Below are 47544 nucleotides of genomic sequence, written 5' to 3'. Positions count from 1 at the left end.
GTGACCTTGCCCCTACGTCGAGACGTTTGATGCGCAATACGTACCTGGTCTTAAGCGGGATACCATCCCCTTTATCCCTTTCCCGACTGCATCGGGACTTAGTACAGCCTGCTGGAAGGGGAAGAGATAAATAAGATCACCTCATCACCCCCTATCCCCCTTCCCGACTTCGTCGGGATTTCGTCCTTCGTCCTCAATTTCTACAAGGTAGGAGAAGAGGGGCACCAGAGGGGAACCCCGACCCCACTGTCAAAAAGGCGTGTGGTTTTTCATGAGCTAGGCTTTTAATACCCATCACGCGTCAGCAGGAAGAGGCCAGGGGATGGTATCCCGAATGAGAACAACGCCAGCTTTCCCACAAAATGGCCGCGTCGCAGAAAGGGGCGGAAAGGGTCGGTGGGCCTCCCTACCGTCCCCCACCCTTCATCATCTGCATTAACTGCCTTGGCCCCTTCCCCTGCGACAGCTGCTTCATCATCCTCTGCGCCTGGCCGAACTGGTTGATAAGATGGTTCACGTCCGCCGGCTGCGTCCCGCTCCCCACGGCTATCCGGCGCCGCCTGCTGCCGTTGATAATATCCGGATTGCGGCGCTCCTGCCCTGTCATAGACCGGACAATCGCCTCCACCTTCTTTATCTGCTTCTCGTCGAAAGCGTTCGCCGGCAGCTTCTTGCTCAGACGATTGAACCCCGGCACCATCTCCATGAAAGATGTTATCGACCCCATCCGCTTCATCGCCTGCAGCTGGTCCAAGAAGTCGTTCAGGTCAAATGTCGCCTTGCGAATCTTCTTCTCCAGCTCCTTGGCCTTCTTCTCGTCCACCATCTCCTGGGTCTTCTCGATGAGCGTCAGCACGTCGCCCATGCCCAGGATTCGAGACGCCAGCCTGTCCGGATAGAACGGCTCCAGCCCGTCGGGCCGCTCTCCAACGCCGATGAACTTGATGGGCACGCCGGTGACTCGAGTTATCGACAGGGCCGCCCCGCCTCGCGCGTCCCCGTCCAGCTTGGTCATAATCAGGCCCGTCAGCGGCACCCGCGCGTGAAACTCCGACGCCGCGTTCACCGCGTCCTGCCCCGTCATGCTGTCCACCACCAACAGCGTCTCCGTCGGCGATACCCGGCCCCGTATCTCCGCCAGCTCGCCCATCAGCTCGTCATCGATATGCAGCCGTCCCCCCGTATCGACGATAACCCAGTGGAGCCCCAGCTCCTTGGCCCGCTTCACCCCCACCTCCGCCACCTTCACCGGCGTTGACGACGTCTCCTCGTGATATACCGGAACGTCCAACTGCTTCCCCAGCGCCATAAGCTGCTGTATGGCCGCCGGCCTCCTCAGGTCCGCCGCCACCAGCATGGCCGACTGCCCCCCTCGACGCAGGTGCAGCGCCAGCTTGGCCGCCGTGGTCGTCTTCCCGCTCCCCTGCAACCCCACCAGCATCAGCACCGTCGGCGGCTGTGACGCCTTCCCCATCCTGTGGTCCCCTCCCGACAGGATGGCCGTCATCTCCTCATTCACAATCTTGATAACCGTCTGCCCCGGCGTCAGCGACTCCAGCACCGCCTGACCTACTACCCTCTCCCTCACCTTCGCGACGAAGTCCCTGGCCACCTTGAAGTTGACGTCCGCCTCCAGCAGGGCCAAACGCACATGCCGCAGCGCCTCGTCCACATCCTTCTCCGTCAGCCGACCCTTGGAGGTCAGCGACCTGAACACCGAATTCAGTTTATCTGTCAATACATCAAACATAGCCAGCTAATTGTAGGCATCCCCCAAGAATAGGGTCAAGGCAGATAGGCACTCCCGCCGCCCAATGCTAAAATTACCCCAATGCACCCTTACCAAAACAGCCTGCCTAGCCTCGCTAGCCAGAACCCGGCGACGACCATATCTCTGTCACCCCTCTCCTCAGGTTCTCCCTCTTCTCCTATTGCAAAGGAGAAGAGGGAGTTAGACGCCGTCCTGAGTATGCCGAAGGAGGGTGATGAGGTGATCCTTATTTTCTCTTCCCCTTCCAGCAGGCTGTACTCAGTCCCGATGCAGTCGGGAAAGGGGCCAGGGGATGGTATCCCGCTTATAGACTGGCGTGTGGCACATAACACGGCCATGCTTAGGCCATCCCCATGATCCCCACCAAGCTCACCCTGGAGAACTTCTTATCTTATAAAGGCCCCCAGCCCCCGCTGGACTTCACCGGCATCCACGTCGCCTGCCTCAGCGGCGCCAACGGCCACGGCAAAAGCGCCCTCCTGGACGCCGTCACCTGGGCGTTGTGGGGCGAAGCCCGCAGCAAGTTTGACGACTACCTTATCCACTTCGGCCAGGACCACATGTCGGTGGAGCTGGAGTTCCAGGCCCGCGGCGGCGGCTACAAGGTTATCCGCCGCCGAAGCCGCACCGCCCGCCGAGGCTCCGGCAAAAGCGACCTTCAGCTTCAGATCAGCGCCGGCGACGCCTTCACCCCTATCACCGGCGACTCCATCGCGCAGACCCAGGCCAAGATAGAGCAGCTCATCGGCATGGACTATAAGACCTTCATCAACAGCTCCTTCCTGATCCAGGGCCGCGCCGACGAGTTCACCAACAAGCCTCCCGGCGAGCGCAAGGAAGTCCTCGCCAAAGTCCTGGGCCTTGACCGATTCGATGAGATGCAGGAGCGCAGCCGCCAGCGCGCCCAGGAACACGACCGCCAGGCCGCCGAAATCGAGGCCGCCCTCGCCTACCTCACCCAGGAAGCCGCCCACAAGGACGAATACCAGCAGTCCCTCGCCGTGGTCAACGCCGACCTCCAAACCCTCGCCTCCGCCATCGACGCCGCCACCCTTGAAGCCGACGCCCTGCGCCGCGAAGTCATGGACCTGGAGCAAAAGGCCCGTCAAGCACAAGACCTGGAAGCCCGTTTGCCCGGCCTTCAGTCCGAGCTTCAGCACTTCCTGGCCGAGATACGCCAGCAAGAAGCGCGAATCTCCGGCTACCGTGCCCTGGTGACAAACCAGGACACCATCCAGGCCGGCTTCGCTGAATATCAGTCCTTGCTTAAACAATATGAGGCCATGGACTCTGCCCGCCGCCACTACGACACCCTGAACAATAAGGCCGTCTCCCTTAAACAAGCCATCGCCCAGGCCAAGGCCCGGCTGGAAGAGCGGGAGAAGTTCCTGAAACAGCGTCTAACCCGAGAGCTGGAGCCTAAAGCTCAGGCGCGCCCGGCCATTGAAGCTCGCATCATCCAGGCCAAAGCTACTATGGATAGCCTGGGCACCGAAGAAGCGGCCATCGCCCAGGAGCGGACCCGCTTGCAAGCCGTCGCAGTCCACTTGGGCCAGGCCGCCGCGGAACTCGAATCCCTCGCCGTCGAAGGAAAAGAGCTTCGGTCCAAGCTAAACGTGCTGCAGGCGTCTCCGCTAACCGCCCAGTGCCCCCTCTGCAACACCCCCCTCGGTCAAGACCGCTGCCGCGACCTCATTGGCTCCTACAAGACAGAGATTGACCGCAAGCTCGCGGACTACCGCACAAAGGACTCCCAGCTAAAAGAACTCAAAGCCGAAAAGGCAAAGATGGATAGGGAGATCCCCCAGCGGGACGCCACTCTAAAACAGCGCCAGCAGCAGACCCAACGTCAAATCGCCACCCTGGAAAAGGAGCTGCAAGAGTCCAGCCACGCCGCCGCCGAAGCCGAAACCCTGCGCGCCGAGTCCAAGACCGTCAAGGCGGAGCTAGCCTCCGAATCCCACGCCCCACAGCAACGACAGGAGCTAGCCGCCGTTGAGGCCCAAGTGGCTGGGTTAACTTACTCCCCGGAAGGCCATAGCAAGCTATTCCGGCAAGTCCAAGACTACCAACCTTATATCCAAAAGCACGCCAAACTCAGTGAGGCCCTAGAAGCGCTCCCCCGCGAAGAAGCCTCCCTATGGAGGTCAAAGTCGCTGGTGGAGCAGCGACGGAAAGAACAGTCCCAGATTGGAGAAACGGTTGCTCATCTGAGAACTCAGGCCGCAGGACTGGCGGGTCGGAAGCAGAAGCTGCTAGCGGTGGACTCGCAGCTTCAAGAGTCCCGCAGCAAGCAGCAGTCCCTCCTCGCCAGCAAAGGTGGTCTGGAGGATAGGCTGCGCAAGGTTGAAGAGGCCGAAAGGCAGGCCGCTCACAAGCGGCCTCAGGCAGCAGGGCTACGAGACGAACAGTCCGTCTATAGTGAACTGTCCCAGGCTTTTGGTAAGAAGGGCGTCCAGGCTCTTCTAATCGAGACGGTGCTGCCCTATATCGAGGAGTACGCTAACGAACTTCTGCGTCGTATGTCTGACGGTCGAATGAACGTTAAACTGGAAACCCAGCAAGAGCTTAAGTCCCGCCGCGGCGAGTTCACCGAGACCCTGGAGATAAAGATAAGCGATGAGCTGGGCCCCCGAAGCTATGAGATGTTCAGCGGCGGCGAGGCCTTCCGCATAAACCTGGCCCTGCGCATCGCCCTGTCCAAAGCCCTGGCCCATCGCAGCGGCGCGCCCCTTCCCACCCTATTCATCGACGAAGGCTTTGGCACCCAGGACGCCACGGGGCGAGAACGCATCCTGGACGTCATCCACGCCATCGAGCCAGACTTTCAGCGCATCATAGTGATAACTCACCTGGACGACTTGAAAGAAGCCTTCCCGGTGAGAATAGAGGTGGAGAAGCGCAACGGCGCGTCCACGGCCTGGATAAGCTGACCTTCAGAAAAGGACAGGGGCGGCCCAAGTGGACCGCCCCTGTGGTTCTCCTACTCTTAAACGGTTGGGCCTAGTACTCCATGGGAGGAGCAGCAGGGGCCTTTTCCTTCTCGGGTATCTCAGTAACCATGGATTCTGTGGTCAGCACCATGGCGGCGATGCTGGCGGCGTTCTGAAGGGCAGAACGCGTGACCTTGACCGGGTCCACAATGCCCTTCTCGAACATGTGGCCAAACTCGCCGGTCTCGGCGTCAAACCCGTAGTCGTCCTTGTGGCCTCGCACCGACTCCAGGATGACGGAGCCTTCCCTGTCGGCGTTGAAGGCGATGAGCCGCACGGGCGACTCCAGAGACTTCCTGACGATGCCTGCGCCTACCGACTCGTCATCGTCAAGCTTCTTGATGAGCGGGTCCAATGCTCGCTGGGCGCGTACTAAGGCCACGCCGCCGCCGGGCACTATGCCCTCTTCCACGGCAGCGCGGGTGGCGGACAGGGCGTCTTCCACTCTGGCCTTACGCTCCTTAAGCTCCACTTCGGTGGCGGCCCCGACCTTGATGACGGCCACGCCGCCGGCCAACTTGGCCATCCGCTCCTGGAGTTTCTCCTTATCGAACTCGGAAGTGGTCTCCTCAATCTGGGCACGGATCTGGTTGATGCGGGCCTTAATGGCCTGCTCGGAACCCTTGCCCTCTACAATGGTGGTCTCTTCCTTTGAAGAAGAGACACGCCGGGCCTGGCCCATGTCGTTAATAGTGGCGGAGTCCAGCTTGCGGCCCGTCTCTTCGCTAATGACGGTGCCGCCGGTAAGGATGGCGATGTCTTCCAGCATGGCCTTGCGGCGGTCGCCGAAGCCAGGGGCCTTAACGGCCAGGCAGTTGAGGGTGCCGCGCAGCTTGTTGACCACCAGTGTAGCCAGGGCCTCACCGTCGATATCCTCGGCGATGATGACCACATCCTTCTTGCCAATCTGTATCAGTTTTTCAAGGACGGGCACCAGGTCAGAGACAGCGGAGACCTTCTTGTCCGTGATGATGATGTGGGGGTTCTCAATGACGGCTTCCATCTTGTCCGGGTTGGTGACGAAGTAGGGAGAGATGTAGCCGCGGTCTATCTGCATGCCTTCCACGTACTCAATTTCATCCTGAATACCCTTGGACTCCTCAACGGTGATGACTCCGTCCTTGCCTACCTTCTCCATGGCGTCGGCAATGGTGTTGCCGATGCTGTCCTCATGGGCGGAGAGGGCGGCAACCTGAGCAATCTGCTCACGGCTTTCCACGGAGCGGGCCATCTTCTTCAGCTCCTCCACGACAGCCTCGACAGCCTTCTCGATACCGCGCTTGATGGCCATGGGGTTGGCGCCGGCGGCGGTGTTCTTGAAGCCTTCTGTGATGATGGCCTGGGCCAAGACTACGGAGGTAGTGGTGCCATCGCCGGCAGCGTCGTTGGTCTTGCTGGCGGCTTCCTTAATGAGCTGCGCGCCCATGTTTTCAAAGGGGTTGGGCAGCTCAATCTCCTTGGCGATGGTGACGCCGTCGGAGCAGACCTGGGGAGGGCCAAACTTCTTGTCCAGGATGACATTGCGCCCTCGGGGACCTAGCGTAACTTTAACGGTATCGGCCAGGGTGTCGATACCTATCTTAAGGGACTTGCGAGCTTCTTCAGCGAAAACTAGCTGCTTTCCGGGCATTTGCGGTCTTCCTCCTTATTTAGATACCTTCGCTAAAACGTCACTCTCGCGCAATATCAGGTACTCCTGGCCGGCCTCTTTATACTCGGTGCCGGCAAACTTGGAGTAGATAATCCTGTCACCTGACTTGACCTCCATGGGGACGCGTTTCCCGTCCTCATTTGTGCGGCCGGGACCCACGGCCACCACTTCACCCTCCTGGGGCTTCTCTTTAGCGGTGTCAGGCAGAATGATGCCGGAAGAGGTCTTCTCTTCCTGCTCAATGGGTCTTACTATCAACCTCTCACCTAACGGCGTAAACCTAACCAAGGCTCCCTCCTTCTGAATTGAAATTTAGATGGCCTTACGCTACTCACAATTTAGCACTCGAGTGTTTCGAGTGCTAATTCTTGGCATATGATAAACTACCCCTGAAAATACTGTCAAGAGTCTTGGGCTAACCCACGCTATCGAGCTTGACGCTGGTGGAATTCAGATTCATTAAAGTGTCCTACAAGGGACACGTTGCATTGCTAACATTAAGTTGTCCTTCCCGGCACAATTGTGTCACCGCGGATTCGGCGCGTGAGCTAAAGGAGGCCTGCCAGCAGATAGAACACGACAAACGTATTCGGGCGGTAGTAATTACTGGCGCCGGCAAGGTGTTCTCCAGCGGACGGGAGGCCTATAACCCGCCTTCCGAAAGCGCCACGTCCGAGGATGTGGAAGGGTGGTTAGATAGTTTACGATGCGCCTCGGCCCTGGCTAGCCTTCCACAACCTTCCATTGCCGCCATTAACGGAGACGCCGTGGACCACGGGCTGGAACTGGCCCTGGCCTGCGATCTCAGGGTAGCCGCCCGCACCGCCAGGCTTGGATTCACCGATCTGGCCCGTGGGGCTATTCCCTGGGACGGCGGCTCTCAACGTCTAGTCCGGCTGGTAGGGAAAGCCAGGACCCTGGAACTTCTGCTAACTCAACGGTTAATCGATGCGGATGAAGCGCTAGCCGTGGGCCTGGTCAACAAAGTGGAGGATGACGGCAAGGGCGCTTTAAAATCAGCTACCAGCCTAGCCTCACAAATCGCCGAAGCCGCACCAATTGCTGCTCGTTATACTAAAGAGGCTGTGTATATGGGCAAAGACATGACACTGCAACAAGGACTGAGGCTGGAAGCAGACCTGAGCTTTCTGTTGCAGACCACAGAAGACCGCAAGCAGGGTGTAGAGTCGTTCCTGTCCAAGAGAAAACCCAGGTTCGTGGGACGCTAAGTTGGAAGCTTTCGACACTATTCTCTATTTGAAGGACGGGCATGTCGCCACTATCACCCTAAATCGCCCCCAGATTCGGAACGCTTTTGATACCAGGATGCGTGACGACCTGTGGCAGGCGCTGGAGGCTGTACGTGACGACACCGACGTAAAATGTGTTGTCTTGAACGGAGCAGGCTTCGATTTCTGCGCCGGCGCGGACCTTACCGAGTTTGGCGCGGCCCCATCATTATCAGTCGCGCGTGAGGTCCGATGGGAAAGGGATATCTGGGGATTATTCCTAGATATGGCTAAACCATTGATAGCCTCTATTCACGGTCACTGCATTGGCAGCGGGCTGGAGATGGCGATGTTATGCGATATTCGGATTGTATCTTATGATGCTAAGTTCTCAATGCCTGAAACCCATCTTGGCCTCATTCCCGCGGCCGGCGGCACTCAGACTATTTCACGGGCCATCGGCCTTGCGCCGGCGCTAGAGCTTCTGCTGACGGGTCACGTGGTTGGAGCTGAAGAGGCTTCAAAACTTGGGCTAGCCACAAAAGTGGTGTCCGTCAAATCGCTGCAAGCCGAAACTTTAAACCTGGCTGACAGGTTAGCCTCCCTAGACTCTAAAGCGGCAGCTGGTCTGAAAGAGGCAATTCATCGAGGCGCAGATTTGCCATTGGACAGGTCGCTAGAGTTAGAAAGGCGTCTGGCTTTGAAGCTGCTCACCACCCAGCCGTCATAGACCTATATAATCTCTGTGAAGCTTCCTAGAAGAGTTATCCGTGAATAGCAACGAATTCCTTTCCATTGCGGCGGCTATTGTGCCTGAGCGCGAGGCTATTGTCTTCGAGGGCAACCGCACAACTTTTGCCCATCTTCAGGAGCGAAGCAATCGACTGGCCAACGCCCTGGCCGACATGGGGATTGGCCGCGGTGACCGTGTGGCGATGATGGACGTAAACACGCCTGCAATGCTGGAAGCCTATTTCGCCTGCGCCAGGTTGGACGCGATCTTTGTGCCGTTCAATTATCGGGCAAAGTCTGACGAAATGGCCCACATGCTCAACATCTGCGAGCCGACTGTGCTTTTTGTCGGCAAGCGCTACTTCACCACCGCCAAGGATGCTCTCAAGGATTCATGCCCAGCAGATTACGTGATTACGGTGGAAGAGCGAAACGGCGGCCAGTGGGTGTTCTACGATGATGTTATCGGAGCCTCCTCGGCAGAGGAGCGTCACTTTCCAACGGCTCAAGACTCGGACACAACTTTGCTGCTATTTACGGCAGGCACCACCGGCACACCAAAGGCGGTAATGCTGAGTCACGAGAGCTTCAGCTCATACATGCTCTCCAGCGTTGAACCGCCGGACCCAGAGTCGGCTGAAGAGCGCAATCTGTTGTGCGTGCCTATGTATCACATTGCAGGCATGCAAGGCGCATTGGCTTCGGTGTACGGCGGACGCACTACGGTGTTAATGCGGCAGTTCGACGCGGAAACATGGATGGAACTGGCGCAGTCGGAGCGCGCAACCCGGGCAGGTGTCGTCCCGACTATGCTCAAGCAGGTCGTCGAACACGCCAAGTTCAATGACTATGACCTGTCGAGTCTTAAGATTATCACCTACGGCGCTGCGCCCATGCCGGTGGAAGTGATTAAGAAGGCGATTAAAGCCATGCCCGGAGTGCGGTTCATCAATGCCTTCGGCCAGACTGAGACCGCTTCGACCATCACTATGCTTCCGCCGGAAGACCATGAGCTTTCGGGCTCGCCGGAAGCCATCGAAAAGAAACTGAAACGACTTACTTCCGTCGGTAAGGCCCTACCGGACGTCGAGGTGGCGGTGATGGACGAGGAGGGACTGCCGCTGCCTTCAGGACAGGTAGGCGAGGTAGCGGCGAGGGGGTCTCGTATTATGCAAGGGTATTGGAGAAACGAGCAGGCGACCAAGGGGGCTTTCCATGGGGGCTGGCTATTCACTGGGGACCTAGGGTATATGGACGAGGACGGTTATCTGTACCTGTCAGGCAGATCAAAAGACTTTATTAAACGGGGTGGCGAGATGATATCGCCGGAGGAAGTAGAGCAAGCCCTGATGTCCCATCCCGCCGTAGATGACGCAGCCATCATCGGGGTGCCGGACATTGATTGGAGTGAAAGGGTCAGGGCCCTGGTGGTAAAGAAAGGTGGGGCTGCCTGCTCAGAAATCGAACTCATCGAGTATTGCCATCAAAGGCTGGCCAGCTTCAAACGGCCCGAGTCGGTGGTGTTTGTCGAAGAGCTACCCCGGAACGCTTTGGGCAAAGTGCTTAAAAGGGTGCTGAGGGAGAAATACTGCTACCCCATAGAGGATGCTGCTTAACTTACTTGGCTTAGATATTATCTGCCGATAGTATAGCGGTGATTTTGCCTGGATTAAGGAATACTTATTCAGTGAAAGATGAAGGCAAGTTGTACAAGGTGGAGAGTCAGCAGTCATCTCTGATTATCATTCTAGAGGGGGTACCCGGCGTCGGAAAGACTACGCTCGCCTCAGCGCTTACTGAAGAGTTAGGCCTTACACATCATCTGAGCACAGGCTTCATGAGGGCAGCGATGGAGCCTTTTTTGACCGAACCGCAAGCGCGGCTTATCCGGAGCCACTCCTTCACTGCGTATGCGGAACTTGATGAGAAAAGAGGCCCAATTACGCCCGAGAGAATACTGAGAGGGTGCGTAGCCCAGGCGGAATTGATGAAGCCGGTGATGCGGTCTTGCACCCAGAGGGCGAAGCGAGAGGGAATAGGAATGGTGCTGGAAGGGAGTCATTTTGTGCCCGGCGTAGTCGACTATAAGGAGTGGGGAGCGGACCTGATGGTTGTATTGGATGTGCCAGACCGGGAGGAGTTGAAGAAGCGAGCGCTGAGCCCAAACCACAGGCTGCGCCACTTATCAGATTACGACTTGAAGCGGATGTTTATACTTCAGGAGGAGCTTCTGGCCCAGGCCCAGAAATACGGAGTACCGGTAGTGGTGAATGTGGATTTGAAGGCAGCGGTGAGGGAGGTGGTAGGGCTAGTTACAAAGCTATGAAGTTGCCCAATTTAAACAATGCAGAAGTTCCTGATTCCAAGCTAGCTGACTATCTTCTCTCTCGTTCTCACTCCTATGGCCGCCACAAGGCGGTCTTCTTTGAGCAGTTTGGCTTTTCATCTAATTCAATAGAAACCCTCGCAAGCGCTCTCTTGCAGCATGCAAAGGAACATGATGTAGCTCTCACAGAAGAATCCGTCTTTGGAATGAGGTCCACTATTGAGAGTAGAATTAAAACTCCCGATAGCAGAAATCCTGTAGTACGCGTGGTGTGGTTTATAGATTCGGGTAGCATCGTACCCAGGTTAGTAACCGCATATCCTCTGCGGAGGAGCAAAAGATGATTAGAGACTTAGATATAGTAGTCTTAAATATTGACTTGCCTGAACACAGGCTGAAGAGGGGAGACGTCGGGACAGTAGTACTAAGTCACGGCGCCAAAGGTTATGAAGTTGAATTTACAGCTTTAGACGGTGAAACAGTAGTAGTGGTTTCAGTAAAGTCACTTGACGTTCGATCCATAGGACGCCGTGAAATAGCTCATGCCAGGTCTATAGAATAGCGAGTCGATAATTCGAAGCTTACTAATTAAACCGCGGGTTAGCCCTAACCCTCCACACTGTCTGCCAGGAGCTCCAGAACGTCACGGACCTTCCTCTCGCCCGACTTGCCTTTTGACTCAACGCCCTCTTCAAGCATCTGAAGGCAGTAAGGGCATGAGACTCCCACTGTCTTAGCCCCCGTAGCGAGAAAGTGTTCAGTGCGGGCGTGGTTGATGCGCGTGCCCCGGCTCTGTTCAATCCATAGATGCCCGCCGCCGGCGCCGCAGCAGAAGCCCCGCTCACGGCATCGTTCCCCCATCTCCACCAGTTTTAAGCCTGGAATGGCTTTCGCGATGTCGCGCGGCTGGTCATAAATCCCGTTATGCCGGCCTAAATAGCAGGAGTCGTGGTAAGCAACGGTCTCGTTGATGGCTTTGACGGGCTTGAGTTTGCCGTCCTTTATCAGACTGTCAACAAACTGGGTGTAATGAAGCACCTGAACATTAGATGAGAGTCCAAGTTGAGGGTACTCATTGCGGAGGGTATTGAAGCAGTGAGGACAAGTAGTCACCACCGTTTTGACGCTATATTTCTGGAACGCAGCAACGTTCTGGGCGGCCAGAGTCTGAAAAAGATACTCGTTGCCCATTCGACGGGCCGGGTCGCCGGTACAACGCTCCTCGTCGCCGAGGATGGCGAAGTCAATGCCGGCGCGAAGGAGTACCCTCGCCATCGCGCGGGCGATGCGCTGGCTTTTCTGCTCTAGAGCGGCGGTGCAGCCCACCCAGAAAAGGACTTCAGCACTCGGCTTTTCCGCGATGGTCTTAACATCAAGGCCCTTGGCCCAGTCAATACGAGAGAACTGGCTGCCGCGCCACGGATGGCCTCGCTGCTCCATGCTCATAAGGGCGTCCATAGCCGTGGGGGGCAGCTTGGACTGCTCGAGCACCAGATTGCGGCGCATGTCCATAATCGTGGGCACGTGCTCCACCTGTACCGGGCACTCCTCCATGCATGCGCCGCAGGTAACACAGTCCCAGATGGCTTCTTCCGACACAGCATGCCCAATGAGAGGTTTGTCGGCTGGCGGCTCCTGTCCCCTGGCTACTACAGGTCCGAACTCCAATAAGTAATCTTTAGTGTTCTCAACGATATGCATGGGCGAAAGGACCTTGCCTGTCAGGTGGGCCGGGCATGACGCGGTGCATCGGCCGCAGACGGCGCAGGCGTAGCCGTCCAGGAGCTGCTTCCAGGTGAGGTCTTGGACTCTGCCTGCGCCGAAATGCTCGGCTTTTTCCAGGTCGATAGGATCCATCACACTCGAAGGCTTGAGAGACTTAAAGAACGAGTTTACCGGGGCTGCCATCATATGCATATGCTTCGAGAATTGGATATATATGCCGAAGCCCAGAATAGTCAGCAGATGGAGCCACCAGAAGAGACCGTGGAAAGTATTGGCGGTATGGAAGCCTATACCCAAATCAACGAACCAATCGCCTATGGCGCCGCCTATGATAACCTTGGACTCCGGGCCAACTCCACCCTTGGCGACGTAAAAGGCCTCAGTCAGAAGGGTAGATACCATTAGGGTGGCGATGAGGGCGACTATTATAACGGCGTCCTTGGCCCTGGTGAGGTCAAAGCTGAGCCGGTGGGGCTTGGCCACCCATCGACGTAGGAAAGCCCAGGCCAAGGCGAATAATATAGCGCCAGCCATTATGTCAAGGTACATGGCGTAGACCTGGGCGCCGGTCTCAGTCAGCAGGGTTTTGGAGAAGTCCCGCCAAACGGAATCGCCAAAGATGAAGATGACGTAGCTGAGAAGGAAGGAAAGGAAGCCATAGAAGATGATAACGTGACCCAGGCCCGACTTATCTTTAAGCGAGAACCGCTGAAGGACTTTTTTCTGGCCGGGAGTGATGAGCAGGAAGTTAAAAAGACGTTTGAGGGGCTGGTCGAATCGCAGGTCCCTTCGGCCAAGGAGGATAAGTTTGATTACGCGGTGGTACAGGAAATGGCCTGAGGCTGCCAGAGCGGCGGCAAGGGCTAGATAAACGCCCACCCAGGTATTTATAGAACCAAAGATACTATCAGGAGGAACCATGTGCGCTAATCTTACCTCAAATTGGGGGTTAGGCTGTACAGTGTAGCATCCAACAAGTTCTGTGCACCGACTCGAGATTTTAATCTAGTCTTTTACGGCTGAGGCTCTTCAAAGCAGGCTTCCAAGAATGTCACCTCGCGGCGGTCCTGGATGTAAAGCTCTGCGGCAGTAATGAGACTATTATCACATTTGATTTGTATTGACACTGCGAGTAGGCTTTGTTAGGATTTCGGGCATCGTATTACGATGTATCTCTAGCATTAAGACCTTCAACCCGGAGATATGCGGTCGCTCACAGAGAATCTCAGGTAAACTTCAACCTTATGACGCCTTCATCTACTGCCCGTCGGCCCCTGCCAGGCCTGTTCACTCGTTACGGAGCGCAGGTGCAGCAGGAACTTTACTTTATGCTTCCCAAAACAGGCTTTGAAATGGACAGGGTCCTGCAATACCACATGGGATGGAGGAATGAGCAGGGTGAAGCGCTGGATACGCCAGAAGGGCAAGGCAAGGCGCTGCGACCTGCCCTTTGCCTTTTCGGATGCCACGCTTTGGGCGGCGACTGGAATAAGGCTCTGCCCGCCGCGGCGGCCCTGGAATTTATTCACAACTTCTCGCTTATACATGACGACATTCAGGACGGTGATATTGAACGGAGGCATCGTCCAACCGTTTGGTACTTGTGGGGACCTGGAAAGGCCCTGGTGTCCGGTGACGCAATGCACTGCCTTGCCTATCAAACCGCCATGGGGCTAAAGGAGAAGGGGATTACCCAGGAAAGGGCCCTCCGAGTCTCGCAAAGCCTGGTGGAAAGCAGCCTGGCAATGATAGAAGGCCAGTGCATGGACCTGGACTTTGAAAATAACTTGACCATAAGCCAGAACCAGTATTTGGATATGATCCGGCGAAAGACGGGGGCTTTGATTACTTGCAGCGTTCAGATCGGCGCCCTGCTGGGCAGCGAGGACCCATCTCACGAAGAGGCGTTTATCGAATACGGAGTCCGCTTAGGCAGAATTTTCCAAGTCAAAGACGACATGTTGGGTATATGGGGATACGAGCACCAGACAGGAAAGTCAGCCGGAAACGACATCAGACGACGCAAGAAGTCTTACCCGATTGTTTACGCTTTGGAAAACGCCAGGCCTAAGGCCCGCAATGAGATGGCTGCTATATATCAGAAAAAATCCTTAAGCGAGGGAGATGTAGAGAATGTGCTGGCGGTTCTTGAGGAATGCGGGGCCCGCCGGCAAGCGCAATCACTAATAGAAGCTGAGGCTTCCTCAGGACTTCGGTCATTAGAAGGCTTGCCTCTCCATGCGTGGGCAAAGCAGGAAGCCGAAGAATTAATCGATTTCTTGGTAAACCGAGAATACTAGGGGGTTACCGTGGCTGTTGTAACTGAGGAGAAAAGGGCCCTTGGAACAGGGACTATTAGGCCTTCAAAGAGGCCCATGGAGCTTTCCCTCCGTCTTGCTTCCTATATGCTGAGTCAGAAACTTAAGGGGCGAAGGCGCTTTCCCCTGGTAACTATGTTGGAGCCTCTGGAGATGTGCAACCTCTCCTGTGTAGGATGCGGCCGCATCCGAGAATATAAGGCCGTGATGAGCAAGATGATGCCGGTGGAGGAGGCTATAAGGGCGGCGGAACAGTCGGGAGCCCCGATTATATCCATCGCCGGCGGGGAGCCCACCATACATCCTCAGATCCACGAGATCATAAACGAGCTGGTAAATCGAAAGTATTTCGTCTACTGCTGTTCCAACGGCCTGCTGATGGAACGGGTGATAAAAAAGATAAGGCCGTCCAAGTACTTCTGCTGGGTCATCCACATGGACGGAATGGAGGAGAAGCACGACGAGTCAGTTGCTAGGAAGGGCGTGTTCAAGAAAGCCGTGGATGGTATTAAGCTGGCGCTGGAGGAGGGTTATCGAGTTTGCACCAACACGACAATCTTTCGCGGCAGCGACGTTGATGACCTGCACGAGATGTTCCGAATGCTCACCGCCATGGGTGTTGAGGGCTGCATGGTGTCGCCTGGATATGACTATCAGTCGATAAGCGATCGGGAGCAGTTCCTGCTGCGCGAGGAATCCAAGACAGTCTTTAAGAAGATCCTGGACCCGGAGAAGACCAAGGATATCCGGTTCTATAACAACCCTCTATACCTCAACTTCTTGAGAGGAGAGCGGGAATACCAGTGCACCGCCTACTCCAATCCAACCTACACCGTCGAAGGTTGGCGGCTTCCGTGCTATCCCCTTGCCGACGCGCACGTTAAAAATGTGTCGGAGGTCATGAAGGAAGAGGTCTGGGAAAAGTACGGCGTGGGGAAGGACCCGCGGTGCGCAAACTGCATGATGCACTGCGGCTTTGAGTCCGCCACCATATTCAACGCCATCGGCAATCCGAGGGACTGGCTCACGCTCATTAAGACCGGCGCGGTAAGCAAGAGCGGCATAGGCGCCAGCTAAAAATGATTGCCATTGTCACAGCTATAAAAGAAGAGGCTGCCGCCCTGCGGTGGCCTCTCCGACGTGTGACGGAGGGCTATTCTGTCACTACGGTAGGAGTAGGCAAGGAACGCGCTATAGAATCTATGCAGAAACTGCTTACTGAAGGTGAGAGGCCGCATTTGGTGCTGGCACTGGGGTTCTGCGGCGGACTCACATCTAGTCTCACGCCAGGATGGCTTATCCTGGCAAAGCGATTCCTTGCGCAAAACCAGGAGCTAGTGCTGAGCGCCACACCCGCGTTTGCGGAGCAAGCAGAGAAGAATTTGACGGCGGTCGGGATTCCGTTTTCGATGGGAGACTCTCTCACTGTTGACGGCGTTGTTCGCAGCAGCCGCCAGAAAGCGGCGCTAGCTAGGGAGTACGCCGTGTCGACTGTGAACATGGAAGATTACTGGCTAGCCCAGCGGTGCGCAGAGGCAAATGTGCCTTTTATATCGGTCAGAGCAGTAGTGGACACAGTCAATGATGACCTTCCAGCTGTTATTGAGGAGTTCGCCAGCACTGATGACTCGGGTAGGGGTCTGAGCATTGCGCTGGGCGCTATCCGGAGGCCCGCCAACGTTCTCATCCTCCTATCCATGGCAAAAAAGGCGGGCGCCGCAAAGAAGAGCCTTGGCGTTTTTGCCGGCAGGTTCGTACCCAACCTTATATCGGGAGGGATACTGAGTCCAGCCTAACGTGAAAGTATTGGTTACGGGGGCTACAGGTTTTATCGGTGGGAATTTGGCGAGGTCCTTAACTGCTAAGGGTTACCAGGTAAGGGCTCTGGCAAGGCCTCGCAGCAGCACCTTAACACTTGAGAATACCGGGGTGGAGATAGTCCAGGGAGACTTAGAGAACAGGGAGTCTCTTGCCAGGGCACTGAAAGGGTGTCAAGCGGTCTTCCACTGCGCGGCCCTGTACACCTTTTGGAGCCGTGACCCAAAGGAGGTCTACAGGGTGAATGTAGACGGCACTAAGACCCTCCTACAGGAGGCGCTGGCCGCGGGCGCTGAGAAGGTAGTGTATACCAGCACCGTTTCGACAATAGGTCTAGCAAAGGGCGCTGAAGGAACCGAGGAGATGCAGCCGGCATGGAAAGACTTGAAGGGCCATTACAAACGTTCCAAATGGCTTGGAGAGCAGGAGGCCCTGAAGATGAACTCCTCAGGTCTCCCGGTGGTGGTGGTGAATCCCACGGCGCCCGTAGGACCGTGGGATGTGAAGCCTACGCCAACCGGGGGCATTATTCGAGACTTCCTGCGGCGGCGCCTTCCAGCGTATGTGAACACAGGCATGAACCTGGTCGACGTAGAAGACGTAGCCATAGGCCATATTCTAGCCATGGAAAGGGGCAGACCTGGCCATCGGTACATACTGGGTCATCAAAACATGACCCTGAAGGAGATGCTTGACCTGTTGGCGAAGATTACAGGACTGAAAGGGCCAAGATTCCGCGCACCATTGGGGCCCCTGATAGGCCTTTCGCGGCTGGACTACTGGGCTGAAGGAAAATTACTTAGGAGACAACCCATATTGCCTCTAGAAGGATTACTGGTGGCCCAAAAGCCTATGTATGTCAGCTCAGGCAAGGCAGTCAGGGAACTAGGGATGCCTCAAAGCCCTATAGAGGGTGCCCTGGGGAAGGCAGTGAGGTGGTTTAAGGAATACGGGAGAGCTTAGGCCTATAAATAAGGCCATGACAATCACACAAAATAAAATTGAAGCGCAGCTAAAGGCCCAATTGGATATTACTGTCCAGAGGGCCCAAGGCTACATGCTTAAAATTCAGCATGAGCAGGGTTACTGGTGGGGAGAACTGGAGTCCAATCCCACCATGGAAGCCGAATATGTCATGCTCTGCCATCTGCTGGGTGTGAATAACCCGGAGCGAAAAAGGAAAATTGCCAACTATATTTTGAGCCGACAGCAACCGGATGGCTCCTGGGTGCAATATTTCGACGCGCCGGGCAATCTAAGCACTTCGGTCGAATGCTACTTCGCCCTTAAGCTCTGCGGCCTTTCCGCCGATGCCGCTCCGATGATGAAGGCAAGGCAATTCATTCTATCTAAAGGTGGCGTGCCCCAAACCAGAATTTTCACTCGGATCTGGCTGGCCATGCTGGGACAGTACGACTGGAAGGGCCTGCCGGTGATGCCGCCGGAGATGGTCTTACTTCCCAGTTGGCTGCCCTTTAACATATATGAATTTTCCAGCTGGGCCAGAGCAACTATTGTGCCTATGTGCATAATTCTTACCGACCGACCCGTTAGTCCCGTGCCTCCACAGGCTGCTATTAGGGAACTTTATCCTGTTGTCAAAGAGCAAACTAAGACATCCCTATCGATACCCAGACCTACAGACCCCTGGAGAGCGCTATTTTATAGCGCCGACCGTTTCCTCAGGTTATATGAGAAGGCCCCGGTGAAAATCGGACGCGAGACAGCGAAAAGGATGGCCGCCCAGTGGATAGTGGAGCACCAGGAAGCCGACGGCTCTTGGGGCGGCATTCAGCCACCATGGGTCTACTCGCTTATTGCTTTGAAACACTTAGGCTACACATTGGAACACCCGGTAATGAACGCTGGACTCCAAGGATTTGAGACCTTTGCTATTGAAGAAGAGAATACTTGGAGGGTCCAAGCATGTGTGTCACCTGTATGGGATACATGCCTGGCTCTGACGGCTATGCTGGAATCCGGGATGTCGGCAGAAAGCGACGAAATGCAGAGGCCAACCCGCTGGCTCATCGCGCGCCAGATTCTGCGGAAGGGCGACTGGGCCGTGAAGTCCCCGAAGACACCGCCCGGCGGGTGGGCTTTTGAGTTCGCCAACGACAATTATCCTGACGTGGATGACGTGGCGGAGGTGTTGATTGCCCTGGAGTGGGCCCGCTTGACAGGTGAGGAGGACCAGCGGCGCCGCAACGCTATAGATTTGGGGGTACGGTGGGTCTTCGGGCTGCAGAGCAAGAATGGCGGCTGGGCGGCCTTCGACAAGGATAACAATCGGGCTTTAATGAGCAAGATACCGTTTGCGGACTTCGGCGAGACTTTAGACCCGCCAAGCGTGGATGTGACGGCGCATGTGCTGGAAGCATTAGGCAGACTTGGCTTCAATAAGGAACATCCCGCAGTGGCGAAAGCGTACAAGTTCATACGAGACGAGCAAGAGGAGGATGGCTCCTGGTTCGGGCGATGGGGCGTTAACTATATCTATGGCACGGGGGCTGTACTCCCCGCCTTGCAGGCAATCGGGGAAGATATGACTCTGCCATATATCCGTAAAGCGGTTGATTGGGTCAAATCCCACCAGAATGATGACGGGGGCTGGGGAGAGAGCTGCGGCTCTTATGTAGACTTCGCACTCAGAGGCACGGGGCCTAGTACGCCGTCACAGACGGCCTGGGCGTTGCTGTCGCTTTTAGCTTCCTGCGAGAACGGCAGCATTTCGGTTGCGCGAGGCATCGAATACCTATGCAGGACACAGAAGGGTGACGGCACCTGGGACGAACCTCATTACACTGGCACCGGGTTTCCGGGGTACGGTGTCGGTCAAAGATTGAAGCGCCTGCCGAAACCCGGCGAGGAAGCCTACCAAGGCCTGGATATGGAAAATGCCTTCATGATCAACTATCACCTGTATCGACATTACTGGCCCTTGACAGCTCTGGGAAGATTTAAGAGGACTTATAAAGAGTAGAGGAAAATGAGCACACTCAAAGTTAAGCCTGTCCAGGTACCCCAGCGGATATCCAGCACAGAAGAGAAGATGCGAGTGCAAGTCTTCTCGCTAAAGCTGGAGGCCAAGGACGCCCCTGAGTTTATCGACATTACGGACCACGTGAAGAATTGCCTGACGCAGGCTGGGGTCAAGAACGGCGTCGTGACGATTTTTTCACGTCATACCACAGCGGCTATAAGATTAAACGAAAACGAGCCTCTATTAATCGAGGATATGAAGCGCTTCCTGGAACGTATGGCGCCTAGAAATGGCGACTACAAGCACAACGATTTCACCATACGCACAGTAAATATGACTGAGAACGAATGCCCAAACGGCCATGCCCACTGCCAGCAGCTTCTCTTAAGCACGAGCGAGACTATTCCTATTATCAACGGCGCTCTGCAAATAGGGCGGTGGCAGCGTGTCTTTATGGTAGAGCTAGACAGACCCCGCCCCAGGGAGGTGCTGGTGCAGGTGATGGGAGGCTGACTGGGTGGTGGTCCTGCTTACCTCTGACACGAAGATTTGGAGCCGAGAGGAAGCCCAAGAGCACTGTCGTCGTCTAGCTCTAACACACTATGAGAACTTCACCGTAGGCTCTCTTCTTATTCCTCGGAAACTGCGCCAGCATATATACAACCTTTACGGCTACGCCCGCACGGTGGACGATCTGGGGGATGAAGCGCCAGGCAGCCGCCTCCAGCTTTTGGACAATTGGGAAAGGGACTTGGACCGTTGCTACCAAGGGCAGCCCGCGCATCCAGTTATGGTAGCCCTCCAAGAGACCATTAATACCTTCGATATTCCAAAAGAGCCCTTTTGGAAGCTCATTCAAGCCAACCGCGCAGACCAAAAAACCAGTCGATACCAGACTTATCAGGACCTTCTACATTATTGTGACCATTCGGCGAATCCGTGTGGTCGATTGGTCCTCTATGTGTTTGGATATAGAGACGAAGCGCGACAGAAGCTCTCGGACTTTACATGCACCGCTTTGCAGCTCACAAACTTCTGGCAGGACGTAACGCGAGACTACGGAATGGGCAGGATTTACTTGCCATTAGAGGACTTGCGACGCTTTGGCGTGACCGAAGAACAGATAGCCCAAGGTCAGGCTGATGAAAAGTTCAGGCGATTGATGGAATTTGAGGTTGAGCGCACTAAAGAGCTATTTGGAAGGGGGCTGGGACTGGTGGAACAGGTGGGAGGCATAGCCAAAGTAGATATCGCGCTATTCAACCGCGGGGGATTGGCGGTGCTTGAGGCCATCGAAAAGCAGGACTACGATGTACTAAGCCGGAGGCCTCGCCTTTCGCGTTTTAGAAAAGGATGGCTATTTGCCTCCACTTATCTCAGAATGCGCCTGGGTGGCCACGTTACCGTTTAGCCAGTAGAGCCTCCCCTGGGGGAGCGGATATGAAAACTTCAACCGATGCTATTAGACAAGCCTATGAAGAATGCAGACGTATCACTAAACGTGAGGCGCGCAATTTTTATTACGCCTTCATCACATTGCCATTCAAGAAGCGTCTAGCTATATACGCGGCCTATGCTTTCTGCCGCTACTGTGACGACGCCGTAGATGAAGAGTCCACCCTGGAGGATAAGCTGAAAGCGCTTTCCACCCTTCGACAGAAGCTCTCAGAGGCTTACGATGACAAACCTCTAGATAATGTGTTCATTGCCTTAGCTGACAGCGCTAAAACCTATAAGATCCCCAAGGAGTATTTTGACGAGGTCATAAGCGGTGTAGAAATGGACCTTACTAAGGCCCGTTATAGCAATTTTGAAGAGCTCCGCCTGTATTGCTATCGAGTGGCTTCAGCGGTAGGGCTGGTGTGCATACATATCTTCGGCTTCAAGCACCCTAGAGCAAAGAAACATGCCATAGACCTTGGCCTCGCTATGCAATTGACTAACATCCTCAGAGATGTGCGGGAAGACCTAAAACGAGGCCGGATTTATATTCCCCAAGATGAAATGAGCCGCTTTGGATATAAGGAGGACGACCTTATAGGGGGCGTAATTAACGAGCCTCAGCAGAAATTAATGCGCTTCCAAGCTGAGAGGGCGAGGGAATATTTCAACAGCGGCATGAAGCTCATGCCTTACCTTTCACTTAGATCAAGGGCATGCCCGGCCGTACTGGCGCAGCTTTATCGCGGGATCTTGGACAGAATCGAGTCAAAGGGTTATAACGTGTTCGAGGGCAAAATCAGCCTGAGCGGCCGCGAAAAGGCCTTGGTGACAGCAACCACATGGCTAAAAAGCCTACTGCCACAGCCCCTTCCCACATAGTTATTATCGGCGGCGGACTCGCCGGCATGTCAGCCGCTTGCCATCTTCTAGACGCGGGTCATAAGGTGACGCTGGTGGAGAAACGCCCCTACCTAGGTGGAAGGGCTTTTTCGTTTACTGACCGAGAGACCGGTCAAATGGTGGATAATGGACAGCACGTTTTCCTGGGTTGCTGCGATTACTACATCGACTTCCTCAAAAAGCTCAGCACCTTTCAAAACGCTTATCTTCAAAGCAAGCTCAGCATTAAGGTATCAACACCTGGGGCCAAGTCCTCACGGCTCTGGTCGGCGCCTCTGCCGAGTCCCTTCCACCTTTTGCCATCCTTTCTTGGCTACCGACATCTGAGCCTGAAGGAAAAATTACTCGCTATTTACGCGTTAGCGGTTATAAGATTCACTAACCGCTACAGGACGCGGCTTGGTGAACAGACTTTTTCTGACTGGCTGAGTAGCCATAGTCAAAGCCCACGGGCAATCGAGAACCTCTGGAATCTAATCGTAAAGCCCTGTGTAAATGATGACGTAAAATGCACCAGCGCTTTTATGGGTCTCATGATATTCCAAGAGGGCATCATGAAAAGCCGTCGCAGCGCCTGCGTGGGTTACGCACGAGTTGGATTGTCCGCCCTCATGGCAGACGCCGCTCAAAGTTACATACAGTCCCGGCATGGAAGACTCATTATGGGTAAGTCGGCTACCGCTCTAAATATTAGAAACGGCAAGGTGGAAAGTTTAGAACTCTCTGACGGCACCTCTATCCATGGAGACTTCTTTATCAGCGCTTTGCCCGCGGACGCCCTATCCACACTACTAGCGTCCGAGGTAAAGGCACAGCCCTATTTTGAAGCTCTCTCCAAATTTCAAACCGCGCCTATTGTCAATGTCCACCTCTGGTATGACAGACCAGTGATGACAGAGGACTTTGTAGCCTTAGTGGAATCGCCACTACAGTGGGTGTTTAACCTGGATGCGATTCAGGGCGGCGACGGTTCCGGCGGAAAGCGAGTAAGCATATCGCTGAGCGGCGCCTTCGAGTATATAGACCAGCCGAAAGAAGCTTTGCAGAAGACCTTCGTAGAAGCTATGGCTCAGGCGTTTCCCGCGGCGCGCCAGGCCAAGATCGAGCGTGTACTGATTGTTAAGCAGGATAAGGCTACATTTAGATGTCTGCCTGGCATCGAAAAGCTAAGGCCTAAAGCAAAATCTCCCATAAGAAATCTATTCCTGGCAGGAGAGTGGACGGACACAGGCTGGCCTTCGACCATGGAGGGGGCAGTGCGCAGCGGTGTAAAGGCGGCGGAAGCTATTCAGACGCTGCTACACGAATAAGATGAAGGCTTTAGTCCTGGCCCCGTTCTCAAGCTCTGCGCTGACTCACTTGAGAGAAGTCTCACAAATCACTTACGAAAGCTGGACGGAAACACGAAAAATCTGGGCGCCCCAGGAGTTGGGACAAAGGCTCCATCGGGAAGGTATAGAGGTACTTATAGTTGAAGCTGACTTCGTGTTCTGTGAAGTTTTTGCGGAGGCGCCGAATCTGAAGTTCGTGGGGTTGTGTCGGGGAGCCGTCAATCATGTTGACCTTGATGCCGCAACAGAACATGGAGTTGTAGTCGTACATACGCCAGGACGCAATGCCCAATCGGTAGCTGAGATGACTTTTGCTCTGATACTAGCCCTGGCTAGACGGGTTTCATCGCTGGACTGTTATGTAAAGGACGGGCGATGGCGAGACCCAGTGGAGGCATATATCAGCCATCGGGGCGTTGAACTGAACGGCAGTACCCTGGGAGTCGTGGGTCTAGGCGCGGCAGGAAAGAAGGTTTCGAATTTAGGACAAGCCTTTGGTATGCGTGTCCTGGCCCATGACCCTGCGGTGGATGTTCAAGGCCAGCGCAAGTACGGAGCGCAACTCACGGACCTAAAGACACTGCTGAAGGAATCCAAATTCGTTACACTACACGCCCCATCCACTAGTGAAACCAAGAACATGCTGAACAGCCAAACCCTGGCGTTGATGCCCAGGAAGTCCTATCTAATCAATACAGCATCCCACGACCTCGTCGACGAGACTGCTCTGGTTGACGCGCTCACTTCTGGACAATTGGCCGGCGCCGCCTTTGACGTTCACGAGTCTCATCCGATTGCGCCCTCAAGCCCGCTGCTAAAACTGGATAATGTCGTTCTTACTCCCCACGTAGGCGGAGCAACCGATGGGACGATTGAGCGACACTCGTTGATGATTCTGGATGACCTGGAGAGATTTCTGTCGGGCCGACGACCCCACAGGCTAGCGAATCCAGGAGTGTGGCGTCGCCGTGGGAGATAACCTGTTGGCTTTGGACCTCGGCACAAGCAGCCTCCACTGCGCAATTACAGACGTTAAAGGCAGGGTCCTAGCATCATCGGCGTCAAGAGTGCAAGTCCGTACGCCGCGAGATGGCCCTCGACTGGCCCGCGAATTAGACGCTCAAAAGATTATGGCTGATGTGACGCATCTGGTTACAAGGTGTTTAAAGGATGCGAATATTTCCGCCCGAGATATCAGGGCCGTTGGCGTTACAGGCCAAAGACAGGGAATCGCCCTTCTAGACGGCGATGACAAAGAGCTGATGCTAAGCCCCAACATAGACTTACGCGCCAGCTTTGAGGGACTGGCGATGCAGGAAGAGTGGGGGATAGAGGTATACAAGACTACCGGACACTTTCCTTTGCTCCTTCTGGCGCCGGCAAAAATTCACTGGGCTCGCAAGAATAAACCAGATATCATCCATAGACTACGCCATCTTCTTACACTCCCTGGGTGGCTGGTATACAGGCTTACTGGCGAGGCAACCTGCGAAGCGTCACTGGCGGCTTCGACTGGCTTGCTGAACATATACAACCGTCAACGACCGGCGAGTCTGCTTTCGAACATTGGAGTGCCGATGGAAAAGCTTCCGCCTCTTGCAGAATCTGGAGCAGTTGCCGGGATATTAAAGGAAAGCGCAGCTAAGTCCCTGGGGCTGCTGCCAGGAATTCCGGTTACGCTAGCTGGAGCGGATACGCAATGCGGCCTGCTGGGCATGGGGTTAATGGATTATGGTCAAACCGGCGTAGTCGCGGGATGGAGCTGCGCCGTCCAGTCCATAACCAAACAGCCGCGTCATGATACCCAGATGAACTTTTGGACCGGCTGCTACCCGATAGACGGAATGTGGACATTGGAAGCTAATCTTGGGGATGCTGGAAACGCCCACCGATGGTTGAAAGAGATGCTCATGGGTAAGGAGATGCCCTGGGAATACGCGGATTCTCTAGCGGAGGCAACGGAGCCTGGAAGCGAAGGCGTAACCTGTTTTCTAGGTCCAAGCCTTAGCAGCGCTCCAAGAGCCAAGTTGCAGAGAGGCGGTATAACTTTCAATACTCCGTTAAGCTACGAGGAAACTAACCCAGGTCAAATCCTTCACGCGTTCTATGAGAATCTTGCCTACAGTCTAAAAGAAAACGTCCCGGCTATGGAAAAGGTAAACGGATATTCTTCTGAAACGCTTCACATTGGCGGCGGCATGGCCCAAAGCGCTGTACTTGCCAAAACCATCGCCGATGTGATTGGACGTCCTGTGAGGCGCGCCACAGGCCCGGACGTGAGCAGTATTGGAGCGTCCATGGCTGCGGCTTCGGCGGCAGGGATATACTCGAATCTCTCTGAAGCTTGCCGGGAGATGGCCTCAGATTTAGAAGTCTTCGAGCCTGAGATGGTACGTACTTTAGAGTACCAAGAGCTGTTCCAGCAGTGGAAGTTACTCTATCAGAGGATTCAGGACAGCTAGCTTGCCTAATAGTAGATGGGTTAAAGAACGCGAAGCCCTTTGTCAGTCTTGCCACAGATTGGCCAAAGCCGGGCTTGTTTTAGGAAGCAGCGGCAACGTTAGCATGAGACTGCGACAGTCCAACAAGTACACGGTTCTCATAACGCCCATGGGCGCCGAGCTTGAGACTGTATCAAATGATGACCTGGTGATTATCGACGAGAACGGGGAGCCGGTGGAGGAGGAGCGTCCGCCATCTTCAGAGTCTGCGTTACATCTGGAAGTATACAGGCGGCGCCCTGAGATAAACGCCGTAGTCCACACCCACCCTGTATTCGCGACAGCGGCATCGATAGCCATAGAAGAGCTGCCCCCGATTATCGACGAAGTGATCATAAAGATTGGAGGTGGAATACGAAGGGCCGAGTATGCTTTTCCTGGCACAGAAGAGCTAGCACAGCGGGCTAGCGAGGCTCTGGAGAATCGAATGGCGGCAATGCTGGCACACCACGGGCTCCTGTCTGTGGGGTTGGACTTGAAGGAAGCGCTGGAAGTAACCTTCTTGGCTGAGCGCCTGGCTCAAATATTCCTATATACTTCTATCCTAGGCCGGAGCAGAGCGTTACCGGAACAAGCAGCAAGGATAGAAGAGGAGCTTTTTCGTATGAAAATGATGGAGGCCAGAGCTAAGGGAGGCCTTGATGGTAACAGTCCCTAGCTTCCTCCTAAGAAGGCTCTATGTAAAAGGAAGCCTCAGGCAAACGCCCGACGGCATGGCTTTCGATTTGCTCAATAAACTCGGTTCGGGCTATGCGAAGCGTTTGCTGCCACTTACCATAGATGGCATAGAAGTCCCTTTGGAGAACTCTTCATTTGTCGTAGACGGCAAGCAAGTAGGATTCGGCCAAATATCAGAGAAGTACCCCTTTTCTATTGCCCTTAATAAGACTACGACCGTAGTTTCCAAAGGCGTCAGGCTAATCAGTGGCCCTCATAAGATAGTCATGGGTTTTGAGGTGGCCGGCCTAGGAGTCCTGCGTTTCGACTTTATAGACACCGCGCCTGATGCCTGAGGCTGCACCCCAACCGCCTGTTCTTGTTACGGGCGCCGCCGGGTTTATTGGTTCCTTGCTGGCGCAGAGGCTGTTAGAAAACGGCCGGCAGGTCATTGGCCTGGACATCAGGAAACCAGCAGAGCGCCCACCCAACCTCACATTCCATGAAATGGATTTGAGCCGTCCATTGAACCCTGAATTATTGGCCGCTCGACCCATAAAAACAGTGGTGCATCTAGCCTTCCAGATGCGCGAAGGCCGAAGCGGTGGTGAAGCGGAGAAAATACGTTTGGCGAATCTGGAGTGCCTTCACAATGTTATGGAGGCCAGCGTTACCGCCGGCGCTAATGAATTTATCTATCTAAGCAGTCACACAGTCTACGGAGCTAGGCGCGAGAACCCGGTGCCAATCACGGAAGATTACAAATCGAAGCCGTTGGTTGGCTTTCAATACTCGATGACCAAAGCTCTGAGCGAGCAAGCCCTCTGGGACTTCCATCGGCAGCATCCAGAGTTGAACATCACAATTCTTCGCTGCTGCATGGTGATGGGTCCAGGAGAGGGTTACGTGGCGAGAGCGCTGAACAAGCCTCTTTTACTCATGGTTTCCGGATACAACCCACCTATCCAATTCATTCACGGTCAGGACCTGGCAAGGCTGCTAGCATGGTTTTGCGACAATCCGGTGCCTGGTGTTTTCAACGTTGCAGGCAACGGCGCGCTGCCGTATAGCGACGTAGCGCGAATCCTGGGCAAGAAAGCTGTGACGCTCCCGAGCTTCCTTGCGTATCCGTTAGTACAAGCAGCATGGAGGCTGGGACTGCAGAAAGAGGCTTCCCGGGGAGGGTTAGACCTGGTCAGATACCCCATAGTTTTAAGCACAGACAAGCTTTTAAAGAACACAGGGTTCCAATGTCAATATGCTTCGGAAGGCGCTCTACGCGCTTACGTCGAGTCCCGTAGCCGCTAAAACCAACCGTCCAACTTGTCAACCTAGATTCCTATTGACTGCCTTTTCAAAGTATGCAATTATGTGAGAGAATAATTGTTGACTAAGAAACTCGACAATAGGTCAACTAAAGCGTCCAGCGCAAATTTGAGCCGACTACTTATTGTCGAAGATTCGCATCGGGCTTTCCAATTATGAGCGCGCACTCTAGGCGTACTACGTCCTCAAAGGAGCTATCAGGGAGAAGACGTGACCACAGCTAACCAGCAGGTAAAGACTTTAGCGGAACAGGGCTACAAATACGGCTTCGTGACCCCTATTGAGTCGGAAACAGCCCCTAAGGGCCTTAGTGAGGACATAGTACGGTGGATTTCGGCTAAGAAGAACGAGCCTGAGTTCATGCTTGACTGGCGTCTAAAGGCCTACCGGCATTGGAAGAGCCTGCATGAGCGTGATCAATTGCCTCGATGGGCCAATGTAAGATTTCCGGCCATCAACTACCAGGACATCATATATTACGCAGCCCCCAAGTCTAAGAAGAAGTACAACAGCCTGGAAGAAGTAGACCCCGAACTCCTTCGCACTTATGAGAAACTGGGCATACCGTTGGACGAACAGAAGCGATTAGTCGGTGTAGCAGTGGACGCTATCTTCGACAGCGTGTCAGTGGCCACCACATTCAGGGAAGAACTGGAGAAACACGGGATTATATTCTGTTCCTTCTCGGAGGCCGTGCAGAACCATCCGGAGCTAGTCAAGAAATATCTGGGGTCTGTGGTGCCATACTCAGATAACTATTTCGCCGCGTTGAACTCCGCGGTCTTTTCCGACGGCTCCTTCTGTTATGTACCCAAGGGCGTGAGGTGTCCCCTGGAACTCACTACGTACTTCCGTATCAACACCGCCGAAACCGGCCAATTTGAGCGAACGCTGATAATCGCCGAAGAGGGCAGCTATGTAAGCTACCTGGAGGGGTGCAGCGCTCCTATGCGAGACGTGAACCAGCTTCACGCCGCCGTCGTAGAACTGGTGGCTTTGGGCAGGGCTGAAATCAAGTATTCGACCATCCAGAACTGGTATCCAGGCGATGAGAAGGGTGTCGGCGGCATTTATAACTTCGTGACTAAGCGAGGCAAGTGCGCAGGCCGCGACTCCAAGATCTCCTGGACTCAGGTGGAGACCGGCTCTGCTATCACATGGAAGTATCCCAGCGTCATCCTGCAGGGCGATAACTCCGTCGGAGAGTTTTATTCGGTCGCTCTGACTAAAGGCTACCAGCAGGCGGACACAGGCACCAAGATGATCCATATCGGCAAGAACTCGCGCAGCAAGATCATCTCCAAGGGTATTTCCGCAGGCCACGGCCAGAACACCTATCGAGGACTCGTACGAGTGATGCCTAAAGCCGACAACGCCTGGAACTTCACCCAGTGCGACTCCCTTCTAATCGGCGACAAGTGCGGCGCGCATACGACCCCTTACGTCGAAGTGAGGAACAACACCGCTCACCTGGAGCACGAAGCCTTTACGTCCAAAGTGGACGAGGACATGCTTTTCTATTGCCAGCAGCGGGGTCTAAGCCCGGAGCAGGCCCACTCGCTCATAATCAACGGCTTTTGCAAAGAGGTCTTCCAGAAGCTGCCTTTCGAGTTCGCAGTGGAGGCGACCAGGCTTTTGGAACTAAATCTGGAAGGCACGGTAGGTTAAGAAAATCATGCTTGAAGTCAAAGACCTGCACGTCTCAGTGAATGGTCAGCCTATTCTAAAAGGCTTGACCTTGAGCCTAAAACCAGGCGAGACCCATGCCATTATGGGACCTAATGGCTCCGGCAAAAGTACTCTTGCTTATGTGCTGGCGGGCAAGCCGGGCTACGAAGTCAGTCTGGGTCAGGTGCTTTTCGAGGGCCGGGACCTGCTGCAGATGACACCGGAAGACCGGGCTAGGGCCGGCGTTTTCCTGTCCTTCCAGCACCCCATAGAAGTCCCCGGCGTACGCCTAGACCAGTTTATTCGCGCTGGATACAACGCTATTCGCAAGACTCACGGGCACGAGGAACTGGACCCTTTAAAGTTTGATCGCTTGCTGAGGCAAAAGGCCAAGATTGTAGACTTAGACCCCGCCATGGCCAAGCGGTCGGTAAACCAGGGTTTTTCAGGCGGCGAGAAAAAGCGCAACGAGATTCTCCAAATGGCTATCCTGGAGCCGAAGTTGTCGATTCTGGACGAGCCTGATTCCGGGCTGGACGTAGACGCGTTGAGGATAGTGGCTGAGGGGATAAACCAGCTCAAAGGACCGGATAAGTCCATTCTGCTGGTCACTCACTATCAGCGCATCCTTGGCTATGTGGTCCCCGATAGGGTGCATGTGCTGGTCGGAGGACGAATTGTGCAGTCCGGAGACCGCGACCTGGCATCGGAAGTCGAGTCCCAGGGGTATGAGAAGTTTGAAGCCCTAGCGCCCAAAGGTCGCTGATATAGCTGGAGTGCAAATGATTCGACCTCAAGCGCCGGAGAAATCCGCTTATCATTCAGCCTTCGATGCCATGGAACGCAACGGCCAGAGTAAGACCCCGCCATGGCTTCGCGATATCAAGCGGCAAGCCATGGACCGCTTTAGCGAGCTAGGTTTTCCTGTGGCGCGCCGGGACAACGAAGAGTGGAAGTACACGGATGTTGCTCCCATAGCCCATACTCAATTTAATATACCAACCTCCACACCTTCTCTCACGTCATCGGAAATTGAAGCGTTCACGTTGGGAGAAGGCAGATGGCGCACTCTGGTATTCGTGGACGGCTTTTACTCCAAAAAGCTATCTTCAGTTGTTAATGTGCCTTCAGGGGTTATTGTCAGTGATCTGGCAGAAGCCTTAGGAACACAAAACGATCTTCTAAGGGAACACCTAACGCGCCACGCGGGGTATGAACACCAGGCGTTTACTTCGATTAATACGGCATTAGTTAACCACGGCGCTCTAGTATATGTCCATGAGAATCTGTCACTGCCGCATCCCATTCATTGCCTTTTCATAAACTCGGGCCGCCAGCCTGACAGTCTGTCTAATCCGAGAGTCCTGGTGGTGACGGGGAAGGACAGCAAGGCAATGGTTATTGAAAGCCACGTTGGTTTGTATGGAGGCCGCTACTTTTCAAACGCAGTTTCAGAAGTCGTGGTGGGGGCCGGGTCGTCAGTGCAGCACTACCGGCTGCAACGCCACAGCCTAGGCGCGTATCACGTAGGAACGACACAAGTGGAACTTGGCGAGAACGCCAGCTTCCATTCGGTAACCCTTGACTTGGGCGGCGCGTTGGTGAGGAATAACCTGAATGTGGTTATAGCGTCCGAAGGCAGCTCCTGCACCCTGAACGGCGTTTACATCGCCAGCGGGACTCAGCATATCGACAATCAGGTCATCATAGACCACGCCAAACCCCATACCACTAGCCGTGAATTGTACAAGGGTGTGTTAGGGGGCAAGTCGCGGGCGGTGTTTCATGGCAGCATCATCGTGCGGCCTGGCGCTCAGAAAGTGGACGCGCGACAAGAGGACAAGAACCTGCTCCTTTCGCCGCAGGCCGAGGCCTTCACCAAGCCGGCCTTCTGGATCTACGCCGACGATGTGAAGTGCGGGCACGGCGCCGCCAGCGGCCAGTTGGACAAGGATGCCCTTTTCTATCTTCAAAGCCGCGGGTTGTCGCAGGACGTGGCGCGGCACCTCTTGATTCAGGGATTCATTGGCGAAGTCATAGATTCTATAGCCCATGACGAGTTCAAAAAATCCGCAAGCGAGATGGTGACTGAGCGGCTCATGGTTGAACTTATGGAATCTAAGGTTACTGAGCTGCGGCAATAGCTTTGAGCAGAAGGAACTATGCTGGACGTTAAAAAGATTAGACAAGACTTTCCAATTCTATCCCGCAAGGTCTATGGGAAACCTCTGATATACCTGGACAACGCAGCTACTTCCCAGAAGCCAAAACAGGTGATTCAAGCGCTGGCGGAGGTATACGAAAAGTACAACTCCAATGTGCATCGGGGCGTCCACGCGCTGAGCATGGAAGCCACCGAAAAATATGAGGGCGCGCGAGAGAAGATAGCGCGTTTTATCGGCGCGCCGACGGAATGCATGGTGCTGGTGCGCGGCACTACGGAAGGCATCAACCTTGTAGCCAACACCTGGGCTATGTCCAACGTTAAGGAAGGCGACGAGATACTTCTGACCGAGATGGAGCATCATAGCAACCTGGTGCCCTGGCAGCGTGTAGCCCAGGCTAAAGGAGCAAAGTTACGGTTTCTGCAGGTCACCGAGGAAGGCACGTTAGACCTTTCTAGATTAGACTCAGTACTGACCAAACGCACCAAGCTGGTAGCCATGAATCATATGTCCAACGTGCTGGGCACTATCAACCCCGTCAAGGAGATAGCCCGCAAGGCTCACGCTGTGGGGGCGCTGATGCTGGTGGACGCCGCCCAGAGCGTGCCCCACCTGCCTACCGACGTGAAGGACTTGGACTGCGACTTCCTGGCTTTTTCCAGCCACAAGATGCTAGGGCCTACCGGCACTGGCGGCCTATATGTAAAGAAAGCTGTGCTTGAGACCATGGAGCCGTGGCTGCGGGGCGGCGACATGGTGCGGGAGGTGACCCTGGAGTCAGCCACATGGAATGACTTGCCGGTAAGATTCGAGGCTGGCACGCCAAACTTCGCCGATACTATTGCGTTGGGAACAGCAGTGGACTATTTGCAGTCCCTGGGCATGAACAATGTGCGAGAGCATGAAATATCGATAACTCGGTACGCTTTGGGCGCCATGAAGGAACTCAGCGAAGACTTTCACTTCTTCGGCTCGCCGGACCTGTCCAAACGAGGCGGCATCGTGTCCTTCCACTCGCCGGACCTGCATCCTCACGACCTGGGCACGATACTAGACAGGGAAGGCATTGCGGTTAGGGCCGGGCATCACTGCGCTATGCCGCTGGTGCGGGGCAGGCTGGGAGTTCCCGCAACGGCCAGGGCCAGCTTCTACATCTACAACACCGAAGAAGAGGTGGACGCCCTGGCGGCGGCGATGAAGAAGGCGCTCAAGTATTTCGCCAAGGCGCCATCGGGCAAACCCCGCGCTTAAGGACCGTCAGATGGTTTCACAAGAGTCGGCATTCCCGGCAGAGTTGGACGAGATATACCAGGAAGTCATCCTGGACCACTATCGCAATCCGAGGAACAAGGGCAAGCTGCCACAGGCGGACCTGTCCTCGCGAGGGTTCAATCCCTTCTGCGGTGACGAGGTGGTCTTGGAGATGAAACTCAGTCCCGAAGGAAGGGTTGAAACCAGCCGGTTCACCGGCCAGGGTTGCTCTATCAGCCAAGCCTCAGCATCTATGCTGACCCAACTAGTGAAGCGAAAGTCCCTGGACCAAGCCCATGAACTCTCCGAGCTTTTCAGAAGTGTAATGCAAGGCCATGCTTTGACTGGTGAAGAGGCGGAGCAGGTGGGCGAACTGGAGGCATTGCAGGGCGTACGCAAGTTCCCGATTCGCATCAAGTGCGCGCTGCTGGCCTGGGCCACTCTGGATGACGCCATTAAGGAATACAAAGCAAAGCGCTAGTCAGTAGATTGCATTAGAAGTAGTCTCATAAATAGGTGAGGGGGCCAATTCCGCATATTCAAATATTCAATCGGAATCCTTGATGGCCTGATTGTATGGGGCCAGCAGCAAGGATGAAAACAAGGAGAGATCCCCCACCTATCCACCCCAACCCCTCTCTCCTTCTACATACTCAGGACGGCGTCTAACTCTCTCCCTCAAGGATGGGTGTTGCTAGTCCTTCCCATGGCGAGAGTGGGAAAAACAGGAATGTCGGTAGTGATAAAGGGCTGTTGGTGGCAGGGTTTCACCCTCTCTTCTGTTCTCCCCCATCAAGGTGGAGAAGGGGTAAAAAGGGATGCCTAGCAATGATTGGCGGCACCTGGGTTGAAACCAACACCTCCATTAATTAGCAACACCCATCATCAAGGGGAGAGAGGACCTGAAGGAGACCGGGTGCCGCGCTAAGCCTTGTTCATAGCAATGGTAATAATGGGTTTATGAGATGGCTTTTAGACTTCAGAGCCCCGAACATTCGGGGCTCTTGCTTTATGGTCGGCTCAAGCCTAGCTTATAATGCCTTTAACGACGCAATAAAAGAGGGTCTATGCCTTCCAAAGTATCAGTAGATGTCCTGGACAAGATTCGGCCTAAGCTCAGGGCGCTGGTGACAGAGAGCGCCAAACGGCTTACCGGCCTCCAGCACTGCGACGTGCGGATGGAGTTTAAGGAAGAGAAGGGCGCGATGTCTGAGAACGGCCAGCCTAAGGCCAGCGCCGAGGACGTGGCTTTCGACTTTGGGGTGAGGGTGATAGCAGGCGGGAAGACGGCGTCGCCGGGGTACTACGGGAAGATTTTGGGGCCGTCGGACGTAAAGAACATAGAGACAGTGGTATGGGAGGGGATAGAGGAGGCGCATCGACGCGCCAGGTCCAGCGCGCGGCAGAAGGCCATGGCCCGCAAGCAGTTCGGAGCATTGGCGGAGAGCTTCTATGCCATGGGACTGGCGCCGGTACACATCTCGCAGGACACTATCAAGCCTATCTTTCGGGATGACCCGCGGTCGGTGCCGCTGGACGCGACGGTAAAGATGGCGGTGGAAGGATGCCAGGCTGCCAAGGGTGAGGGGAGCAGCGTAGTGTATGCGGCGACGTCGGCGGTGACATCACTGATTCGCGAGCTGTATGTGAGTTCAGAAGGGGCGGACATCGATTACAGTTATGCTCAGACCGAGGGGTTCTGCATCGTTATAGGAAGCGGGAAGGACGGGACAGTAGAGATATACGACTTCACCGGCCACCAGCGCGGGTGGGAGGTACTGACGGAGGGGCACAACAAGGGCGTCATCAGCCTCAAGAGCTTTGAGGAGTTCTGCAAAGAGCTGGGCAAGAACGCCGAGGAGCTAGTCAAGGCGCCGCGCCTGAAGCCCACGGAGAAGGAGGTGGTGGTAGTCACGGACCCGCACTTCAATACCCTGGTAGCGCATGAAGTGGTGGGGCACCCTTCGGAGTTGGACCGGGCGCTGAAGTTTGAGACGGCGTATGCGGGCCGAAGCTGGTTCTTCAGGGACTTGAAGGACAACATGATCGGCAAGCAGGTGGCGTCGCCGCTGGTCAGCGCCTACTCGGACCCGACAGTGGAGGGCTACGGCCACTATCCCTACGACCATGACGGGACGCCATCGCGGCGGGCGTACCACATTAGGAACGGGGTGTTTGAGGAGTTCCTGAACAGCCGGCAGACGGCGGCGGTGCTGGGGGTGGAACCTAACGGGTCGTTCAGGGCCACGGAGTCGTACCTGATACCGCTGATTCGCATGTCCAACACGGTCTTTGCGCCGGGTAATCGCGACCCGCAGGAGATCATCAGAGAGGTGGACAAGGGGTACTACGTGTCGGGGCACCGGACGCCGTCGATAGCGGAGTCGAGGGAGAACTTCCGCATTACGGCGGTGAAGGTGTATGAGATTCGGAACGGCGAGCTGGGGCAGGTGTATAGGGACGGGGGGATAACGTCGGACACGAGGGACTATTTCATGAGCATCGACGCCGTGGGGAATGACTTCCGCATGTACCCGATACCCAACTGCGGCAAGGGGCAGCCGATGCAGGCCAAGCGTATGAGCAACGGTGGGCCAACGATGCGGGGCATAGCCAGGCTGACGGGAGGTGGCAACTAATGCTGTCCATTGCCCAGCTAAAGCGTTCCGTCAGCGACGCGCTCAAGTACCTGAAGACGCAGAAGGATGTAACCGAGGCGGAGGTGTTTGCATCGGCCAACGAGAACCTAACGGTGCGGCTCAACTACACGTCACGGATACCGAGCAACGGGGTGGAGGAGCCGAAGTCGGTGGAGTCTTATGGGTTGGGGATAAGGGTGGCTTTGAAGGGGGGAGATGGAGTGAAGACGGGCTTTGGGAGCGAGCCGACCAACCTATCACTCGAAGGCGTGAAGAAGGCGCTGGAGAAGGCGCGGCGAGGGGCGGTGCTGGACCCGGAGTATGTATCGCTGCCCAAGCCGACGGGAGAGCAGCCAACGCTGACCAAGTACCACGACCCGGTGTTGATGTCTTCCAAGGGGGGCAAGCTGGTGCAGGCGGGCTGGGCGTCGGTGAACAGGGCGCTGGAGGTATTCCAGTCGTCGGAGGAGCTGCTAGGGGCGGCCAAGTCGCCGGACAAGGTGAAGGAGCTGGGGCTGATTTTGGGCGGCGACGTGGTGATGCTGAAGGAACGGATGGCCGTCGGCTCCTTTCACTTCCCGTCGGTGCAGACAGACGAGTCTACGCTGATTATGTCCTTCGCGACGGCGATGGTAGAGGACCACGACGCCAAGGGGACGGGATGGGGCACCAGCCCCAGCCTGTCGGGGTTTGCGGGGGACTCGGCGGCGGAGGCGGCGCGGAGCGCCATACGGGCCATCGGCGGGCAGAGGGTGGCGTCCGGGGCGTATAGGGTTGTCCTGGGGCCGCAGGCGGTGGCGGAGCTGCTGGAGTGGATACTGATGCCTGGACTGAATTTGAATATGTTCTACGCAGGGGCGTCGCCGTTCCTGGGGAAGATGGGAAAGAAGGTGGCGTCGGAGGAGGTCTACCTATATGACGACGGGTCGGCGGCGGGGCTGGCGGCATCGAAGGCTATCACGGACGAAGGTGTGCCGACGGGCCGGACGGAGATGATCAAGGACGGCGTATTGAAGGGGGCCTTGTCCAACTATTACGAGACTCAGCGGATACTGCACGACCCCAAGGGCAAGGAGAAGCTGGGCGTGGAGCCGAGCCGGGTGGCCCAGGGTATCGCGCCCCGGAACGGGTTCAGGACGGGCCGAGGCGGAGGCCGGAACTTTGACTCGCCGCCGTCGATAACGCCGACGAACCTGGTGCTGGAGGGTCGGAGAAAGCGGTCGACGGAGGAGCTGATGCGGATGGTGGATGATGGGCTGTACATCGGGCGGCTGTGGTACACCTACCCGGTGAACGGCATCACGGCGGCGGACTTTAGCGGGACGGTGGTGGGGGACTCGTACCTTATCAAGGGCGGGCGGCTGGCGGCGCCTATCAAGCCGAACACGCTGCGGCTGAATGACAACATCTTGCGGGTGATAAACAGCGTGCTGGGGATAGGGCATCCGCCTCGGGGGACAGTGAGATGGGCTTCCGACCAGGTGACGTGGGCGCCGGAGGTGGCGGTGGAGGGGCTGAGGGTGGAGGAGATAGGGGAGTATATGGAGGGGGTTTATCAGAGGTAGGGGAATCTCTCCTTGTGCGGCGGGAGAAGGGGATATACGCAGCGTGGAAGGTATGGTCTAGCCTGACGGACGGGGCGTGGAACTAGGGTTTCACCCTCTCTTCTGTTCTCCCCCATCAAGGGGGAGAAGGAGGAAGAAGGGGTGGCGAGTGACTCTAATGCTCGTCTTCTCTGCCTAGGGTTTACCCCTCATCCTAACCTTCTCTCGCAAGGGGAGAAGGGATTTCCTGGGCAGGCTCCTTGTCCAGCTATCACGCCTTTATCCAATATACGCCCCGGCGACCGCGTGGGGACTCGTCTTGACGGATACCTATCCCAGCATCGTTTCGGCTAAGATGCCTGCCAATGACCGAGTTGTAGCTACGCTCATGTACATGAAGGCTATGTGCCGCTTTGGCTGCCGGATGTTGAGAGACATCCTTGGTGTGAAACTCCCTATGCATTTCACGGACGATGCGGAGAATTACGTTGTGGTCAACATCTCCAGTCCTCATAGCGAAACCTCCTTGGCATATGCTCTAGGAACTTCACCAATATTATGGTTACTGGACGGCAATTTGGTAACCTACCTCGAGTAACTCATTACTAGGAACGCCTATATTCCATCCCTAGATCACGGCTTGGAGGGCGCCGCCGTCAAGGCTGATGCTCTGGCCGGTGATGTAGCTGGCGCGGTCTGAGGCGAGGAAGGCGATGAGGTCGCCCATTTCTTCGGGGCGGCCGAGGCGTCGCATGGGGATTCGGCCCGCGGCTTCGTCCATCATGGCTTGCATATCGCGGCCCTGCTCTTTGGCCATTTTGCCGTAGAGGGAGGTCATGCGGTCGGTGAGGACCTGGCCGGGGAGGACGTTGTTGACGGTGATCCCGAACTGGGAGACCTCGTTGGAGAGCATCTTGGCGTAGCCGACGACGGCGAGGCGGCTGGAGGTGGAGAGGACGAGGTCGAGGACGGGCTGTCGGACGGCGTTGGAGAGGAGATTGATGACTCGTCCCCACTTGCGCTCTTTCATGTGGGGGAGAACCTCGCGGGTCATGCGGACGGCGCTGAGGAAGTTTTGCTCAAGGGCGGCGTACCACTGCTCGTCGGTGAGCTGGGAGGGCTGGCCTGGGGGCGGGCCGCCAACGTTGTTGACCAGGATATCGATGCGGCCAAAGCGGCCGAGGGTCTGTCGGACCACGCTCTTAATGACGTCGGGTTTGGTAAGGTCGGCGGCGAGGGCGAGGACCTGCTTGGGGCTGGAGGCGGCGGCGATTTCTTTTTCGGCCTTGCGGATATCGGCCTCGGTGCGGGAGCAGATGACGACGGAGGCGCCTTCGCGGGCGAGGGTGAGGGCGGCGGACTTGCCCATGCCACGGCTGGAGCCGCCGACGATGGCGGCGCGTCCTTTTATACCTAAGTCCATTTTAGGTTCCTTATGGGTGGGTTGGGGCAATGATAGGGGAAGGAATAGTGGCGGGCAATGGCGGGGGATTAGTTTTTGTGGGGAAGGAACTAATGCTGGGGCGGGGAGGGCCGATCCTCCTGAGGCGGATGAGCCTCCCTCCCGATCCCATCGGGATTTCGGACGGCGATGGATTTTCTTTTAGACCCCACTAAAATTTTAGTTTTGAGGAAACGAATGAGGTGGAGCCTTGTTTGGTTTTTCGCCCTGAGGATATTTGTAAAAAGTTTTTAGGGGAAACAATTCAGGGTTTCAGGCGTGGACTAGATACAGAATTGTTTTAGAGGTTGTCCCGGTTGTTATCTTTTCAATGGCCTTTCATGAAGATGGGGCGATGGAGAGATGGGCTGGAGGGATAGAGAGGATAGCAGAAGGAGAAGGCTTAAGGCTACAAGAAGTTGTCACATCGGAAGAAGAGGTAGGTATGGGAGGAGAGTCGGAGAGGGGAGGTCTCTTCTATGGGTGAGGCAGGAGATAAGGTTACGGTAGACCTGCTCCAACAGATGGCTGTTACTAGTGTGAGACGCTGACGACAATGGAAACGAGAAGATGCGGGGCGTGTCAGTGATATGAGAAACGAGGTTACCGTCATAACAGATTCCTCGACTACGCTCGGAATGACAATAGTAGCCTTGTTAGTGACATGAGGGGCGAGGCAACGGGCACGTCGATTAGATTCTTCGCAGGCTCAGAATGACAAACACGCCTCCTTTTTGTAGGCGCCAACTCAACTAGCGTCAGGCGTTAGGGGCTAATGGCGAGATGGTCTCGCCTCCACAAAATATGAGACCAGTCATTGATGGAGATTTCTTGGCGTTAAAAGGCATGATGATACAGTCGAAATGATGGGTTAAACTAAGACGGCTATGGCTATTAAGTGGCGATGCACACAGTGCGGGGAGTGCTGCAAGCGGTATGTGCCGCTGGTGCTGCCGGTGGATGTTAAGCGCATACAGAATCGGATGAACAAGCCGATATCGGAGTTTGTGGAGTTTTACCGGCCTACGGACTTTAAGCCGCCGCTGGAGGAGTCGGACGAGAGGCTGTTCAATTCCAAGTTTGGGAAGCTGGCGATGGTGCTGGGTCGAGTGGAGAATGAGGACATGGGGCAGTGCACATTTTTGAAGAACAACGTGTGTTCGATACATGAGTTCAAGCCGCACATTTGCCGGCAGTACCCGTTCCAACCGGTGGACTTCGACAAGCCGCAGGGGCCGTTCAGGCTGATAGACGAGCCGTGCTTTGGGAAGCACGATACGGATGGGGAGGTGGAGGAGGGGCCGGTGAGGCGGGACTACGTGTCGTACACGGAGGCGCAGGAGTCGTATAACGAGCAGGTGCGGCGGTGGAATGAGGACCCGACGTCAAAGCGACGGCGGATTGAGGATTTCCTAAAGTTTGTGGGGTTAGAGTGGGGGTGATTTTCTCCTTCTAGGTACTGGGTGCGGGCGTCACTCGCGTTCGGGTCGCCCTCATCACCCTTTGTCCCTCTTCTCCCGACTACGGGAGAAGAGGGAAAGAAAATAAGGATCACCTCATCACCCTCTAACTCCCTCTTCTCCTTTGCAATAGGAGAAGAGGGAGAACCTGATGGGACAATCCAGACCCCATTTTTCGAAAGGTTCGTGGTTTTTCAAAGCTGAACCCATAATGTGCATCACGGGTCTGCTGGAAATGGAAGGATAATATGAGCACCTCATCATCCTTTATCTCGCCACGGCGAACTTGCAGCCCTCTTCTCCTTTTTGAGAAGAGGGAGGGAATATAAGGAACCACAACCCCCTCCTTCGGCATACTCAGGACGGTCCGATTGCATCGGGCCGATAAATCGAGCCTCCTCATTGAATAAATATCAAGGATGAGGAGACTCCGCGATATATGCTTTAAGGCAGCGAAGCACTTTGCAATAGGAGAAGAAGGGGGACCAGAGGGGAACGCCCAGCCCTCCTAAAGAGAAACACCACCCAGATGGGAAGGTTGCGTCGCAGGAAGCCGAGAGGAGCGGATTGGGCGACCTAGTTAGGAGAGTCTTTGGGGATGTGGCGGTTGAAGAAGGGGACGATGAGGCGGAGGTATTCTTTGGGGTGGGTGGCGTAGGTGTGGACGTGGCCGGCGCCGGGGACGATCCAGAGCTGATTGTTGGGGTTTTTGGAGGCCTGGTGGAGGACGATGGTCTCTCGGTAGGGGACGACGTGGTCTTCCTGGCCGTGGATGAAGAAGACGGGCCTGGGAGCGATTTTATGGACCATTTTGACTGGACGCACCTGGCTGAAGTCGGCGGCGAGGAACCACTTGCCCGCGAGGATGGTGGGGACGCGGAACCATTTAGGAAGGGTGAAGAAGAGGAAGGGGACGTTTTCCAGGTCAGGGAGGGTGTCCAGGTAGCAGCTATCGGAGACCAGGGCGGGGATGCGCTTTTCCTGGTCGGCGACGAGGAGGGCGACGGCGGCGCCTAGGGAGAAGCCGACGAGGCCGATTTTTTCGGTGGGGATGCCGCGGCTGTTGACGTAGTCGAGGGCGCCGAGGAGGTCCCATCGCTCGCGGTCGCCAGCGGAGCCTCGATGGCCCCGCGAGTCGCCGCGACCACGGAAGTCGAATAACAAAACGCTGTAGCCGTGCTGCGCCAGGTCTCGGCCCAGGAGCAGGGCGCGGATGCCGGGGCTGTTGCGGTGGTGGCCGTCGCCCTGGAGGAGGATGAGGCATCGAGAGTCGTCGCCGGAGGGTAGGTACCAGCCGCTGATTTTGAGGAGGTCGTGGCGGCTGGGGAAGGAGACGTCTTCATAGTCGATGGGGAAGTCGGAGGGGTGGCCCCACTGGTCGACGGGGTAGCGGCGGGTGCGGACGTAGTCGTAGGCGACCCAGAGGGCGACGGCGGAGACGGCGAGGAGGGTAAAGAAGGCTAAGGAAGCGAGGATTATGACAAGTAAGAGAAGGATAGGCATGGGTGGGTCGAGGGGAGGCCCCCTACCTAACTTTCCCTCCCGGATGGGAGGAAGGGATCAGACGGGAATCGGCCAGAGGGAGGTGGTGGTGATACAGGCTCCTCGGCTCTAGGGATTCACCCCTCATCTCGCCACGGCGAGTCTTCGACCTACGCCTTCTCCCACAAGGGGAGAAGGGATTTTCTTGGTGGCGGTCAGACCTTAAACACACATAGGCCATCAGTTAGCACCAGGTGTCGAATGGGAAGGGATAAGAGAAGGTGAAGCGACCTCTCCTGTAATTTTGAATTGGTAAGGTGGATGCGAGGATGGGCGTAGTAGCAGTCACGTCGATTAGATTCTTCGCGGGGCTCAGAATGACAGAAAACCCTCAATCCTTTATTCGCCGGGGACGAGCTGGCCTTTTTTGCGGCGGGTGTTCCAGTCCTGGTCTTTGATGAGCAGCTCGTGGTCGAAGACGCCGCGGGAGCGGTGGACTCGGTCGCGGGCCTGCTCTACAAGAATCCAGGCGATGTGGCGGACGACCTCGTCGGGGACGCCGGTGGGCCAGAAGGACTTGACGCGCATATCGCAGTCGGTGTTCAGGTAGTCGACGGCGTAGAACTTGCCGTCGTCGGCGAGGGTGATTTCGGTGGAGAAGAACTCGACCTTGGAGAGGCGGGCGATCTCGCGGGCCATTCGGGCCAGGGCGGAGAGGTGGTAGGTCTTACGCTGGAGGGGAGTGACAAGCTGGTACTGATTTGCGGGCGGCTCCCACCAGCAAGGGATAACCTCGCCGAAGACGTAGAAGACGCGGAACCAGGCCACGTGGCTGTCCAGCTGCTTGGGAGTGAGGCGGCGCTGGAGGAGGAAGGAGTCAGAGTCGATGGCTTCTTTGGCGGAGCGGAGGATGTCGTCCTCGGAAGTGGCGTCCAGGATGACGCCGATGCGTCCACCGCCCCAGCCGGGCTTTACCACGAAGGGCGTGCCTATTTGATTAGTGATTTCTCTGGTGAGGCGGAAGGTATCGATGTCTTTTCGAGGAACGATGACGGTGGGCGGCACGAGGACGCTGTTGTTGGCGAGGGTATGATGGAAGAGGCCCTTGTGGGAGGCGGCGGCGGAGAGGTCGGGGTCGTTGATGACATAGCCACCCTGCTCGGCCACCTCCTTGGCGATTTTGAAGTAGATGTTTTCGATGTCATAGGCGTCGGCGGACATGTCGATAAGGACTCGGACGCCGATTTCGCGCTCCTCCAGCTTGGAGAGAAAATCGAAGGCCCAGGTAGGCTCGATGAGGAAAAAGGAGAGCTCAAACTGGGCGCAGAACTCGCGGATGCGGGAGCTAAAGAACTGCTGGTCGTTGGCCAGGGCGACATCGTAGAAGGTAGCCATATAGCTCCAAGCAGTCGGCTATAAGATACCGCTCTGCTTGAGAGATTTTACATCATCGCGGGAATAGCCCAGGCTTGTAAGAATCTCCTCATTATGCTGACCTAGCACCGGCGGAGGCGATTTAATCTCGCCGGGCGTGTCGGAGAACTTGATGGAGATGCCGGTCTGCTTGATGCGGCCCGCCGTGGGGTGGTCCATCTCCGCCAGCATTTTTCTCTCGATAACCTGAGGGTTGGAGAAGACATCGGCCATGTCATTGATGGGGCCGCAGGGGACGCCGCCTTTTTCCAGGACTTGTACCCAGTGCTTTACAGGCTTCTTCTTGAACTCCTGCTCCAGGATGCCGACGAGTTTGGCGCGCTGCCGCACCCGGTCCTTGTTTTGGGCGTAGGCGGGGTCCTGGGCGAGATCCTGTCGGCCCAGGGCGTCGCAGAAGCGGAGCCAGAAGCGGTCGTTGCCGACGGCGACGTTGACGTACTTGCCGTCGGAACACTTGAAGGCCTGGTAAGGGACCAGGTTGGGGTGGGCGGCGCCGACTCGGGGGGGCGGGCTGCCGGCAGCGAAGTAGGCCCCGGCCTGGTAGGTGAGCCAGGAGACCTGGAGGTCGAGCATCGACACGTCGAGGTACTGGCCCTGGCCGGTGCGGGCGCGGTGGAAGAGGGCTGTCATGACGGCGTAGGCGCCGAGCATGCCGGCGCCGATGTCGGTGATGGCGATGCCGACTTTCATGGGGGGGCCGTCGGGGTCGCCGGTGAGACTCATGATGCCGCCGACGCCCTGCATCATCTGGTCGTAGGCGGGGAGCTCGCGGTAAGGGCCGGTCTGGCCGAAGCCGGAGATGGAGCAGTAGACGATGTCAGGCTTGACGGCCTTGACGGAGTCGTAGTCGATGCCGAGGCGGTGGACGACGCCGGGGGTGTAGTTTTCGACGATGACATCGGCGTCGCGGGCGAGCTTCATGAAGATTTCGCGGGCTTCAGGCTCTTTGAGGTTGAGGGTGAGGCTGCGCTTGTTGCGGTTAATGGAGAGGAAGTAGGCGGACTCGTCGTGGATATAGGGCGGGCCCCAAGCGCGGGTATCGTCGCCCTTGCCGGGGACTTCGATTTTAATGACGTCGGCGCCGTAGTCGGCGAGCATGAGGGTGCAGTAGGGTCCGGCCAGGGCGCGGGTGAGGTCCAGGACTCGGACGCCTTCGAGGGCTTTCATGGGATTCCTCCAGGGTGGTGGTGAGGCGGAACCATGGTATCACAGGAGTCGGAAATTGACGCAGGGGGACGGCGAGAGTACGAATTACGAAACGGAACATACGATTTGCAACTATTGCCTTTTTAACAATTCTTTATCAAAATAGGTATGAGTAAAAGATAGTCATAACCCTCAAATACAGCGAAAGGAGGCGAAGATGGTAAGGCGCCACGTATGGAACCATCAGTGGCACTTCCCTTGTAGACGCCTCGCTGGTTTTGAAGGGTTGAGTCGCTGAGCAGAGGTTTGTGAAGGAGAGCCAGCGGGGCATCAGAAAGCCTGAAGGCTCCACGCTAACTTGAGGATATAGCCAAGTAATCCCGATTGCATCGGGAGGCTCCTCTGGCCCTAGAGGCCAGGTATGTGGGGCCGATGGTGAGGAAAACCTAGCCCAGGCCCGGCGGACGCTGGGCCTGGTTTTTTGCGTCTCACGGAGCCGGTGCCGGAGGGCGGAGGGCGGAGGAAGTTCTGCTAAATAAATGCGGCTAATGTGGAAATTTAGGCCCGAGATTTAGGCGTTACCAACCACAAACGACGACTAGAGCTGACGGGAAGGCTCAGCCGAGTTCCGTCTTCAATCAATGGCGCGCTGGTAGTCTTCCTCAGTATTAAGATCCAAGATGACTTCCGGGGTGGCGGCGTCGAAGCGAAGGATGGGGTGGGGGCTGTTGTGGGTGAGGGCTTTGAGGCCCTGGGTGTCTTCTGAGATAGCGAGGAGTTTGGGCAGGAGGCTGATGTTATAGATGACGGGGTGGCCGCCTTTGCTTTTGTAGGTGGGGATGGTGATGGCGGCGCGGGAGCGGTGGTGGGCTTCCACGATTCGCTGGAGGGTGGCGGGGGAGCGGGGCTGGTCTACGTTGAGGATTAGGATGGCGTCGGTTTCACCGTCGTTGAGGGCCGCGAGGCCGGCTTTTATGCTGGTGGTCTTGCCTTGTTTGTAGTGGGGGTTGTGGACGATTCGGACAGCGGGGAAGGGTTTGGCGAGGGGCTGGAGGTCGGCGGCGCGGTGGCCGAGGACGAGGATGATGGGGGAGAGGGCGGCGTCGTGGAGGGAGGATAGCTGGGCCTGGAGGAGGGTGGAGTTTTTCCAGGGGAGGAGGGCTTTGAGCCGGCCCATGCGGGTGGACTCGCCGGCGGCGAGGAGGAGGGCGGCGGTGCGGAGGAGAGGTTTAGGTTTAGGGGAGGACACTGATAGAGAACCTTCGGTGAAGGGTGGTTGGCATAGATATGTGTTTTGTGCTTCTAGGGTTTCACCCTCACCTTAATCCTCTCCCATCAAGGGAGAGGAAAGAAGACGGATAGGATGCGGATGATTCTAGTCAGAGGGGGTGGCGGCGGGTTCTTTGGCGCGGGACTGTTCCATGGCTTTGTCGAAATATTTGCGGGCCATTTGCATGGGGCCGCCTTTGCCGCCTCGTCGGACCATGATGATTTCGGCGAGGACGCTGACGGTGATTTCTTCGGGGGTGAGGGCGCCGATGTCCAGACCGACGGGGGCTTTGACCTTTCGCAGAACTTCAGGTGAGTAGCCCTTCTTGAGGAGGTGCTTGTAGATGAGGAGGGTCTTGCGCTTGCTGCCCATGAGGCCCACGTAGGTGGCAGGAGTCTGGACGGCAGCCTCTAGTGCCAGGTCGTCCTGTCGGTGGCCTCGAGTGGCGACAACGATGTAGGTGTTGGCGTTGATGGGGATTTGGTCGAGGCCTTTTTCGAAGGGGGCGAGGACGGCGCCGGCGGCGTCGGGGAATCGCTCCTTGCTGGCGAAGTCGGGGCGGTCGTCGACGACATAGATGCGGAAGCCCAGGGGGAGGGCGGCGTGATACATGGCCTTGCCGACGTGGCCGCCGCCCATGATGACCAGGGTGGGCGGCGTGGTGAAGCCTTCGATGAAAAGCTCGGTACCGTTGTCGGCGACGAGGTAGGTGTTGTTGCCCAGGTCGGCGACCTGGCGGATGGCGTCGATGGCCTGGCGGTCGAGGGTGGGGGAGCCGAGGGAGCCGTGGGCGGGGCCGTCGTCGCGGAGGAGGAGGCGTTTGCCCATGAGGGAGGGGTCGTTAGCCTTGACGATGGTGGCGGCGCCACAGACGGGGCCGCCATCGTAGGCGTGGAGGATGTCGCGGGCGTAGGGGAGGAAGTCGTCGGGGTTGAGGGGGTCGAGGAAGAAGTACATGGTGCCGCCGCAGACCAGGCCGTCGCGGGCGGCGATGTCCTCGTTCAGATAGTAGTCCTTGAACTGGGGGCCTTCGTGACGCTTGAGCATCTCCGAGGCGGCGAACCAGATATCGCCCTCGACGCAGCCGCCGCCTAGGGTGCCGAGGGCGGTGCCGTCGGCGCGGACGACGAGCTTGGCGCCGGGCTTCTGGGGGGTGGAGCCCCGGGTGCGGACGACGGTGGCGAGGACGCAGGGCTGGCCCTGCTCCAGGAGCCGCGCGGCTTCTTGGATGACTTCTTTCATGACTCGATAAGCGTATCACGGCTGGGGCGTGGGAGGGAAGGATTTATAGGAGTTTCAGGGAGCTTAAGACTGATTTATTGGAGCCAGTTTTCTACTCGTAGCCCAGGCACACGGGAGAAGTGGCGCATGTTGCCAGTTACAACAATAAGGTCTCGCGCGAGAGCAATTGCCGCTATACGGATGTCCGGGTCTCCGATGAACTGACCTGTGCTTTCAAGGTTAGCCCGCAGTGAACCATAGCGTCGGGAAGCTTCAGTATCAAAGGGAAGCACCGTTATGTTAGAGAACAAGAGGAGTTCAATTTGGTCAAGAAGGCGTTCCTTTCTTTCCCCTACCCTGTAGGCGCCATAAAAAAGCTCGCTCAAGCTGATAGCTGAAGTAAACTGCTGAGGTTTCGGCACAGAAGCCATCTTTCTGATAAGAGGGGGCACAGGAGTGGGCCGCATTAAATTACTGAGTGTATCTGTATCAAACAGGTACATTAAGGCTCCAGCTCCACTGGCCGGCCGAAGTCTCGTTCTCGCGATTCATAGATATCCTTTATAAATTGGTCTATTTCTTCATCAGTCATCAGATCGCTCCAAGCACCTACCAGAGCCAGGGCACCTACAGGCTCTTCTGATAATCGCTGTTCACGTTCCAGACATTCCAAATCCCCTATGCTAACAATTGCAGCCACGGGTTTGCCGCGTCGTTCAATGATGACCCGCTGGCCGGTGCGGGCCACATTAGCAGTGAGCTCAGAGAAATGGGCCTTAGCCTTGGCAGCGGAAACTTTTTTGGTCATGCCAACCTCCAAGTGACCTATAGGTCAGCTTGTTTATTATATCGCACGCTAGCAAGGGCCAAAGTGTAACTATCCAAGGCGTGGGCTTTTTGCGAAACTTCAAGGACTTATAGTCACAGGCAAAAATATATGAAAGCAATACGTATACATAGATTCGGTGGGGCGGAGGTGATGCGGTACGAGGAAGCACCGGAGCCGAAGGCGGGCAAGGGGCAGGTGCTAATCCAAGTCGAGGCGGCGGGGGTGAATTACAGCGACATATTGACTCGTGAGGGGCCGAACGAGGAGGTGAGGTTCCCGTGGGTGATGGG

43 protein-coding genes are annotated in these 47544 nt (G+C 56.1%); 30 read left to right on the top strand and 13 right to left on the bottom strand.

The annotated features are described in order from the left end of the window. Positions 1-406 precede the first annotated feature (406 nt). Positions 407-1750, bottom strand: coding sequence for a signal recognition particle protein (locus tag FJ320_06195; GenBank protein ID MBM3925566.1), 1344 nt, complete (start codon positions 1748-1750; stop codon positions 407-409). Positions 1751-1839: 89 nt separating this feature from the next. Next, a complete protein-coding gene (locus FJ320_06190; GenBank protein ID MBM3925565.1) occupies positions 1840-2109 on the bottom strand; it encodes a hypothetical protein in 270 nt (89 codons plus the stop codon). Positions 2110-2124: 15 nt separating this feature from the next. On the opposite strand from FJ320_06190, the gene FJ320_06185 reads away from it, so the two are divergent. Beyond that, entirely contained in the window at positions 2125-4704 is a 2580-nt protein-coding gene (locus FJ320_06185; protein MBM3925564.1) for an SMC family ATPase, read from the top strand. 70 nt (positions 4705-4774) lie between these two features. Here the strand turns inward: FJ320_06185 and groL are convergent, their stop codons facing one another. Together groL and FJ320_06175 are read right to left on the bottom strand one after the other, a co-directional pair. Continuing rightward, positions 4775-6394 (bottom strand): chaperonin GroEL, encoded by a 1620-nt coding sequence (groL, locus tag FJ320_06180; GenBank protein MBM3925563.1) that lies wholly within the window; start codon positions 6392-6394, stop codon positions 4775-4777. A 15-nt stretch (positions 6395-6409) separates the two neighbouring features. Continuing rightward, entirely contained in the window at positions 6410-6703 is a 294-nt protein-coding gene (locus FJ320_06175; protein MBM3925562.1) for a co-chaperone GroES, read from the bottom strand. Positions 6704-6849: 146 nt separating this feature from the next. Here FJ320_06175 and FJ320_06170 point away from each other — a divergent pair, with 146 nt between their 5' ends. Genes FJ320_06170 through FJ320_06145 form a run of 6 tightly spaced genes read left to right on the top strand, consistent with a single transcriptional unit; the run spans position 6850 to position 11264 of the window. Next, complete coding sequence (locus FJ320_06170) at positions 6850-7644, top strand: enoyl-CoA hydratase/isomerase family protein (protein ID MBM3925561.1); 795 nt, start codon at positions 6850-6852, stop codon at positions 7642-7644. Position 7645: 1 nt separating this feature from the next. Further along, the gene (locus FJ320_06165) at positions 7646-8374 is read left to right on the top strand and encodes an enoyl-CoA hydratase/isomerase family protein (protein ID MBM3925560.1); all 729 of its coding nucleotides are present in this window, start codon (positions 7646-7648) and stop codon (positions 8372-8374) included. A gap of 40 nt (positions 8375-8414) precedes the next feature. Next, positions 8415-9992, top strand: a complete 1578-nt coding sequence (locus FJ320_06160; GenBank protein ID MBM3925559.1) for a long-chain-fatty-acid--CoA ligase — start codon at positions 8415-8417, stop codon at positions 9990-9992. Positions 9993-10006: 14 nt separating this feature from the next. Beyond that, positions 10007-10702 carry a hypothetical protein gene (locus FJ320_06155; GenBank protein ID MBM3925558.1) on the top strand — a complete coding sequence of 232 codons (696 nt, stop codon included), beginning with the start codon at positions 10007-10009 and terminating at the stop codon, positions 10700-10702. Continuing rightward, entirely contained in the window at positions 10699-11046 is a 348-nt protein-coding gene (locus tag FJ320_06150; protein ID MBM3925557.1) for a hypothetical protein, read from the top strand. The genes FJ320_06155 and FJ320_06150 overlap by 4 nt, the downstream gene beginning before the upstream one ends. Next, the gene (locus tag FJ320_06145) at positions 11043-11264 is read left to right on the top strand and encodes a DUF4926 domain-containing protein (protein ID MBM3925556.1); all 222 of its coding nucleotides are present in this window, start codon (positions 11043-11045) and stop codon (positions 11262-11264) included. The genes FJ320_06150 and FJ320_06145 overlap by 4 nt, the downstream gene beginning before the upstream one ends. 44 nt (positions 11265-11308) lie before the next feature. Here the strand turns inward: FJ320_06145 and FJ320_06140 are convergent, their stop codons facing one another. Further along, positions 11309-13348: a (Fe-S)-binding protein gene (locus FJ320_06140; protein MBM3925555.1), complete on the bottom strand. Its 2040-nt coding sequence runs from the start codon at positions 13346-13348 to the stop codon at positions 11309-11311. A gap of 323 nt (positions 13349-13671) precedes the next feature. Between FJ320_06140 and FJ320_06135 the strand changes: the two genes are divergently transcribed. From FJ320_06135 to FJ320_06035, 21 genes are all read left to right on the top strand, one after another. Next, a complete protein-coding gene (locus FJ320_06135) occupies positions 13672-14727 on the top strand; it encodes a polyprenyl synthetase family protein (protein MBM3925554.1) in 1056 nt (351 codons plus the stop codon). A 75-nt stretch (positions 14728-14802) separates the two neighbouring features. Continuing rightward, positions 14803-15822 (top strand): adenosyl-hopene transferase HpnH, encoded by a 1020-nt coding sequence (hpnH, locus tag FJ320_06130; GenBank protein MBM3925553.1) that lies wholly within the window; start codon positions 14803-14805, stop codon positions 15820-15822. 2 nt (positions 15823-15824) lie between these two features. Next, positions 15825-16541, top strand: a complete 717-nt coding sequence (locus FJ320_06125) for a hypothetical protein (protein MBM3925552.1) — start codon at positions 15825-15827, stop codon at positions 16539-16541. A 1-nt stretch (position 16542) separates the two neighbouring features. Next, positions 16543-17526 (top strand): NAD-dependent epimerase/dehydratase family protein, encoded by a 984-nt coding sequence (locus FJ320_06120; protein ID MBM3925551.1) that lies wholly within the window; start codon positions 16543-16545, stop codon positions 17524-17526. Positions 17527-17542: 16 nt separating this feature from the next. Beyond that, entirely contained in the window at positions 17543-19546 is a 2004-nt protein-coding gene (shc, locus tag FJ320_06115; GenBank protein MBM3925550.1) for a squalene--hopene cyclase, read from the top strand. Between the two features lie 6 nt (positions 19547-19552). Next, on the top strand, positions 19553-20059 hold the full coding sequence (locus FJ320_06110) for a YjbQ family protein (GenBank protein MBM3925549.1): 507 nt from the start codon (positions 19553-19555) through the stop codon (positions 20057-20059). 4 nt (positions 20060-20063) lie between these two features. Next, positions 20064-20957, top strand: a complete 894-nt coding sequence (gene hpnC / locus FJ320_06105; protein ID MBM3925548.1) for a squalene synthase HpnC — start codon at positions 20064-20066, stop codon at positions 20955-20957. Then, complete coding sequence (hpnD, locus tag FJ320_06100; protein ID MBM3925547.1) at positions 20900-21868, top strand: presqualene diphosphate synthase HpnD; 969 nt, start codon at positions 20900-20902, stop codon at positions 21866-21868. Before hpnC ends, hpnD begins: the two co-directional genes overlap by 58 nt. Then, entirely contained in the window at positions 21829-23199 is a 1371-nt protein-coding gene (locus tag FJ320_06095; GenBank protein ID MBM3925546.1) for an FAD-dependent oxidoreductase, read from the top strand. Before hpnD ends, FJ320_06095 begins: the two co-directional genes overlap by 40 nt. A gap of 1 nt (position 23200) precedes the next feature. Next, the gene (locus FJ320_06090) at positions 23201-24199 is read left to right on the top strand and encodes a hypothetical protein (protein ID MBM3925545.1); all 999 of its coding nucleotides are present in this window, start codon (positions 23201-23203) and stop codon (positions 24197-24199) included. Positions 24200-24350: 151 nt separating this feature from the next. Then, entirely contained in the window at positions 24351-25682 is a 1332-nt protein-coding gene (locus FJ320_06085) for a hypothetical protein (protein ID MBM3925544.1), read from the top strand. Continuing rightward, entirely contained in the window at positions 25660-26379 is a 720-nt protein-coding gene (locus FJ320_06080) for a class II aldolase/adducin family protein (GenBank protein ID MBM3925543.1), read from the top strand. Before FJ320_06085 ends, FJ320_06080 begins: the two co-directional genes overlap by 23 nt. Beyond that, the gene (locus FJ320_06075) at positions 26363-26734 is read left to right on the top strand and encodes a hypothetical protein (GenBank protein MBM3925542.1); all 372 of its coding nucleotides are present in this window, start codon (positions 26363-26365) and stop codon (positions 26732-26734) included. The genes FJ320_06080 and FJ320_06075 overlap by 17 nt, the downstream gene beginning before the upstream one ends. Beyond that, complete coding sequence (locus FJ320_06070) at positions 26727-27686, top strand: NAD-dependent epimerase/dehydratase family protein (GenBank protein ID MBM3925541.1); 960 nt, start codon at positions 26727-26729, stop codon at positions 27684-27686. Before FJ320_06075 ends, FJ320_06070 begins: the two co-directional genes overlap by 8 nt. A 228-nt stretch (positions 27687-27914) precedes the next feature. Beyond that, positions 27915-29372 carry a Fe-S cluster assembly protein SufB gene (gene sufB, locus FJ320_06065; GenBank protein MBM3925540.1) on the top strand — a complete coding sequence of 486 codons (1458 nt, stop codon included), beginning with the start codon at positions 27915-27917 and terminating at the stop codon, positions 29370-29372. 7 nt (positions 29373-29379) lie between these two features. Then, complete coding sequence (gene sufC / locus FJ320_06060) at positions 29380-30138, top strand: Fe-S cluster assembly ATPase SufC (protein ID MBM3925539.1); 759 nt, start codon at positions 29380-29382, stop codon at positions 30136-30138. Positions 30139-30154: 16 nt separating this feature from the next. Continuing rightward, on the top strand, positions 30155-31516 hold the full coding sequence (gene sufD / locus FJ320_06055) for a Fe-S cluster assembly protein SufD (GenBank protein MBM3925538.1): 1362 nt from the start codon (positions 30155-30157) through the stop codon (positions 31514-31516). Positions 31517-31537: 21 nt separating this feature from the next. Further along, positions 31538-32788 (top strand): cysteine desulfurase, encoded by a 1251-nt coding sequence (locus FJ320_06050; protein MBM3925537.1) that lies wholly within the window; start codon positions 31538-31540, stop codon positions 32786-32788. A gap of 10 nt (positions 32789-32798) precedes the next feature. After that, a complete protein-coding gene (locus tag FJ320_06045; protein ID MBM3925536.1) occupies positions 32799-33269 on the top strand; it encodes an SUF system NifU family Fe-S cluster assembly protein in 471 nt (156 codons plus the stop codon). Between the two features lie 586 nt (positions 33270-33855). Continuing rightward, entirely contained in the window at positions 33856-35427 is a 1572-nt protein-coding gene (locus FJ320_06040) for a TldD/PmbA family protein (protein ID MBM3925535.1), read from the top strand. Then, positions 35427-36992 (top strand): TldD/PmbA family protein, encoded by a 1566-nt coding sequence (locus tag FJ320_06035; protein MBM3925534.1) that lies wholly within the window; start codon positions 35427-35429, stop codon positions 36990-36992. Before FJ320_06040 ends, FJ320_06035 begins: the two co-directional genes overlap by 1 nt. A gap of 607 nt (positions 36993-37599) precedes the next feature. Here FJ320_06035 and FJ320_06030 read toward each other — a convergent pair. Then, entirely contained in the window at positions 37600-38394 is a 795-nt protein-coding gene (locus tag FJ320_06030) for an SDR family oxidoreductase (protein MBM3925533.1), read from the bottom strand. Positions 38395-39299: 905 nt separating this feature from the next. Here FJ320_06030 and FJ320_06025 point away from each other — a divergent pair. After that, positions 39300-39854, top strand: a complete 555-nt coding sequence (locus FJ320_06025; GenBank protein MBM3925532.1) for a YkgJ family cysteine cluster protein — start codon at positions 39300-39302, stop codon at positions 39852-39854. A 594-nt stretch (positions 39855-40448) separates the two neighbouring features. Here the strand turns inward: FJ320_06025 and FJ320_06020 are convergent. The 7 genes from FJ320_06020 to FJ320_05990 all read right to left on the bottom strand — a co-directional run bounded on the left by FJ320_06020 (position 40449) and on the right by FJ320_05990 (position 47233). Beyond that, complete coding sequence (locus FJ320_06020) at positions 40449-41375, bottom strand: alpha/beta fold hydrolase (protein MBM3925531.1); 927 nt, start codon at positions 41373-41375, stop codon at positions 40449-40451. Positions 41376-41753: 378 nt separating this feature from the next. Continuing rightward, entirely contained in the window at positions 41754-42749 is a 996-nt protein-coding gene (locus tag FJ320_06015) for a hypothetical protein (GenBank protein ID MBM3925530.1), read from the bottom strand. Between the two features lie 18 nt (positions 42750-42767). Then, complete coding sequence (locus tag FJ320_06010; GenBank protein MBM3925529.1) at positions 42768-43955, bottom strand: CoA transferase; 1188 nt, start codon at positions 43953-43955, stop codon at positions 42768-42770. A 613-nt stretch (positions 43956-44568) separates the two neighbouring features. Then, a complete protein-coding gene (locus tag FJ320_06005) occupies positions 44569-45183 on the bottom strand; it encodes a nucleotidyltransferase family protein (GenBank protein ID MBM3925528.1) in 615 nt (204 codons plus the stop codon). A 126-nt stretch (positions 45184-45309) separates the two neighbouring features. Then, positions 45310-46446 (bottom strand): hypothetical protein, encoded by a 1137-nt coding sequence (locus tag FJ320_06000; GenBank protein MBM3925527.1) that lies wholly within the window; start codon positions 46444-46446, stop codon positions 45310-45312. A 74-nt stretch (positions 46447-46520) separates the two neighbouring features. Then, positions 46521-46928, bottom strand: coding sequence for a type II toxin-antitoxin system VapC family toxin (locus tag FJ320_05995; GenBank protein ID MBM3925526.1), 408 nt, complete (start codon positions 46926-46928; stop codon positions 46521-46523). Beyond that, positions 46928-47233, bottom strand: a complete 306-nt coding sequence (locus FJ320_05990) for a type II toxin-antitoxin system Phd/YefM family antitoxin (protein ID MBM3925525.1) — start codon at positions 47231-47233, stop codon at positions 46928-46930. Before FJ320_05990 ends, FJ320_05995 begins: the two co-directional genes overlap by 1 nt. 129 nt (positions 47234-47362) lie before the next feature. Here FJ320_05990 and FJ320_05985 point away from each other — a divergent pair. Next, a partial coding sequence (locus FJ320_05985; protein MBM3925524.1) for an NADP-dependent oxidoreductase occupies positions 47363-47544 on the top strand: 182 nt, incomplete at its 3' end.

It is taken from the genome of SAR202 cluster bacterium, assembly GCA_016872285.1.
Classification (GTDB): domain Bacteria; phylum Chloroflexota; class Dehalococcoidia; order Lucifugimonadales.
The sequence above is the reverse complement of the archived record's forward strand: the minus strand, read 5'-3'. Positions and strand labels throughout refer to the sequence as shown.

What these genes read in the sequence shown, in the direction of transcription:
- FJ320_06195 (MBM3925566.1), bottom strand. Translation starts at nt 1,750, where the DNA reads ATGTTTGATGTATTGACAGATAAACTGAATTCGGTGTTCAGGTCGCTG.
- FJ320_06190 (MBM3925565.1), bottom strand. Translation starts at nt 2,109, where the DNA reads ATGGCCGTGTTATGTGCCACACGCCAGTCTATAAGCGGGATACCATCC.
- FJ320_06185 (MBM3925564.1), top strand. Translation starts at nt 2,125, where the DNA reads ATGATCCCCACCAAGCTCACCCTGGAGAACTTCTTATCTTATAAAGGC.
- groL (MBM3925563.1), bottom strand. Translation starts at nt 6,394, where the DNA reads ATGCCCGGAAAGCAGCTAGTTTTCGCTGAAGAAGCTCGCAAGTCCCTT.
- FJ320_06150 (MBM3925557.1), top strand. Translation starts at nt 10,699, where the DNA reads ATGAAGTTGCCCAATTTAAACAATGCAGAAGTTCCTGATTCCAAGCTA.
- FJ320_06145 (MBM3925556.1), top strand. Translation starts at nt 11,043, where the DNA reads ATGATTAGAGACTTAGATATAGTAGTCTTAAATATTGACTTGCCTGAA.
- FJ320_06140 (MBM3925555.1), bottom strand. Translation starts at nt 13,348, where the DNA reads ATGGTTCCTCCTGATAGTATCTTTGGTTCTATAAATACCTGGGTGGGC.
- FJ320_06135 (MBM3925554.1), top strand. Translation starts at nt 13,672, where the DNA reads ATGACGCCTTCATCTACTGCCCGTCGGCCCCTGCCAGGCCTGTTCACT.
- hpnH (MBM3925553.1), top strand. Translation starts at nt 14,803, where the DNA reads ATGGAGCTTTCCCTCCGTCTTGCTTCCTATATGCTGAGTCAGAAACTT.
- FJ320_06125 (MBM3925552.1), top strand. Translation starts at nt 15,825, where the DNA reads ATGATTGCCATTGTCACAGCTATAAAAGAAGAGGCTGCCGCCCTGCGG.
- shc (MBM3925550.1), top strand. Translation starts at nt 17,543, where the DNA reads ATGACAATCACACAAAATAAAATTGAAGCGCAGCTAAAGGCCCAATTG.
- FJ320_06110 (MBM3925549.1), top strand. Translation starts at nt 19,553, where the DNA reads ATGAGCACACTCAAAGTTAAGCCTGTCCAGGTACCCCAGCGGATATCC.
- hpnD (MBM3925547.1), top strand. Translation starts at nt 20,900, where the DNA reads ATGGCTATTTGCCTCCACTTATCTCAGAATGCGCCTGGGTGGCCACGT.
- FJ320_06095 (MBM3925546.1), top strand. Translation starts at nt 21,829, where the DNA reads ATGGCTAAAAAGCCTACTGCCACAGCCCCTTCCCACATAGTTATTATC.
- FJ320_06090 (MBM3925545.1), top strand. Translation starts at nt 23,201, where the DNA reads ATGAAGGCTTTAGTCCTGGCCCCGTTCTCAAGCTCTGCGCTGACTCAC.
- FJ320_06085 (MBM3925544.1), top strand. Translation starts at nt 24,351, where the DNA reads ATGGCTGATGTGACGCATCTGGTTACAAGGTGTTTAAAGGATGCGAAT.
- FJ320_06075 (MBM3925542.1), top strand. Translation starts at nt 26,363, where the DNA reads ATGGTAACAGTCCCTAGCTTCCTCCTAAGAAGGCTCTATGTAAAAGGA.
- FJ320_06070 (MBM3925541.1), top strand. Translation starts at nt 26,727, where the DNA reads ATGCCTGAGGCTGCACCCCAACCGCCTGTTCTTGTTACGGGCGCCGCC.
- sufC (MBM3925539.1), top strand. Translation starts at nt 29,380, where the DNA reads ATGCTTGAAGTCAAAGACCTGCACGTCTCAGTGAATGGTCAGCCTATT.
- sufD (MBM3925538.1), top strand. Translation starts at nt 30,155, where the DNA reads ATGATTCGACCTCAAGCGCCGGAGAAATCCGCTTATCATTCAGCCTTC.
- FJ320_06045 (MBM3925536.1), top strand. Translation starts at nt 32,799, where the DNA reads ATGGTTTCACAAGAGTCGGCATTCCCGGCAGAGTTGGACGAGATATAC.
- FJ320_06040 (MBM3925535.1), top strand. Translation starts at nt 33,856, where the DNA reads ATGCCTTCCAAAGTATCAGTAGATGTCCTGGACAAGATTCGGCCTAAG.
- FJ320_06035 (MBM3925534.1), top strand. Translation starts at nt 35,427, where the DNA reads ATGCTGTCCATTGCCCAGCTAAAGCGTTCCGTCAGCGACGCGCTCAAG.
- FJ320_06030 (MBM3925533.1), bottom strand. Translation starts at nt 38,394, where the DNA reads ATGGACTTAGGTATAAAAGGACGCGCCGCCATCGTCGGCGGCTCCAGC.
- FJ320_06025 (MBM3925532.1), top strand. Translation starts at nt 39,300, where the DNA reads ATGGCTATTAAGTGGCGATGCACACAGTGCGGGGAGTGCTGCAAGCGG.
- FJ320_06020 (MBM3925531.1), bottom strand. Translation starts at nt 41,375, where the DNA reads ATGCCTATCCTTCTCTTACTTGTCATAATCCTCGCTTCCTTAGCCTTC.
- FJ320_06015 (MBM3925530.1), bottom strand. Translation starts at nt 42,749, where the DNA reads ATGGCTACCTTCTACGATGTCGCCCTGGCCAACGACCAGCAGTTCTTT.
- FJ320_06010 (MBM3925529.1), bottom strand. Translation starts at nt 43,955, where the DNA reads ATGAAAGCCCTCGAAGGCGTCCGAGTCCTGGACCTCACCCGCGCCCTG.
- FJ320_06000 (MBM3925527.1), bottom strand. Translation starts at nt 46,446, where the DNA reads ATGAAAGAAGTCATCCAAGAAGCCGCGCGGCTCCTGGAGCAGGGCCAG.
- FJ320_05995 (MBM3925526.1), bottom strand. Translation starts at nt 46,928, where the DNA reads ATGTACCTGTTTGATACAGATACACTCAGTAATTTAATGCGGCCCACT.
- FJ320_05990 (MBM3925525.1), bottom strand. Translation starts at nt 47,233, where the DNA reads ATGACCAAAAAAGTTTCCGCTGCCAAGGCTAAGGCCCATTTCTCTGAG.